Source organism: Rhodococcus sp. NPDC056506, from assembly GCF_042794945.1.
In the GTDB taxonomy this organism is placed as follows: domain Bacteria; phylum Actinomycetota; class Actinomycetes; order Mycobacteriales; family Mycobacteriaceae; genus Rhodococcus_F.
In genome coordinates this window covers 1-56,894 of sequence record NZ_JBHTSW010000017.1, presented here as the reverse complement: position 1 = coordinate 56,894, position 56,894 = coordinate 1, and the positions used below count along the sequence as shown (strand labels likewise).

At 63.0% G+C, this 56,894-nt stretch carries 53 protein-coding genes (1 of these 53 running past the window's edge); 32 read left to right on the top strand and 21 right to left on the bottom strand.

Going from position 1 to position 56,894, the window contains the following annotated elements; translation table 11 throughout:
* The 3 genes in view from ftsW to murC are tightly spaced (each overlapping or abutting the next) and all read left to right on the top strand, a layout consistent with a single transcriptional unit that may run on beyond the window.
* On the top strand, positions 1-608 hold the final stretch of the coding sequence (gene ftsW, locus ACFQ6H_RS15880; RefSeq protein ID WP_378647145.1) for a putative lipid II flippase FtsW. It extends 871 nt beyond the left edge of the window; only the last 608 of its 1,479 coding nucleotides appear in the window; its start codon lies off the left edge, out of view; it ends in the stop codon at positions 606-608.
* The gene (murG, locus tag ACFQ6H_RS15875; protein ID WP_378448028.1) at positions 605-1,774 is read left to right on the top strand and encodes an undecaprenyldiphospho-muramoylpentapeptide beta-N-acetylglucosaminyltransferase; all 1,170 of its coding nucleotides are present in this window, start codon (positions 605-607) and stop codon (positions 1,772-1,774) included. Before ftsW ends, murG begins: the two co-directional genes overlap by 4 nt.
* Positions 1,771-3,279, top strand: coding sequence for a UDP-N-acetylmuramate--L-alanine ligase (gene murC, locus ACFQ6H_RS15870; protein WP_378448029.1), 1,509 nt, complete (start codon positions 1,771-1,773; stop codon positions 3,277-3,279). Before murG ends, murC begins: the two co-directional genes overlap by 4 nt.
* 37 nt (positions 3,280-3,316) lie before the next feature.
* On the opposite strand, the gene ACFQ6H_RS15865 is transcribed toward murC, so the two are convergent.
* The gene (locus ACFQ6H_RS15865; protein ID WP_378647143.1) at positions 3,317-3,445 is read right to left on the bottom strand and encodes a hypothetical protein; all 129 of its coding nucleotides are present in this window, start codon (positions 3,443-3,445) and stop codon (positions 3,317-3,319) included.
* On the opposite strand from ACFQ6H_RS15865, the gene ACFQ6H_RS15860 reads away from it, so the two are divergent.
* From ACFQ6H_RS15860 to ACFQ6H_RS15805, 12 genes are all read left to right on the top strand, one after another.
* Positions 3,444-4,082, top strand: a complete 639-nt coding sequence (locus ACFQ6H_RS15860) for a cell division protein FtsQ/DivIB (RefSeq protein WP_378538904.1) — start codon at positions 3,444-3,446, stop codon at positions 4,080-4,082. The genes ACFQ6H_RS15865 and ACFQ6H_RS15860 overlap by 2 nt on opposite strands.
* Positions 4,083-4,322: 240 nt before the next feature.
* A complete protein-coding gene (gene ftsZ / locus ACFQ6H_RS15855) occupies positions 4,323-5,510 on the top strand; it encodes a cell division protein FtsZ (RefSeq protein ID WP_230813510.1) in 1,188 nt (395 codons plus the stop codon).
* A 108-nt stretch (positions 5,511-5,618) separates the two neighbouring features.
* On the top strand, positions 5,619-6,386 hold the full coding sequence (pgeF, locus tag ACFQ6H_RS15850) for a peptidoglycan editing factor PgeF (RefSeq protein WP_378647141.1): 768 nt from the start codon (positions 5,619-5,621) through the stop codon (positions 6,384-6,386).
* A gap of 7 nt (positions 6,387-6,393) precedes the next feature.
* Positions 6,394-7,143: a YggS family pyridoxal phosphate-dependent enzyme gene (locus tag ACFQ6H_RS15845; protein ID WP_378647139.1), complete on the top strand. Its 750-nt coding sequence runs from the start codon at positions 6,394-6,396 to the stop codon at positions 7,141-7,143.
* Between the two features lie 85 nt (positions 7,144-7,228).
* The gene (locus ACFQ6H_RS15840; RefSeq protein WP_003941752.1) at positions 7,229-7,879 is read left to right on the top strand and encodes a cell division protein SepF; all 651 of its coding nucleotides are present in this window, start codon (positions 7,229-7,231) and stop codon (positions 7,877-7,879) included.
* A gap of 189 nt (positions 7,880-8,068) precedes the next feature.
* Positions 8,069-8,347, top strand: coding sequence for a YggT family protein (locus tag ACFQ6H_RS15835; protein WP_003941780.1), 279 nt, complete (start codon positions 8,069-8,071; stop codon positions 8,345-8,347).
* 126 nt (positions 8,348-8,473) lie between these two features.
* Entirely contained in the window at positions 8,474-9,301 is an 828-nt protein-coding gene (locus tag ACFQ6H_RS15830; protein WP_003941722.1) for a DivIVA domain-containing protein, read from the top strand.
* Between the two features lie 49 nt (positions 9,302-9,350).
* Positions 9,351-9,659 carry a hypothetical protein gene (locus ACFQ6H_RS15825; RefSeq protein WP_378647137.1) on the top strand — a complete coding sequence of 103 codons (309 nt, stop codon included), beginning with the start codon at positions 9,351-9,353 and terminating at the stop codon, positions 9,657-9,659.
* 301 nt (positions 9,660-9,960) lie between these two features.
* The gene (gene ileS / locus ACFQ6H_RS15820) at positions 9,961-13,074 is read left to right on the top strand and encodes an isoleucine--tRNA ligase (RefSeq protein WP_378647135.1); all 3,114 of its coding nucleotides are present in this window, start codon (positions 9,961-9,963) and stop codon (positions 13,072-13,074) included.
* 68 nt (positions 13,075-13,142) lie between these two features.
* A complete protein-coding gene (locus ACFQ6H_RS15815; RefSeq protein WP_378647133.1) occupies positions 13,143-13,481 on the top strand; it encodes a TfoX/Sxy family protein in 339 nt (112 codons plus the stop codon).
* 36 nt (positions 13,482-13,517) lie between these two features.
* The gene (locus ACFQ6H_RS15810; protein WP_378538808.1) at positions 13,518-14,882 is read left to right on the top strand and encodes a DNA polymerase IV; all 1,365 of its coding nucleotides are present in this window, start codon (positions 13,518-13,520) and stop codon (positions 14,880-14,882) included.
* 131 nt (positions 14,883-15,013) lie between these two features.
* Positions 15,014-15,502, top strand: a complete 489-nt coding sequence (locus tag ACFQ6H_RS15805) for a hypothetical protein (protein WP_007733181.1) — start codon at positions 15,014-15,016, stop codon at positions 15,500-15,502.
* 84 nt (positions 15,503-15,586) lie between these two features.
* Here the strand turns inward: ACFQ6H_RS15805 and ACFQ6H_RS15800 are convergent, their stop codons facing one another.
* From ACFQ6H_RS15800 to ACFQ6H_RS15790, 3 genes are all read right to left on the bottom strand, one after another.
* Positions 15,587-16,978: a glutamate decarboxylase gene (locus tag ACFQ6H_RS15800; RefSeq protein ID WP_378547163.1), complete on the bottom strand. Its 1,392-nt coding sequence runs from the start codon at positions 16,976-16,978 to the stop codon at positions 15,587-15,589.
* Positions 16,979-17,121: 143 nt separating this feature from the next.
* Complete coding sequence (locus ACFQ6H_RS15795; protein ID WP_378647131.1) at positions 17,122-17,889, bottom strand: sensor domain-containing protein; 768 nt, start codon at positions 17,887-17,889, stop codon at positions 17,122-17,124.
* Positions 17,886-18,812 carry a hypothetical protein gene (locus ACFQ6H_RS15790; protein ID WP_378647129.1) on the bottom strand — a complete coding sequence of 309 codons (927 nt, stop codon included), beginning with the start codon at positions 18,810-18,812 and terminating at the stop codon, positions 17,886-17,888. Before ACFQ6H_RS15790 ends, ACFQ6H_RS15795 begins: the two co-directional genes overlap by 4 nt.
* 152 nt (positions 18,813-18,964) lie before the next feature.
* On the opposite strand from ACFQ6H_RS15790, the gene lspA reads away from it, so the two are divergent.
* The 5 genes from lspA (at position 18,965) to dnaE (ending at position 25,729) form a co-directional block, all read left to right on the top strand.
* Complete coding sequence (lspA, locus tag ACFQ6H_RS15785) at positions 18,965-19,567, top strand: signal peptidase II (protein ID WP_378647185.1); 603 nt, start codon at positions 18,965-18,967, stop codon at positions 19,565-19,567.
* The gene (locus ACFQ6H_RS15780; protein WP_007733161.1) at positions 19,564-20,490 is read left to right on the top strand and encodes an RluA family pseudouridine synthase; all 927 of its coding nucleotides are present in this window, start codon (positions 19,564-19,566) and stop codon (positions 20,488-20,490) included. Before lspA ends, ACFQ6H_RS15780 begins: the two co-directional genes overlap by 4 nt.
* Positions 20,487-21,158, top strand: a complete 672-nt coding sequence (locus ACFQ6H_RS15775) for a hypothetical protein (RefSeq protein ID WP_378647127.1) — start codon at positions 20,487-20,489, stop codon at positions 21,156-21,158. Before ACFQ6H_RS15780 ends, ACFQ6H_RS15775 begins: the two co-directional genes overlap by 4 nt.
* Positions 21,155-22,093 (top strand): EamA family transporter RarD, encoded by a 939-nt coding sequence (gene rarD, locus ACFQ6H_RS15770; RefSeq protein ID WP_378538802.1) that lies wholly within the window; start codon positions 21,155-21,157, stop codon positions 22,091-22,093. Before ACFQ6H_RS15775 ends, rarD begins: the two co-directional genes overlap by 4 nt.
* 99 nt (positions 22,094-22,192) lie before the next feature.
* Positions 22,193-25,729, top strand: coding sequence for a DNA polymerase III subunit alpha (gene dnaE, locus ACFQ6H_RS15765; RefSeq protein ID WP_378449653.1), 3,537 nt, complete (start codon positions 22,193-22,195; stop codon positions 25,727-25,729).
* A 95-nt stretch (positions 25,730-25,824) separates the two neighbouring features.
* Here the strand turns inward: dnaE and ACFQ6H_RS15760 are convergent, their stop codons facing one another.
* A complete protein-coding gene (locus tag ACFQ6H_RS15760; protein WP_378449652.1) occupies positions 25,825-26,058 on the bottom strand; it encodes a hypothetical protein in 234 nt (77 codons plus the stop codon).
* 222 nt (positions 26,059-26,280) lie between these two features.
* On the opposite strand from ACFQ6H_RS15760, the gene ACFQ6H_RS15755 reads away from it, so the two are divergent.
* The 3 genes from ACFQ6H_RS15755 (at position 26,281) to ilvA (ending at position 30,036) form a co-directional block, all read left to right on the top strand.
* Positions 26,281-26,715 carry a nitroreductase family deazaflavin-dependent oxidoreductase gene (locus ACFQ6H_RS15755; protein WP_378636908.1) on the top strand — a complete coding sequence of 145 codons (435 nt, stop codon included), beginning with the start codon at positions 26,281-26,283 and terminating at the stop codon, positions 26,713-26,715.
* 111 nt (positions 26,716-26,826) lie between these two features.
* Complete coding sequence (locus ACFQ6H_RS15750; RefSeq protein ID WP_378647125.1) at positions 26,827-28,602, top strand: pyruvate dehydrogenase; 1,776 nt, start codon at positions 26,827-26,829, stop codon at positions 28,600-28,602.
* Positions 28,603-28,680: 78 nt separating this feature from the next.
* Positions 28,681-30,036, top strand: coding sequence for a threonine ammonia-lyase IlvA (gene ilvA / locus ACFQ6H_RS15745; protein ID WP_378647124.1), 1,356 nt, complete (start codon positions 28,681-28,683; stop codon positions 30,034-30,036).
* Between the two features lie 13 nt (positions 30,037-30,049).
* Here the strand turns inward: ilvA and ACFQ6H_RS15740 are convergent, their stop codons facing one another.
* Positions 30,050-30,571, bottom strand: a complete 522-nt coding sequence (locus tag ACFQ6H_RS15740) for a TetR/AcrR family transcriptional regulator (protein ID WP_003941685.1) — start codon at positions 30,569-30,571, stop codon at positions 30,050-30,052.
* Between the two features lie 129 nt (positions 30,572-30,700).
* Here ACFQ6H_RS15740 and ACFQ6H_RS15735 point away from each other — a divergent pair, with 129 nt between their 5' ends.
* Complete coding sequence (locus tag ACFQ6H_RS15735) at positions 30,701-32,245, top strand: MFS transporter (RefSeq protein ID WP_378636905.1); 1,545 nt, start codon at positions 30,701-30,703, stop codon at positions 32,243-32,245.
* A 21-nt stretch (positions 32,246-32,266) separates the two neighbouring features.
* On the opposite strand, the gene treZ is transcribed toward ACFQ6H_RS15735, so the two are convergent.
* From treZ to ACFQ6H_RS15715, 4 genes are all read right to left on the bottom strand, one after another.
* Entirely contained in the window at positions 32,267-33,988 is a 1,722-nt protein-coding gene (treZ, locus tag ACFQ6H_RS15730; protein ID WP_378647122.1) for a malto-oligosyltrehalose trehalohydrolase, read from the bottom strand.
* A 171-nt stretch (positions 33,989-34,159) separates the two neighbouring features.
* Positions 34,160-34,291, bottom strand: a complete 132-nt coding sequence (locus ACFQ6H_RS15725; RefSeq protein WP_378538795.1) for a hypothetical protein — start codon at positions 34,289-34,291, stop codon at positions 34,160-34,162.
* On the bottom strand, positions 34,288-34,878 hold the full coding sequence (locus ACFQ6H_RS15720) for a TetR family transcriptional regulator (RefSeq protein WP_378538794.1): 591 nt from the start codon (positions 34,876-34,878) through the stop codon (positions 34,288-34,290). Before ACFQ6H_RS15720 ends, ACFQ6H_RS15725 begins: the two co-directional genes overlap by 4 nt.
* A gap of 59 nt (positions 34,879-34,937) precedes the next feature.
* Positions 34,938-36,929 (bottom strand): MFS transporter, encoded by a 1,992-nt coding sequence (locus tag ACFQ6H_RS15715; RefSeq protein ID WP_378647120.1) that lies wholly within the window; start codon positions 36,927-36,929, stop codon positions 34,938-34,940.
* A gap of 202 nt (positions 36,930-37,131) precedes the next feature.
* Here ACFQ6H_RS15715 and ACFQ6H_RS15710 point away from each other — a divergent pair, with 202 nt between their 5' ends.
* From ACFQ6H_RS15710 to ACFQ6H_RS15700, 3 genes are read left to right on the top strand one after another with little or no spacing between them, the layout of a single operon-like run.
* Positions 37,132-37,326, top strand: a complete 195-nt coding sequence (locus ACFQ6H_RS15710; RefSeq protein WP_230813481.1) for a DUF1918 domain-containing protein — start codon at positions 37,132-37,134, stop codon at positions 37,324-37,326.
* A 57-nt stretch (positions 37,327-37,383) separates the two neighbouring features.
* Positions 37,384-38,007, top strand: coding sequence for a TetR/AcrR family transcriptional regulator (locus ACFQ6H_RS15705; RefSeq protein ID WP_378647118.1), 624 nt, complete (start codon positions 37,384-37,386; stop codon positions 38,005-38,007).
* A 57-nt stretch (positions 38,008-38,064) separates the two neighbouring features.
* Positions 38,065-38,421, top strand: a complete 357-nt coding sequence (locus ACFQ6H_RS15700; RefSeq protein WP_019748838.1) for a PLD nuclease N-terminal domain-containing protein — start codon at positions 38,065-38,067, stop codon at positions 38,419-38,421.
* 1 nt (position 38,422) lies between these two features.
* On the opposite strand, the gene ACFQ6H_RS15695 is transcribed toward ACFQ6H_RS15700, so the two are convergent.
* The gene (locus ACFQ6H_RS15695) at positions 38,423-39,313 is read right to left on the bottom strand and encodes a LysR family transcriptional regulator (RefSeq protein ID WP_378647116.1); all 891 of its coding nucleotides are present in this window, start codon (positions 39,311-39,313) and stop codon (positions 38,423-38,425) included.
* A gap of 83 nt (positions 39,314-39,396) precedes the next feature.
* Between ACFQ6H_RS15695 and ACFQ6H_RS15690 the strand changes: the two genes are divergently transcribed.
* On the top strand, positions 39,397-40,302 hold the full coding sequence (locus tag ACFQ6H_RS15690; RefSeq protein WP_378647114.1) for a DMT family transporter: 906 nt from the start codon (positions 39,397-39,399) through the stop codon (positions 40,300-40,302).
* 19 nt (positions 40,303-40,321) lie between these two features.
* On the opposite strand, the gene ACFQ6H_RS15685 is transcribed toward ACFQ6H_RS15690, so the two are convergent.
* On the bottom strand, positions 40,322-40,915 hold the full coding sequence (locus ACFQ6H_RS15685; protein ID WP_378547207.1) for a TetR/AcrR family transcriptional regulator: 594 nt from the start codon (positions 40,913-40,915) through the stop codon (positions 40,322-40,324).
* A 55-nt stretch (positions 40,916-40,970) separates the two neighbouring features.
* On the opposite strand from ACFQ6H_RS15685, the gene ACFQ6H_RS15680 reads away from it, so the two are divergent.
* Positions 40,971-41,390 (top strand): PaaI family thioesterase, encoded by a 420-nt coding sequence (locus ACFQ6H_RS15680; RefSeq protein WP_378647112.1) that lies wholly within the window; start codon positions 40,971-40,973, stop codon positions 41,388-41,390.
* A gap of 18 nt (positions 41,391-41,408) precedes the next feature.
* On the opposite strand, the gene ACFQ6H_RS15675 is transcribed toward ACFQ6H_RS15680, so the two are convergent.
* The 5 genes from ACFQ6H_RS15675 to ACFQ6H_RS15655 all read right to left on the bottom strand — a co-directional run bounded on the left by ACFQ6H_RS15675 (position 41,409) and on the right by ACFQ6H_RS15655 (position 49,438).
* A complete protein-coding gene (locus ACFQ6H_RS15675; protein ID WP_378647110.1) occupies positions 41,409-42,338 on the bottom strand; it encodes an NADP-dependent oxidoreductase in 930 nt (309 codons plus the stop codon).
* Positions 42,339-42,404: 66 nt separating this feature from the next.
* Entirely contained in the window at positions 42,405-43,217 is an 813-nt protein-coding gene (locus ACFQ6H_RS15670; protein ID WP_378647108.1) for a mycofactocin-coupled SDR family oxidoreductase, read from the bottom strand.
* Between the two features lie 94 nt (positions 43,218-43,311).
* Positions 43,312-45,678, bottom strand: coding sequence for a malto-oligosyltrehalose synthase (gene treY / locus ACFQ6H_RS15665; RefSeq protein ID WP_378647106.1), 2,367 nt, complete (start codon positions 45,676-45,678; stop codon positions 43,312-43,314).
* A gap of 13 nt (positions 45,679-45,691) precedes the next feature.
* Positions 45,692-48,088 (bottom strand): glycogen debranching protein GlgX, encoded by a 2,397-nt coding sequence (gene glgX, locus ACFQ6H_RS15660; RefSeq protein ID WP_378647104.1) that lies wholly within the window; start codon positions 48,086-48,088, stop codon positions 45,692-45,694.
* Positions 48,089-48,145: 57 nt separating this feature from the next.
* A complete protein-coding gene (locus ACFQ6H_RS15655; RefSeq protein ID WP_378449629.1) occupies positions 48,146-49,438 on the bottom strand; it encodes an adenosylmethionine--8-amino-7-oxononanoate transaminase in 1,293 nt (430 codons plus the stop codon).
* 38 nt (positions 49,439-49,476) lie between these two features.
* Between ACFQ6H_RS15655 and ACFQ6H_RS15650 the strand changes: the two genes are divergently transcribed.
* The 3 genes from ACFQ6H_RS15650 to ACFQ6H_RS15640 all read left to right on the top strand — a co-directional run bounded on the left by ACFQ6H_RS15650 (position 49,477) and on the right by ACFQ6H_RS15640 (position 52,902).
* Complete coding sequence (locus ACFQ6H_RS15650; RefSeq protein ID WP_378647102.1) at positions 49,477-50,622, top strand: 8-amino-7-oxononanoate synthase; 1,146 nt, start codon at positions 49,477-49,479, stop codon at positions 50,620-50,622.
* A complete protein-coding gene (gene bioD / locus ACFQ6H_RS15645; protein WP_378647100.1) occupies positions 50,619-51,302 on the top strand; it encodes a dethiobiotin synthase in 684 nt (227 codons plus the stop codon). The genes ACFQ6H_RS15650 and bioD overlap by 4 nt, the downstream gene beginning before the upstream one ends.
* 184 nt (positions 51,303-51,486) lie before the next feature.
* Positions 51,487-52,902 (top strand): diguanylate cyclase, encoded by a 1,416-nt coding sequence (locus ACFQ6H_RS15640; protein WP_378647098.1) that lies wholly within the window; start codon positions 51,487-51,489, stop codon positions 52,900-52,902.
* Positions 52,903-52,957: 55 nt separating this feature from the next.
* Here ACFQ6H_RS15640 and ACFQ6H_RS15635 read toward each other — a convergent pair whose 3' ends face one another.
* The 4 genes from ACFQ6H_RS15635 to ACFQ6H_RS15620 form a co-directional block, all read right to left on the bottom strand.
* Positions 52,958-54,340, bottom strand: a complete 1,383-nt coding sequence (locus ACFQ6H_RS15635; protein ID WP_317826397.1) for a tripartite tricarboxylate transporter permease — start codon at positions 54,338-54,340, stop codon at positions 52,958-52,960.
* A complete protein-coding gene (locus tag ACFQ6H_RS15630; protein WP_378547239.1) occupies positions 54,337-54,828 on the bottom strand; it encodes a hypothetical protein in 492 nt (163 codons plus the stop codon). Before ACFQ6H_RS15630 ends, ACFQ6H_RS15635 begins: the two co-directional genes overlap by 4 nt.
* 79 nt (positions 54,829-54,907) lie before the next feature.
* The gene (locus ACFQ6H_RS15625) at positions 54,908-55,876 is read right to left on the bottom strand and encodes a hydroxymethylglutaryl-CoA lyase (RefSeq protein WP_378647096.1); all 969 of its coding nucleotides are present in this window, start codon (positions 55,874-55,876) and stop codon (positions 54,908-54,910) included.
* A 5-nt stretch (positions 55,877-55,881) separates the two neighbouring features.
* Positions 55,882-56,894, bottom strand: a 1,013-nt coding sequence (locus ACFQ6H_RS15620; RefSeq protein WP_378647094.1) for a hydroxymethylglutaryl-CoA reductase, degradative, incomplete at its 5' end; no start/stop codon positions are given.

Sequence of the window (56,894 nt, the reverse complement as noted above, 5' to 3'; positions counted from 1 at the left end):
TCGTGATCGGGTTGTTCGCCGTATTCGTCTACACGGGATTGCGCATCGCAGCCCGCAGCATCGATCCGTTCTGGCGGCTCCTCTCGGCCACCGCAACTACCTGGATCGTCGGCCAGGCAATGATCAACATCGGCTACGTCATCGGACTGCTGCCGGTGACCGGACTCCAGTTGCCCTTGGTCTCCGCCGGTGGTTCGTCCTTGGCGATCACACTGTTCATGTTCGGTGTCATCGCCAATGCTGCTCGCCACGAGCCCGAAGCGGTTGCCGCTCTGAATTCCGGGCAGGACGGCAAGATCTCGAAGTTGCTCAGACTCCCCAAGCCGGTGCTGTACCACCCACCGTCAGGGGGTCGGCCGATCCGTCGACCGAAGCCCACGCGGCAGATCGAACCGGCTCGCGGACGCGACGGCCGGCGTGCGATCGAGACGGGTGATCGACGCAAGCGGGCAGATCAAGGCGCTCGTACTACCGCGGATTCCACCCGCGGTGCGGCCGCTGGGTCACGGAAGCGCACCGCGGGAGGGCAGAATGGTCAGCGTCGGCAGGCGCCGACACGTAGGGCACAAGATCCACGAGAAGTTCGAGAGCGAGGAATTCGTAGGTGAGCGGCAACAAATCGGCTCTGTCGGTAGTGGTGGCAGGGGGAGGCACGGCTGGTCACATCGAACCCGCTCTTGCGGTCGCGGACGCGGTCAAGGCCGCTGCGCCCGACACCAGGATCACGGCACTCGGAACTGCGCGTGGTCTCGAAACCACCTTGGTGCCTGCCCGCGGCTACACGCTCGAGCTCATTCCGCCGGTTCCGCTTCCTCGTAAGCCCACGATGGATCTCGTCAAACTGCCGACACGCATCCTCGCGTCGGTGCGCAAGACCCGCGAGGTACTCGATTCCGTCGACGCCGACGTGATCGTCGGCTTCGGTGGCTACGTCGCGCTTCCGGCGTACCTTGCCGCCCGTGGTGGTGTTCTTCGGCGCCGACGCAAGATTCCGATCGTCATCCACGAAGCGAACGCCAGTGCCGGAATCGCGAACAAGATCGGTGCTCGCCTGGCGACGCGCGTGCTTGCCGCCGTTCCGGGGTCGGGTGTGAAGAACCGGGGCGATCAGGACGCCGAGATCGTCGGCATTCCGGTCCGGGCGTCGATCGCCAATTTCGATCGAGCGGGACTTCGTTCGCAAGCGCGCGAGTACTTCGGACTGCCACAGGACGGTCCCGTTCTACTTGTCTTCGGCGGATCGCAGGGCGCGAAGTCGCTCAACGACGCGGTCTCCGGCGCTGCCCAGGAACTCGCGAAAGCGGGGATCTCGGTGTTGCACGCACACGGACCCAAGAACTCCCTCGAGGTCACGCAGTACTCGGAGACGGCACCGTACGTGGCTGTTCCTTATCTTTCGCGGATGGACCTCGCGTATGCGGCAGCCGACGCGACCATCTGTCGTTCTGGTGCGATGACGGTCGCCGAGGTCTCGGCGGTCGGGCTTCCGGCCGTTTACGTTCCGCTGCCGCACGGCAACGGTGAGCAGGAGCTCAACGCGAAACCCGTTGTCGCAGCAGGCGGCGCGATCATCGTCTCCGACAACGACCTCACGCCGACGTTTGTCGCCGGTACCGTCGTCCCGATGCTGAGTGACAGCGCGCGCCTCGACAAGATGAGCAGTGGCGCTGCCAACGTCGGACACCGTACGGCGGCAACCGAGATCGCACGGATCGTGCTCGACATCGCGGCAAAGGAAAACGCCGTCCAGGAAAACGCAAGGGGAAACCGATGACCGCGCTGCCCGCCCACCTCGAGCGAGTACACATGGTCGGAATCGGCGGTGCCGGCATGTCCGGCATCGCGCGAATTCTGCTTTCCCGCGGAGGCCTCGTCTCGGGTTCGGACGCGAAGGAGAGCCGCGGAGTCCTGGCGCTTCGTGCACGCGGGGCACAGGTCCGGATCGGTCATGACGCCGATGCTCTCGACTTGCTGCCAGGCGGGCCGACCGTCGTCGTCACGACCCACGCAGCCATCCCGAAGGACAACCCGGAACTCGTCGAGGCCGCTCGCCGCGGAATCCCGGTGATCCTTCGGCCGGCCGTTCTTGCATCACTGATGCAGGGCAATCGCACCTTCCTGGTTTCGGGTACACACGGCAAGACGTCGACGACTTCGATGCTCGTGGTCGCCCTGCAGCACTGTGGTTTCGACCCCTCGTTTGCCGTTGGTGGCGAACTCAACGAAGCGGGAACGAATGCCCATCACGGCAGCGGTGACGTCTTTGTCGCCGAGGCGGACGAAAGTGACGGGTCGCTCCTGCAGTACGACCCCAACGTCATCGTCGTGACCAACATCGAGGCCGATCACCTCGACTACTTCGGCAGCGTCGAAGCGTATGTGCAGGTGTTCGACGATTTTGTCGACAAGCTACGCCCGGGCGGACTCCTGATTGTCTGCCTCGACGATCCGGGATCGGCGGATCTCGCGAAGCGAATCGTGGCCTCGGGTCGTTCGGACATCCGGGTGCTCGGTTACGGGTCCGCGGATGCGCAGGAAGTGGAGGCGGGCACTGCCTTCGAGCCTGTCGACGGTGTCGAGGTCGGAGTCCGACTACTGGGCTTCCACGCCCACGACGTCGGGGGAGTCCTGCAATTCCACCTGGCGGGGGAGAGCGCTGCGCGAACCGTGCGGATGGCAGTGCCGGGTCGGCACATGGCGCTCAACGCGCTGGCCGCCCTGCTGGCCGCCCGTGACGCCGGCGCCGAGACGGAGGAAATCGTCGAAGGGCTCGCCGGATTCGGTGGCGTCCACCGCCGGTTCCAGTTCACCGGGCGCGAGCGTGGTGTTCGGGTGTTCGACGACTACGCCCACCATCCGACCGAAGTTCGCGCGGTCCTCGGCGCGGCCGCGGATCTGGTTCGACCGGAAGATGATTCGTCGTCGACCAATTCGGCAGCCGGACGCGTAATCGTGGTATTCCAACCTCACCTCTATTCGCGCACAGCCGCGTTTGCCGAGGAGTTCGCGCAGGCACTGGACTTGGCCGACGAGGTCGTCGTTCTCGACGTCTACGGCGCTCGCGAAGAGCCGATGCCGGGCGTCAGCGGTGCGCTGGTCGCTCAATCGGTCACCAAACCTGTTCACTATCAACCTGATCTGTCCCAGGCGCCGAAGCAGGTCGCGGCGTTGGCTCACCCGGGCGACATCGTCATCACGATGGGTGCCGGTGATGTGACCATGCTCGGCAAACAGATCCTCGATGCTTTGCGTTCGGCGCCGCATCCCGCGCCGCGATGACACCCGACGCACGAAGTCGGCGGGGGCGTCGAGATCCTCAAGCCAGACGAGCCACCAGCACGCGTCGGCGCAGCACTCGCACCGAATCGCGATACTCGACGCGGTCGACGGAGCCGGCTCCCGAACCCACACCGACTCGTAAGTGGTTCAAGCGACCGCTGATCATGGCACCGCTGGCAATCGTGCTGGTGGTGGGAATTGCGCTGACGGCCTGGTTGTCTCCGGTGCTCTCGGTCCGGGGCACCGAAGTTCTCGGTGCTACGACCGTCAGTGAGGAACAGATCCTTTCACTGCTGGCCGTACCGACCGGTCAGCCGTTGATGCGGGTCGATACCGGCGCAGCCGCCGCACGTGTCGCGACGATTCCGAAGGTGGCCTCGGCCCGGGTGCAGCGGATGTATCCGTCGACCATCCGCGTCACGGTCACCGAGCGGGTACCGGTTGTCTTCGTCGACTCACCCGAGGGCGCACACCTGCTGGACGAGAAGGGCGTCGACTTCGAGATGGGCGTCCCACCGCCTGGGGTTCCGCGTCTGGTGACACCGACACCCGGGTGGAACGACGAGCCCACGCTCGCAGCTCTCGAGGTGTTGTCGGTGTTGCCGCCGGATCTGAGGTTTCAGGTGGGAGAGGTTGCCGCTCGGTCGATTTCGAGTGTCTCGCTGACCCTGCTCGACGGTCGCGTCGTAAACTGGGGCGGTGTCGAGCACTCGGATCGTAAGGCTGCCGTGACGCTTCCGCTGTTGACCCAGCCGGGGCAGACGTACGACGTGTCCAGTCCCGATCTTCCGACGGTGCGATAGCGCGCGGTGCGCTCGTGCGTCAGTGCGTGGCAAATACTTCGGTGTGTCTCGGCGCGCCTAATGGCGGAACGCGACGACGGTGCATAGCGTTTCGTTTCAGATCGAATACTTGACATAACTCTAACCCTGTGGTTGAGGTTTAGAGTTTATCTCGAACAACAGCAGCAGCAAACACAGCAGCAGTAAAAAGACAGCAGCACTGACAAGCAGCGTGAAACACGACACGGAAGGCGAGAGCCGATGACGCCCCCGCACAACTACCTCGCCGTAATCAAGGTCGTCGGCATCGGCGGCGGCGGCGTGAACGCAGTCAACCGCATGATCGAACAAGGACTCAAGGGAGTCGAGTTCATCGCGGTCAACACGGACGCGCAAGCCCTTCTGATGAGTGACGCCGACGTCAAGCTCGACGTCGGTCGTGAATTGACCCGTGGCCTCGGCGCCGGTGCTGATCCTGAAGTGGGTCGCAAGGCAGCCGAAGATCACAAGGACGAGATCGAAGAGGTCATCAAGGGCGCCGACATGGTGTTCGTGACCGCAGGCGAGGGTGGTGGCACCGGAACCGGTGGTGCCCCTGTCGTGGCAAGCATCGCCCGGAAGCTGGGCGCACTCACCGTCGGTGTCGTGACACGACCGTTCTCCTTCGAGGGCAAGCGTCGTGGGGGACAGGCGGACACCGGAATTCAGGCGCTCCGCGAGTCCTGCGACACGCTGATCGTCATTCCCAACGATCGCCTGCTTCAGTTGGGTGATGCCGCAGTCAGCCTGATGGACGCGTTCCGCAGCGCCGACGAGGTACTCCTCAACGGCGTCCAGGGCATCACCGACCTCATCACCACCCCGGGTCTGATCAACGTCGACTTCGCGGACGTCAAGGGTGTCATGTCCGGCGCCGGCAGTGCGTTGATGGGCATCGGTTCCTCACGTGGTGAGGGGCGCGCGATCAAGGCGGCGGAATCCGCGATCAATTCGCCTCTCCTCGAAGCATCGATGGAAGGCGCCCGCGGCGTTCTGCTCTCGATCGCCGGTGGCAGCGATCTCGGCCTCTTCGAGATCAACGAGGCGGCGTCGCTGGTGCAGGAAGCTGCCCACATCGACGCCAACATCATCTTCGGAACGGTCATCGACGATTCGCTCGGTGACGAGGTTCGTGTGACGGTCATCGCTGCGGGATTCGACGGTGGAGCTCCGGCTCGTCGTCCCGTGGAGTCGACCGCGCAGGGACGTGGAGCGATCGGCGCCGGGCGTGCAGGTGAGGTCGGCCGGTCACCTGTTGCCGCCGAACCTGCTGGCGAGCAGCCGATTTCCGCAGCGCGCGAGACCATCGGTTCGGGCAGCTTGCCTCCGATCGGTGGCCCACGCCACGCACCGGTCCAGGAAGACGAGGGCGACGACGACGTCGATGTGCCCGTCTTCATGCGTCGCTGACGTAGGGCTACAAACAGTTTCGAGAACAGGGTGCCCGGAATTTCTGGGTACCCTGTTCTTGACTGGATGTCCGGTCACGTCTGAGCCGGACGACAACTTTCGACGTTTGTGAGCACACTTATCTTGAGTACCGAAAAGTCGACCACCCGCACCCGCATTCGCCGCGTCGTGACCAGCCGAGCCGGTGGTGTTTCCGCGTCGCCGTTCGAGTCGTTCAATCTCGGCGATCACGTCGGAGACGATCCGGCAGCCGTCGATGCGAATCGCCGTCGTCTGGCACGCGAAATAGGCGTCGAGCCTGACCATCTCGTGTGGATGGAACAAATCCATTCGCGCAACGTCACTGTCGTGACGGAACCGACCGACGAGGTCGTTCCGGTGACGGATGCTCTCGTCACCACCGTTCCCGGCCTGGCGCTCGCCACTCTCAGCGCAGACTGTGTTCCTGTACTTCTTTCCGACGAGGAGGCCGGTGTCATCGCGGCCGTTCATGCCGGACGGATCGGTGCCCGCATCGGTATCGTCCCGCGCGTCCTCGCGGAGATGGTGCGACAGGGCGCGGACGTCTCGCGTATCGGCGCCTTCCTCGGTCCGGCGGCGAGCGGACGCCAGTACGAGGTTCCCGCCGCGATGCGTGCCGACGTGGAAAAGCACTTGCCGGGCAGCGCAACTCGCACCGAGAAGGGCACCCCGGGACTCGATCTGCGTGCGGGATTGCGTAAGCAGTTGCTCGCCGCGGGTGTGTCCGGTGTCGCCGAGGACCCGCGATGCACGATCGAGGACCGCGCGCTGTTCAGTCATCGCCGAGAATCACTGACCGGACGTCAAGCTGCAGTGATCTGGATGGAAGCGCCCGCAGCGCAGGAAAACGTCTAGGCACAAAATGCGACAGACGGAAATGCGGCTGACAGAAATATCGACGGCACTCGACTCGGTGAGGGCGAGACTGGCCGCCGCGTGCCTTGCTGCCGGTCGCGAAGTTTCCGACGTCGCACTGCTGCCAGTTACCAAGTTCTTTCCGGCGTCCGACGCCCGAATCCTGTACGAACTTGGCTGCCGTGAATTCGGTGAGTCTCGTGAGCAGGAAGCAGTGGAGAAGGTCGCGGATTTCGACGGCGCTGCTCGCAGCGGTGCGATCGACGATCCGGTTCGCTGGCACATGATCGGGCAGTTGCAGCGCAACAAAGCTCGGTCGGTAGCGAAGTGGGCCTACGCAATTCACTCGGTTGACAGTGCGCGGTTGGCTGATGCACTCGATCGGGCGGCGCTCGGCGCTTTGTCCGACGGCGAGCGCAAGGCGCCGCTGCGGGTGCTCATCCAGGTAAGTCTCGACGGAGACCCTGCGCGTGGCGGAGTTCCGACGGGGGAGTTAACCCCTCTTGCCGAGCGGATCGAATCAGCCGAAGGTCTCGAATTCGCGGGACTGATGGCCGTCCCGCCACTTGGATCAAATCCGGACGAGCAGTTCGAAATCCTCCGCAGGGCACATCTTTTGATTCTCGAATCGCATCCACGGGCAACCGAACTCTCCGCCGGTATGACCGGCGATCTGGAGGCTGCAGTGCGCCACGGTTCCACGTGCGTGCGTGTCGGAACCGCACTGCTCGGCTCACGACCAGTAATCTCGAGGTGATCGCTCAGGTGATCGCCCAACCCGTCCACACCGCTGCGACCGGTCGCAGTCGGATTGATTCCGCCGCGCCAAGGAAGGTCGATCAATGAGCAACCTGCATAAGTTCAAGGCTTACTTCGGCATGGTTCCCCTCGATGACTACGAGGACGAATACGTGGAGGAGCCCGATCAGGCTCGCCGCGCACCCCGTCGTAGTCACGACGGCTATGCCGAGCGCGACGACCGCGAGTTCGTCGAACCTGCCTTCTCGAAGGCGAGCTACGCGCCCAGTCGTCGTGACGAAGAGGACGCGGAGTTCGATCGTTACGATTCCCGGCCCCGCGTCGACACCGTTCCCAGTCGCAGTAGCCGCCCGGCGATGGCGCCGCGTCCGGCCAGCCGCGGCAACCTTGCGGTCGACGCGCGCGCCGAGCGACCCGAAGCGCGACGTGCGCCGGTTGTCGACGACGGCGGCCCGCTCGCCAAGATCACGACACTGCGTCCGCAGAGCTACGCAGAGGCCCGCACCATCGGAGAGCGTTTCCGCGACGGCACGCCCGTCATCATGGATCTGGTCGACATGAGCAACGCCGACGCGAAGCGTCTGGTCGATTTCGCGGCCGGCCTGGCGTTCGCATTGCGTGGTTCTTTCGACAAGGTAGCCACCAAAGTGTTTCTTCTCTCACCGGCTGACATCGACGTTTCCGCTGAGGAACGTCGTCGGATCGCCGAGACGGGTTTCTACAGCCAGAAATGATGGTCTCGACCGCAGTCCGGCCCCTGAGCAGGGGTGACGTGAGCACATTCGAACGGCGGCCCGTCTCGGCGGGCGCCGCATTCGGACCCATCGCCGGCCGTTACAAGACGGACTCGATGCGGACCGGTTCCGGAATTGCTGCGGTGTGTCTGTTTTGGACACAACGCAGAAGTCAGGCAGAGTGAGGGTGTGGACGCGCTTCTCTCTGTGATCTATCTGGTGCTGGTTGTCTTCTGGCTGTTGCTGATCGGCAGAGTGATCGTCGAGTTCGTTCGTTCGTTTGCCAGAGATTGGCGACCGACCGGATTGGTCGCAGTCATTCTCGAAACCATTTTTACGATCACCGATCCTCCGGTGAAACTGCTCCGCAGGTTGATCCCCCCGATCAACCTCGGTGGAGTTCGCTTGGATCTATCCATCATGGTCTTGCTTTTCATCGTCATCATCCTGATGTCGGTTGTTCGCTGAGCGCAGTCCGAGTGTGTGGTGTGCCAGAATGGAACCCATAACTCATATGGTGGTTCGCCACTACGTAGACTGTGTTGCAACTGAATGCTTGCTAGACCGCCAAATGACGCGTGAAGGGATCCTTCCATGCCGCAACTGACTCCAGCTGACGTGCACAACGTTGCGTTCAGCAAGCCGCCTATCGGCAAGCGTGGCTACAACGAGGACGAGGTCGACGCATTCCTCGACCTCGTCGAACAGGCGCTGTCGCAGCTCATCGAAGAGAATGCGGACCTGCGCCAGCGCGTAGGTGAGCTGGATCAGGAGCTCGCGGCTGCCAAGAAGTCGCCGGCACCTGCTCAGCAGGCAGCACCCGTCGCAGCGCAGCCCAAGCCAGAGCCCGCTCGGGTCGTCGAACCGCCCAAGCCTGCACCCGTTGCAGCTCCGGTTCCCGCCGCCGCTGCCGTCGCAGCGCCGCAGAGTGGCGACACCCACATGCAGGCCGCAAAGGTCCTCGGACTGGCTCAGGAGATGGCGGATCGCCTCACCAACGATGCCAAGACCGAGTCCGAGCAGCTGCTCGGCAGTGCTCGCACCAACTCCGAGCAGCTCATGAGCGAAGCTCGCAGCAAGGCCGACGGCATGATCGCGGATGCGCGCAACAAGTCGGAGGCAATGCTCACCGACGCTCAGACTCGCTCCGAGACCCAGCTTCGCCAGGCTCAGGAGAAGGCAGACGCTCTCAAGGCGGACGCCGAGAAGAAGCACACCGAAATCATGGCGACCATCAACCAGCAGCGTTCGGTCCTCGAGGGCCGTATCGAGCAGCTCAAGACGTTCGAACGTGAGTACCGGGTGCGCCTGAAGTCCTACCTGGAATCGCAGCTCGAAGAGCTCGAACAGCGTGGCTCGGCCGTTCCGGTCGACGGTGGACAGGATTCCTACAGTCCGTCTTTCGCCAAGGGAAACAGCTGACCGAGAGCGCCCCGTCGGCTCAGCTATCGGACCGGACAAAGGTTGATACGTGCTGGTCGTGACGTTGGTTCTCGCGGGAGTTGGCTTCGCGCTTCTGATCGTTGCCCTGACCACAGGGTCGCTGATCTGGGCGTGGGCATGTATCGCGATTTGTGTAGCAGGTGCCGTCCTCCTGCTGGTCAGTGCGCTGACCAGCAGGAAGGCGGTTCCTTCGTTGGATGACCCGGTATCGGGTAGCGGGATGTCGTCGCCTTACGGCCGAGCCGAGAGTTCCTCGGATTCCTCTACCGGTGATGCAGCCACTGCCAACGATGACAATCCGGGCAATCATGGCGAATCGTCGGGCGGCAAGTCCTAGGCCCTACGGCAAGTTCTAGGCAGTACCGACACGTCCCAGGGCAAGTATTAGACTGTCGATCACGAATACCTGGCTTTGATCCGGCAATCACCGGGGAGCTTTCGGAAGAACGGTTCTCTACGCTTTCACGCGTGCCGAGAACCCAGTAGAACCGAACGGGTGAGCCCGTCACAGCTCGATCGAGTGGCACCTCGAGATCCAAGCGCGGATCTGCGGGGTGCAAACGGGGTGGTACCGCGGTGTCGGCGCACAAGCGCCACGTCGTCCCCGTGCCGAGTCCGACTGGCACGAGGAGATCGCCATGGCGAGTAACGGGTATCCCAAAGTCGACTACGGTGTCCCCGCCGACACCGGAGTCAAGTTCCCCGATCTGGAACAGAAGGTCCTGAAACAGTGGGACGACGACGACACCTTCCGGGCATCGGTCTCCAATCGGGATGGTAGCGAAGAGTTCGTTTTCTACGACGGACCGCCATTCGCCAACGGTTTGCCGCATTACGGCCACCTGCTGACGGGGTACGTCAAGGATCTGGTGCCGCGCTTCCAGACCATGCGTGGACGCAAGGTCGAACGACGCTTCGGCTGGGATTGCCACGGCCTTCCCGCAGAACTCGAAGCGGAGAAGCAGCTCGGAATCAAGGACAAAGCCGAGATCGAAGTCATGGGTCTGGCCAAGTTCAACGAGTACTGCAAGGCCTCGGTGCTCAAGTACACCGACGAGTGGCGCGACTACGTCACCCGCCAGGCACGTTGGGTCGACTTCGACAACGACTACAAGACCCTCGACGTCGACTTCATGGAGTCCGTCATGTGGGCCTTCAAGGAGCTGCACGACAAGGGCCTGATCTATCAGGGCTTCCGCGTGCTGCCCTACAGCTGGTATGAGCAGACTCCGCTGTCCAACCAGGAGACTCGCCTCGACGACGCGTACAAGATGCGTCAGGATCCCGCCGTCACGGTCGACATGCCGCTGGTCGCTCCGGGTTCACCACTCGACGGCGCAAACGCGATCATCTGGACCACGACCCCGTGGACGCTGCCGTCCAACTTGGCCACTGCGGTGCACCCCGAGGTCGACTACGTCCAGGTGCTCGGCGAGGACGGAAAGCGGTACGTACTCGCAGAAGCGCGGTTGGGTCATTACGCACGCGAGCTGGGGGAGGACCCCGAGGTCGTTTCCCGCCACAAGGGCGCCGAGCTGGTCGGCCTGTCCTACACGCCGCCGTTCGACTTCTTCCTCGGACACCCGAACGCGCACGTCGTGCTCTCGGCCGACTACGTGACAACCGACTCCGGAACCGGAATCGTCCACCTCGCACCGGCTTTCGGTGAAGAGGATATGGACGTGGCCACAGCCAACGGTATCGAGGTCGTGCAGCCACTCGATCCGGGTGGAAAGTTCACCTCGATGGTTCCGCCGTACGAGGGCCTGATGGTGTTCGACGCCAACCCGGTCATCATCAAGGATCTCAAGGCTGCCGGAAAGCTGCTGCGACACGAGACGATCGAGCACTCCTACCCGCACAGTTGGCGCAGTGGGCAGCCGCTCATCTACATGGCGGTTCCTTCGTGGTTCGTCGCGGTCACCAAGTTCCGCGATCGCATGGTCGAGCTGAACAAGGACATCACGTGGGTGCCCGAGCACATCCGTGACGGCCAGTTCGGCAAGTGGCTCGAAGGTGCACGCGACTGGAACATCAGCCGAAACCGATACTGGGGCAGCCCGATCCCGGTGTGGGTGTCGGACGATCCGCAGTACCCGCGCACGGACGTGTACGGCTCGCTCGACCAGTTGGAGGCAGACTTCGGTGTGCGTCCGACCGATCTGCATCGCCCGATGATCGACGATCTGGTCCGCCCGAACCCGGACGACCCGACCGGGAAGTCGATGATGCGCCGCGTTCCCGAGGTGCTCGACTGCTGGTTCGAATCCGGTTCGATGCCGTATGCGCAGGTGCACTACCCATTCGAGAACCGTGAATGGTTCGAGGGTCATTTCCCGGGCGATTTCATCGTCGAGTACAACGGGCAGACTCGCGGCTGGTTCTACACGCTGCACGTACTGGCCACCGCACTCTTCGATCGTCCGGCGTTCAAAACCGTTGCCGCACACGGAATCGTGCTCGGTGACGACGGACTGAAGATGAGCAAGTCCAAGGGCAACTACCCGGACGTGAAGGAGGTGTTCAACCGCGACGGCAGCGATGCGATGCGATGGTTCCTGATGTCCTCGCCGATCCTGCGCGGTGGAAACCTCATCGTGACCGAGCAGGGCATCCGTGAAGGCGTACGTCAGGCTTTGCTCCCGCTGTGGAACGCCTGGAGCTTCCTGCAGCTGTACGCGCCGGAATCCGGTGTGTGGCGTACCGATTCGGAGAACATCCTCGATCAGTACATCCTCGCGAAGCTCGCCACCACCCGCGACGTGATCACCGAGGCACTCGAGGTCAACGACATCGCCGGCGCGTGCGACGAGCTTCGGTTGTTCTGTGACGCGCTCACCAACTGGTATGTGCGACGGTCTCGTTCGCGGTTCTGGGACGAGGATCGCGACGCGATCGACACCCTGCACACCGTGCTCGAAGTCGTGACGCGACTCGCTGCGCCGCTGTTGCCGCTGGTGTCCGAGGTGATCTGGCGCGGACTGACCGGGGAACGCTCGGTTCACCTGGCTGATTGGCCGGAGGAGTCGGAGCTACCCGCGAACCCCGAGTTGGTAGCGGCGATGGACGACGTACGGACCGTGTGCTCGACGGTGCTGAGCCTGCGCAAGGCGCAGAATCTGCGTGTTCGTCTTCCGTTGCCCGAGGTCACGGTTGCGGCGCCCGACGCCGAGCGTCTGCGTCCGTTCCTCGGACTGATCGCCGACGAGGTCAACGTCAAGAAGGTCGATCTGACCGATGACGTCGACGTGCACGGGCGCTTCGAAATCGCGGTGAATGCGCGTGCTGCCGGCCCGCGTCTGGGCAAGTCCGTTCAGACCGTCATCAAGGCGGTCAAGGCGGGCGACTGGACCGAGAACGCGGACGGCGTCGTGGTTGCGGCCGGCATCGAACTGCTGCCAGAGGAGTACACGCAGAAACTGGTTGCGGCCGAGCCGGATTCGACAGCTGCACTGCCGGACGGTGCGGGACTCGTCGTACTCGATTCCGTCGTGACGGAGGAACTCGAAGCCGAGGGTTGGGCGAAGGACCGTATCCGTCAACTGCAGGACGCACGCCGCGCCGCCGGTTTGGATGTCTCGGACCGGATCAGCGTGGTGCTCGAGGTTCCGCAGGACTGCAAGGAGTGGGCCGAGCGTCATCGGGAATTGATCGCCGGTGAGGTTCTGGCCACCTCGTTCTCGGTGGGCGAAGCGGGAGATGACGCCGTCGATCTCGGCGACGGTATCCGCGCTGCGATCACGAAGGTCTAGTACCGACGCAACTACTCCGGCTCCCCGATGAATATCTACATGTCGGGGTGCCGGAGTAGTTTGCTCTCATGGGTACGAGCAAGGAAACCGTGGCGCGCATTCTCGAGCAGTTGGAACCGCTCGACGTGCGGGCAAGGGCGATGTTCGGCGAGTACGGATTGTATTGCGACGACAAGATCGTGGGCTTGATCTGCGCAGACGTACTGTTCGTCAAACCCACCGAGGTCAGCGCTGAGTTCGGATCAGAGAGCGATCTGGCTCCGCCGTATCCGGGGGCGAAGGATTACTACCGGGTCCCGGAGGAAAAGCTGCAGGACATCGATCATCTGCACGCCTTCATCCAACGGACAGCCGACGTATTACCCCTGCCGAAGAAGAAGACGCCCAAGAAAAAGGCACGGACTTAAATTCGGCGCCCACTTCTGAGAGAACCGTAACTCCCGATGAATCAAGATGACCCCACACGAAGTCGCAGGTGGGTGCTGCATCTCGACATGGACGCGTTTTTCGCCTCCGCCGAGCAGTTGACCCGTCCCACGCTGCGAGGTCGCCCGGTGCTGGTCGGCGGCTTGGGCGGGCGCGGGGTGGTGGCTGGGGCAAGTTACGAAGCGAGAGTTTTCGGTGCGCGATCGGCAATGCCGATGCACCAAGCGCGCCGCATGGTCGGCGGCGGAGCGGTGGTATTGCCGCCACGGATGTCCCTGTATTCGGTTCTGAGCAAACGCACGTTCGACGCGTTGCGCCTTCGAATGCCGATCCTCGAGCAGTTGTCGGTGGACGAGGCTTTCGGGGAACCGGTGGAGTTGGCCGGTGTCGGAGCTGACGAGGTCCGCGCGTTTTGCGAGGATTTGCGGGAGTTGATCAAAGCCGAGACCGGGTTGGTCGCCTCGATCGGCGCCGGCGCAGGCAAGCAGGTGGCCAAGATTGCGTCGGGACTGGCAAAACCCGACGGCGTCGCAGTGATTCCTCCCGGGATGCAGCACGAGTTGCTCGATCCGCTTCCGGTGCGAAAGCTGTGGGGGATCGGTCCCGTCGCCGAGGAAAAACTCAAGCGTCTCGGCATCGAAACCATCGGTGGGTTTGCCCGCACACCCATAGCGGAGGTGGCGTCGATACTCGGAACCACTGTCGGTCCGGGGTTGCATCGGCTTGCGCAGGGGATCGACGACCGGCCGGTCGCCGAGCGTGCCGAATCCAAGCAGATCAGCGCGGAATCCACGTTCGCCGCCGACATCGTCACGATGGCGCAACTGCGCGCGGCCGTCGAAAGTAGTGGTCGTGCAGCATTTTCCAGGTTGGAGAAGGACGGAAGAGCCGCCCGTACCGTCGTACTGAAGCTCAAGAAGTCCGACATGAGCATCCTGACTCGATCCGTGACGTTGCCGTTTGCCACCATCGATCGCCAAATCCTTGTCGCCACCGCGCAGAAACAGGTCATCGACCCGCAGGAGTTGGGGCCGATTCGCTTGGTCGGTGTGGGATTCGCCGGTTTGTCCACGGTTCGCCAAGGATCACTTTTTCCCGAGTTGGATCAGGACGTTCCCGGCTATCCGGTCGAGACTCTCACCGGCGCTCTCGATGAGGCCGAACTCGACGCTCCGGTGGCCGCACGTGTCCCTCAGCGCTACTGGCACCCCGGTTTGGACGTCAAGCATCCAGAATACGGACACGGTTGGGTGCAAGGCGCGGGGCACGGTGTGGTGACGGTTCGCTTCGAAACCCGTTCCAGCGGAACGGGAATCGCCAAGACCTTCGCCGAATCCGATGAGGTGCTCGAGGTGGCAGATGCGGTCGACAGCCTTCTCTGAGGATGTCCTTAGACTTTTTCCGCTTACCGTTGGGTAATGTTGTCGACGATCCTCGAGCAAGCACGTTGTTCGACTGACGCTCGAATGTGAACACCCGAATGGATAGGACTGAGAAGTTGAAGCTTCAGAAGATGACCGTTGCAGCCGTGGCGATCGCAGCAGCCCTGACGATGACCGCTTGTGGCTCGGACGGAGGAGATTCCGACAAGACCACTTCGGCGAAGCCCACGACCACCACCTCTGCGGCAGCTCCGTCTGAAGTTGTCCTTCCGACATCTGCTGAGCTCAACGGCAAGGTCGCTCAGGCACTCGACGAGAGCGTTCCGGCCGCAGACAAGGTCAACCTCGTCCAGGGCGCCGAGCAGGATCCCGAGCTGATCAACCAGGTCGCCGCTGCCGCCAAGGCTGCCGGCGCACAGGTCGAGATCCTCGACCCGGTCACCGACACAGGCAGCGAGACGGCAGCCGCTTCGCTGAACATCGTTGTCAACGGCCAGCCGCTGCAGCAGGGCCTGCAGGCCTCGTTCGTCTACGAGGACGGCGTCTGGAAGCTCTCGAAGACCACCGCTTGCCAGATCGTCGGCGTTGCAGGTCTGACCTCGCCGGCTTGCGCTGCTTGATCTCTCGGTAGCACCTGAAACACCAGAGCGGCCGTCGACTTCCGAAAGGGAGTCGACGGCCGCTCGTTTGTGCGATGAGCGACGTCAGTGATGGAATCCCTCGGTGACGCGCGGCCGCGGCATCGGGCTGTCCAACTCGTCGAGGAACGCGGTTTCCTCCTCGATGATGCGCAGCAGATTGGCCGCCAGGTCCATGCTCAGCCCGTTACGAACCACGATGCGCTGCACTGTCAGATCCGCGAGATCATCGGGCATGGGATAGGCCGGCACCAACCAGCCCTTGCCGCGGAGTCGGTCCGACAGGTCGTACAGCGTCCAGTTGGACGTGTGCCCCTCGGCGAGGCGCCACGCGAAGACCGGGATGTCGGACCCGTCGTTCCACAGCTCGAAGGCGTCGAGTTTCCCGATCCCTTCGGCGAGGAACTTCGCCACGTCTTGCGAGGACTGCTGGATCGCGCGATAGCCGTCGTGACCGAGACGCAGGAACAAGTAGAACTGCAGGATCACCTGAGCGCCGGGGCGCGAGAAGTTCAGTGCGAAGGTCGGCATGCTGCCGCCGAGGTAGCTCACTTTGAAGACGAGGTCGTCGGGAAGTAGATCCTGTGATCGCCAGACCACCCATCCGAGGCCTGGGTAGACGAGTCCGTACTTGTGCGCCGAGGTGTTGATGGAATGCACGCGCGGTAGTCGGAAATCCCATTCGAGTTCGGGCTGCAGGAACGGTGCGATCATCGCACCGGAAGCGCCGTCGACGTGGATGGGGACGTCGAGGCCGGTTTTCTCCTGGATGGCGTCGAGCGCCTTCGAGATTTCCAGGACAGGCTCGTACATACCGGTGTAGGTGACACCCATGATCGCGACGACACCGATGGTGTTCTCGTCGACGTACTTGTCCAGATCATGACCGTCGAGGGTCCGATGTTCTTCGCTGATGGGTACGTAGCGCGCTTCGACGTCCCAGTAGTTGCAGAACTTCTCCCAACACACCTGTACGGCGGAACTCATGATCAGATTGGGTTTCTCCGTGGACTTACCCGCGGCCTTTCGCGCGTGCTGCCAGCGTCGTTTCATCGCGAGGCCACCCAGCATGCAGGCTTCGGACGAACCGATCGTCGAAGTGCCGATTGCGTCCTTGGGAGAGGGTGAGTGCCAGAGATCGGCAAGGATGCGCCAGCAATAGGTTTCGATCGCGGCGGTTTGCGGATACTCGTCCTTGTCGATCATGTTCTTGTCGAACGACTCGGTATACAGCTTGGTTGCGTGGTCGTCCATCCACGTGCTGACAAACGTCGCGAGATTGAGTCGCGCGTTGCCGTCGAGCATCGTTTCGTCGTGGACGATCTGATAGGCGGTCTCGGGAAGCATGCCGTCGGGTTCGAGTGTGTATTTCGACGCAACCGAATCCTCGCCTGGCCTCGAGAAGATCGGATTGACGGCTACGTAATCGGTGTGATCTGACCTTCTGGGTTCCGGCATGAACTCTGGCTCCTCACATCAGTGTGTCGCGTTGGTCTGTTTCGTACCTACTCTCACCGTTCAGTGTGGACGGGCAGTTGTCAAAGGGTCTGTGGTCCCGAATCATTCGCGAGTCGCCCGGACCGGGCAGGGGCCGCTCGCTGCTACGGCGTTTGCGCGCGCAGTCGATCCACAGCAGCCGAGGCCATCGACTGCAGAACGTCGGGTGGGATCGGACTCGGCGCCGTCGCGGACACCTGTGTCAACGTCGTCCCCACGGCTGCGACTATCGCATCGGCCACCAAGGTGAATCCGCCACTCTCCGTGATGATTCGGTAGGCGAAAGATGCGTCACCGACATTCGGCGCCGACGATCCACCGGCGCGATAGGTGATTTTCGTTCCGTCGGCATCTGTTCCTGAATACTCTGTGCACCCGGCCAGAGTCGTCTGCAATTTCTCGAAAGCTGCTGCTGCCGCAGTGCCGTCGGCGTACGAGGCCGAGTCCTGATCGATGCTCGTGAAATCGGGGCCGGTGAACATGTCGGAGAGGTCGGCGACGGATCCGGTGGCCTGGGTGGCTATCGGCGCCAGAACCTGAGCGCACACCGCCGGATCGGTGCTCGACTTGTCCGCCTCCGAACTCTCCGACGCCGGTGCGAGGCCGAGGTCGTCGACCGGATCGGGAACTATGTCGAAGTCCGCGGGTAGTTCGGAGAGGGTGAGCGCTGCGCGTTGCAGGCCGTCACGGTCGAGGGGTGCCCCGCTCACTGGTGCGGCCGGAGCAACCGTGAACGGCGCCAAGCCGACCTGGGGTGCGGAAACCTGCGTAGTCGTATCGCTGCTCGGGGATTCGTCCGAGCTGCAGCCGGTCACGACGAACAGTGCCGCCGTCGCCGTCAGGCCCAGTGAGAGAAGCGATCGACTGTTCACGATTCCCACCGAATGCTGTTCGAGATGGTCTGCCGGATCACCGAGGAACTGTCCGGATCGCCGTATGCCTGGTCTCCGCCGACGGTCATCTGTCCGTCGATCGGCAAGGGGAGTGAGAGGTCGACGGTGAGGTTTCCGGCGCCGGCCATGACGTACTGATCGATGTTCAGCGTTCCGGCGTCACCGGCCAGGTTCCAGACCGGGCTCTGCGGGGTCTGCGATACGTCCACGGCGAGCGAGAGCCGATTGCCCTCGCGTGCGGTGAGCGTGACGGTGGTTGTCTGGTCGAGCAGGATTTCGCTGCTGACTTGCTGGCGAACCACCCAACGCGCGCCGACACCGACGGGAGCGTCGGGAAGTGCAACGGTCCGGTACACCGCTTGGCCGAGCGCCTGCTCGATCGCGGCGCGGGCGGCATTGGCCGAGTTTGCGGACGGCTTCAGCCGTAGGGCGGTGATGGCGCCCGAATCCGTGACGGACAACCCGGCCGCAGATCCGTCCGCTCCGCTCAGTGCTGCCTGCAATGTTGCATCCGGCGAGGTCATCGACGACAGCGTCAGGTCTACGACCGCCGTGGGATCGTCGGCTGTCACGTTTGCCGAGAGCGGAATCGTGATCTCCGGCGAAGAGAAATCCTGCGCCGGCTGTTGATCGATCTGTTGACTCACGACGGCCTGGGTGACGAGCGTCGCCGTCTGCGTGGTGCCGACAGGCAAGTTCGTACGCAATACCTCGCGCGGCTCGCTTCCCGCATCGAGTACTTCGACCGTCGCGGCGGTCACCGGAACAGTGACTTCACTCGGCGAGGAGGTCGGAGTGTTCGGGGGTTGATCCGAGTCGCCGCAAGCGGTGAGAACGGTGGTGAGAGCGAGGGCAGCGAGGGCGAACGGAACGCGTCGGCCGGTCGTGGACAGCAGTGGCACGCGCTCCAGGCTAGCCGCAGTTGCAGAGTGCGTGACCCGGTGCGGTGAACATGAGGGATGATGGTTGCGTGAGTACAGACCACCCAGACCGAGATGTCAACGCGGAGGATCAGCCGATTACCGAAATCTCGAAGGCCGACGAGCCCGAAACCGTGAAACCGGAAGCCGCGAAATCGGAAGACGGTGACCTGGCGGTTGCGCCGGTCGCAAAGCCCCGCCGGCTGACTACGCTCATTGCCATCGCCGCTGTCATTCTGCTCTCGGACATTCTCACGAAGGTGTGGGCTGTCGCCGCGGTCAAGCCGGGGCAGCCGATCGAAATCATCGGTGACGTGGTCACATTCACGATGGTGCGCAATCCGGGGGCAGCGTTCTCGATGGCGACGTCGATGACGTGGATCCTCACCCTCGTCGCAATCGGTGTGGTCATCGGTGTGATCAAGATCGGTCGCACGCTCCGGTCACCGTGGTGGGCGCTCGGTCTCGGGCTGGTTCTCGGCGGCGCGCTGGGTAACCTCGTCGACCGATTCTTCCGCTCTCCCGGAATCATGCGCGGACATGTGGTGGACTTCGTCTCCGTCGGCTGGTGGCCGGTGTTCAACATCGCGGATTCCGCGATCGTCTGTGGCGCGATCCTGCTCGTCGTCCTGACACTGTTCGGCTTCGAACCCAACGGTGAACGTCTGCGTGATCACAAGACGGACGACAAGAAGCTCACCGATTCGAAGGCAGCAGCCGAGGGAGAAACCAAGTGAGGGAATCCCGTTCGATGCCAGTGCCCGACGGCCTCGACGCCATGCGCGTCGACGCGGGCTTGGCGCGCCTCCTCGGACTCTCGCGCACCGTGGTCGCGACACTCGCGGAGGAAGGCTCGGTACTCGTCGACGGTGTGGCTGTCGGCAAGTCCGATCGTCTGACCGCTGGGTCATGGCTCGAGGTCGTCTTGCCCGAACCACCGCGGCCGTTGACCATCGAGGCGACGCCGGTCGAGGGGATGGAGATCCTCTATGCCGACGACGACGTCGTGGCAGTCGACAAGCCTGTCGGAGTTGCTGCGCACGCCAGCGTCGGTTGGACAGGACCGACCGTCATCGGTGGACTTGCCGCGGCCGGTTTCCGCATCTCGACGTCCGGTGCCCACGAGCGCCAGGGAATCGTCCACCGTCTGGACGTCGGTACGTCGGGCGTCATGGTGGTTGCCACGTCCGAGCGCGCGTACACGCTGCTCAAGCGGGCATTCAAGCAGCGGACAATCGACAAGCGCTACCACGCTCTCGTGCAGGGACACCCCGACCCGAGCAGCGGAACCATCGACGCCCCGATCGGACGCCACCACGGTAACGACTGGCGGTTCACGGTCACGGCCGACGGCAAGCCCAGCGTCACGCACTACGACACCATCGAGGCGTTCCAGGCCGCGAGTCTGCTGGACGTGCACCTCGAGACCGGTCGTACACACCAGATTCGCGTGCACTTCTCGGCATTGCGCCATCCGTGCTGCGGCGACCTGACGTACGGCGCGGACCCTCGACTTGCCGAAAGGCTCGGCCTCGAGCGCCAGTGGCTGCACGCCGTGTCTCTAGGGTTCGCACATCCGGCGGACGGTCGCTGGGTCGAGATCAAGAGCAAGTACCCGAAGGATCTCGAACACGCACTCGAAGTTCTCCGGTCCTCATGACACCGCGCGGGCTTGTTCCCGCGTTGGCCGTCGTCGCAGTGGCGGCGGTGGTCGGTGTGGGGTTTGCGAATCCCGTGCCGGCCCCGCCGATCAGGACGGACACTCTTGGTCCGGACAGTGGGGAAGCTGTGCCGGACTACCTCGATCGAGCGCGAGATTCTGTTGCGTCGGTCGACGGGCCGGTGTGGGCCTTGGTCTCGTTCACGAAGGCACTCACCGTCGACGAGGTCATCACGACGACCAGCAGCTCTCAGGTTTCGAGTGTTCGCGTGTCCGATGTTCGGGTGGCGAGGGTCATGTTTCGAGTACCGATCGAGCGCGTCCAGACGCCGCTCATGTCCGTACCCGTTCCCGACAACGACGAGGCAGTACGCAGATCGCCCGGTGTTGCAGCTACGCGGTTGGTCGCGCTCGGCGGCGACACCGATCGACAGCAACAGGTGGCGCTCGCGTCGGCGAAACAATTGTCCGCCGGATGCGCGTGCGCGGTGGGTGTGCTGGTGCGAGCTACTCCCGAAGGACTCGAAGCGATCGGACGTGAGTCGAATGTCCGTGCAGTGGAGGCGTTGCCGTCCGACGCCTCGCCGTGGTTCGCGGCTGTTCGCCCCTTGCTGCCGGAGTACGTGGACGTCGTTGCTCCCGGCCCCGACGACGGCCCGGTCCCGTGAGCGAGGACAAACGCGGTAGATCCGGTTCGTCCTCGGGGATCTTCTACGGAGTAGCGGCTTTCCTGTTGTGGGGAACGTTCCCGGCTTTCTTCGGGCTTCTCGACTTCGCAGATCCGGTCGAGATCCTGGCGCACCGGGTGGTGTGGACCCTTCTGCTGATGCTGATCGTGTTGGCCTGCGCCGGCCGCCTCGGATCACTTCGCGGAATCAGCGCACGCACCTGGCTCCTGGTGACTGCGGCCTCAGCGGCAATCGCGGTGAATTGGGGAACGTACATCTATGCCGTGGTGTCCGGCCGCGTCGTGGAGGCGGCCCTCGGGTACTTCATCAACCCGCTGGTCACCGTTCTGCTCGGCGTCGTGATCTTCCGCGAAAGATTGCGCCGCGCTCAGATTGCCGCGCTCGTCCTCGCCGCCACGGCAGTAGTCGTGATCACGGTCGACTTCGGCAAACCACCGATCGTCGCATTGGTGCTCGCCGGTTCGTTTGCCACCTACGGGTTGGTCAAGAAGGTCGTTCCGCTCGATCCTCGAACCAGTTTGACCGCCGAGGGAGTTGTAGCCGCACCCTTCGCGGTCGGGTACCTCGTGTTTCTCGGCCTGACCGGGGCCGGCGCCTTCATCAGCAGCGGCGCCGGACACAGCCTGTTGCTGCTCGCGGCCGGCCCGGTCACCGCGCTGCCACTGCTCCTTTTCGGCGTCGCCGCTCAGCGAGTTCCGTTGGCGACGATGGGCATGCTGCAGTACCTCACCCCGGCGCTGCAGATGGCGTGGGGCGTGGCCGTCATGCACGAGGACATGCCGGCGTCACGGTGGATCGGATTCGTTCTGATCTGGGCCGCGCTGGTGATCTTCACGACAGACACCTTCGTCGCAAGTCGGCGTTCTCGGCGTTCGATGAGGTCGAGCGTCGAACCTGAGGTTCCGGTCACGTGATCCGAGGCGGCACGCTGCGACTCCACGATGGCGGTCGCCGAACGTGTCGGCAGCGCGGCATACACTCGATCTCGCTCCCAGACCTTCAGAGAGGCGCACGTGGCTGACTCGTTCGTACATCTTCACAATCACACCGAGTACTCGATGCTCGACGGTGCGGCCAAGGTCGGCGCCATGTTCGAGGAGGCCGCTCGTCTCGAAATGACCGCTGTCGGCATGACCGACCACGGAAACATGTACGGCGCCAGCCAGTTCTACAACGAAGCCAAGAGCGCCGGCATCAAGCCGATCATCGGCATCGAGGCCTACATCGCGCCGGAATCCCGCTTCAACACCAAGCGAGTTCTGTGGGGAGACCGCAGCCAGAAGTCCGACGACGTCTCCGGTAGCGGCGCGTACACCCACATGACGATGGTGGCCGAGAACGCGACCGGGCTCCGGAACCTCTTCAAGCTGTCCTCGCTCGCGTCCATCGAAGGCCAGCTCGGCAAGTGGCCCCGCATGGACGAGGAGCTCATCGCATCGCACGCCGAGGGCATCATCGCCACCACCGGTTGCCCGTCGGGTGAGATCCAGACGCGTCTTCGTCTCGGTCACGATCGCGAAGCTCTCGAAGCTGCCGCGAAGTGGCAGGAGATCTGGGGACCGGACAACTTCTTCCTCGAACTGATGGACCACGGTCTCTCGATCGAGCGCCGTGTGCGCGAGGGCCTGCTCGACATCGGCAAGCAACTCGGTATCCCGCCGCTTGCCACCAACGACTGCCACTACGTCACCAAGGACGCCGCCGAGAACCACGAGGCGCTGCTCTGCATCCAGACCGGCAAGACGCTCTCGGATCCGACGCGCTTCAAGTTCGACGGCGACGGCTACTACCTCAAGTCCGCTGCCGAGATGCGCGCCATCTGGGACAACGAAGTACCAGGGGCATGCGACAACACCGTTGCCATCGGCGAGCGCGTGCAGTCGTACGAGGACGTCTGGGCGTTCCACGACCGCATGCCGATCTTCCCGGTCCCGGAGGGCCACACGCAGCAGACCTTCCTGCGCGCCGAGGTGATGCGCGGGCTGGACCGCCGCTTCCCGAGCGGACCTCCGCAGGAGTACCTCGCCCGCGCCGACTACGAGATCGGCGTCATCAATGAAATGGGCTTCCCGGCCTACTTCCTCGTGGTCGGCGACCTGATCAACCACGCCAAGGACGTCGGGATCCGCGTCGGACCCGGTCGTGGATCGGCTGCCGGTTCGTTGGTGGCCTACGCGATGGGTATCACCAACATCGACCCCATCCCGTACGGGTTGCTGTTCGAGCGATTCCTCAATCCCGAGCGCGTGTCCATGCCCGATATCGATATCGACTTCGATGATCGCCGTCGCGGCGAGATGGTTCGCTACGCGACGGACAAGTGGGGCAACGACAAGGTCGCCCAGGTCATCACCTTCGGCACCATCAAGACCAAGGCAGCCATCAAGGACTCGGCTCGCGTCCAGTTCGGCAAGCCGGGCTTTGCCATCGCCGATCAGATCACCAAGGCACTGCCGCCGCCCATCATGGCCAAGGACATCTCGGTTTCCGGTATCACCGATCCGAAGCACGAGCGGTACAAGGAGGCCGTCGAGGTTCGGGCGCTCATCGACTCCAGCCCGGACGTCGCGAAGATCTACAAGACAGCGGTGGGTCTGGAAGGGCTGATCCGTAACGCCGGTGTGCACGCCTGCGCGGTCATCATGTCGTCCGAACCGCTCACCGACGCTATCCCGGTGTGGAAGCGCGCCCAGGACGGCGCCATCATCACCGGTTGGGACTACCCCTCGTGTGAAGCCATCGGTCTGCTCAAGATGGACTTCCTCGGCCTGCGAAACCTCACGGTCATCGGTGACACCCTCGAGAACATCAAAGCCAACCGCGGCATCGACCTCGACCTCGACACGTTGCCGATGGACGATGCGGCAACCTACGAACTGCTCGCCCGCGGTGACACTCTCGGTGTGTTCCAGCTCGACGGCGGCGGTATGCGCGAGTTGCTGAAACTGATGCAGCCCACCGGATTCGGCGACATCGTGGCCGCATTGGCGCTGTATCGACCGGGACCGATGGGTGTGGACGCCCACATCTCGTACGCCAAGCGCAAGAACGCCCTGGAAGACGTCAAGCCGATTCACCCCGAGTTGGAGGAGCCGCTCGCGGAGATTCTCTCGGAGACGTACGGCCTGATCATCTACCAGGAGCAGATCATGCAACTGGCGCAGAAGGTGGCCGGGTACACCCTGGGTCAGGCCGACTTGCTGCGTCGCGCCATGGGTAAGAAGAAGCTGTCCGAACTGGAAAAGGCCTACGCCGGATTCCGTCAGGGAATGTTGGACAACAACTTCAGCGAAGCCGCCATCAAGGCGCTGTGGGACACCGTCCTTCCCTTCGCCGGCTACGCGTTCAACAAGTCGCACTCCGCCGGATACGGTCTCGTGTCGTACTGGACTGCGTACCTCAAGGCGAACTACCCGGCCGAGTACATGGCCGGTCTGCTCACCTCTGTCGGCGACGACAAGGACAAGTCCGCGATCTACCTCGCCGACTGCCGCAAGTTGGGCATCACCGTGCTTCCGCCGGACGTCAACGAATCGCGAGTCGACTTCGCGACCGTCGGCGACGACATTCGTTTCGGTATGGGGTCGGTGCGCAACGTCGGCGCCAACGTCGTGGCCTCGATTATCAAGGCGCGTACCGAGAAGTCGAAGTTCACCGATTTCTCCGACTACCTCGGCAAGATCGACGCGATGGCCTGTAACAAGAAGGTCACCGAATCTCTCATCAAGGCCGGTGCTTTCGACTCGTTGGGTCATCCGCGCAAGGGTCTGATGTTGGTTCATGCCGACGCCATCGATTCCGTGATGAGCACCAAGAAGGCGGAGGCGATCGGCCAGTTCGACCTCTTCGGCGGGGCTGAGGCCGACGAGTCGATCACGTCGGTGTTCGACGTCAAGATTCCCGAGGAAGAGTGGGACTCCAAGCATCGCCTGGCACTCGAACGAGAGATGTTGGGGCTGTACGTCTCCGGCCATCCGCTCAACGGCGTCGAGCACATTCTTCGGCAGCAGTCCGACACGTCCATCGCCGCGATACTCGAAGGCGGCGTTCAGGACGGCGCCCAGGTCACTCTCGGCGGCATCATCGCCTCGGTGGATCGCCGGGTCAACAAGAACGGTCTGACCTGGTGCATCGTGCAACTCGAAGATCTCGTGGGTGGGATCGAGGTGCTGTTCTTCCCACAGGCGTACGCCGTGTACGGAATGGACATCGCCGAGGATGCCATCGTGTTGGTCAAGGCGCGCGTCTCGATCCGTGACGATCGGATGTCGTTGATCGGCAACGATCTTGCGGTGCCTGATATTTCGGCGATCGGGGTCGCGCGTCCGCTGTCGGTCTCGTTGCCGCTACGACAATGCACCAAGGACAAGCTCAGTGCTCTCAAGCAGGTGCTGACCAGGCATCCGGGAACGTCCGACGTCCATGTCCGGCTGATCGGAGGCACCGAAATCAGCTTGTGGAAGGTCGACGACGTCCTTCGGGTCGAACCGTCCTCGGCGCTGATGGGTGACCTGAAGGCATTGCTCGGACCGAGCTGTCTGACGGTCTGACCGCCGACCGAGCGGACCTGAATCGAACGAAGGGGCCTTGCTGCTGATGCAGCAAGGCCCCTTCGTGGTCCGCCAGAGATCGGGGAGTGCGGTGATCAGGTGGTGCGTGAGTAGTGAACACGTCGCGTCCACCAGGTGATCACCGTTGCTGTTGCGGCAGTCAGTACGGCCACCTGCATCGACTGCGTGACGGCACCTGCGACGACGAACAGCACGAAACCGACTACGAGAGCTTCGATCTTGTACAGCGGCCACCGAGTACCGGCCAGATCGACGCAATGGTCGGGTGAGGGGCGTGATTCGCGAGTGGAGATATCTGCGGTGGTCATCTCGTCCCTTTCCCGGTGCAGTCTTTTTCACGAAGTGGCGCGGCTAGCTGATACGGCTGTTCGAAGCTGTGGTTTCAGAGTAGCCAGAGATGAGAGTTCGGGCAAGCGAACTTTATTGATCGGCAGCTCACTTAATCGATCAACCAGGGGAGTGCGCCGACGACGGACCTGGTCGGCGTGGTTCGGTGGCCAAGGCAGTCGAGTGGGTGTTCACTGGTACACATGCCAATCACAGGTGAGTACGAACCCAGTCCAGCGTCGTGGGCCGCCGATCAGGTCGCACGCATCGAGAACTCCGGCGGCACCGAGGGAAACGACATGAACGGCATGCCCGTCGTCGTTCTCACGACCATCGGGGCAAAGTCCGGCAAGGTCAGGAAGACGCCGCTGATGCGCGTCGAGCACGACGGTTCATATGCCGTAGTGGCTTCGCTTGGTGGCGCCCCGAAGAATCCGGTCTGGTACTACAACGTCATAGCGAATCCGCACGTCACGCTGCGTGACGCGACGCAGGTCTTCGACCTCGTAGCTCGTGAAGTCACCGGGGACGAGAAGGCGGTCTGGTGGGAGCGCGCTGTCGCTGCGTACCCCGACTATGCCGATTATCAGACGAAGACCGATCGTGAGATCCCGGTGTTCGTGCTCGAACCCAAGTAACGCAGTCCTCACGAAACGGCAGTCCACAAGAAGCACTGCATAAACCACAAGTAAATCGTCACTCGCGGGGGTCGGCGATCCCGACGCCCGTGAGTGTGTCATGGAGGTCTGATGAGTCCGAAAACCGTTGCAGATCAATTGGTTCAGCAGCTCGTTGACGCGGGTGTCAGTCGGATCTACGGAATTGTCGGAGACAGTCTCAATCCCATCGTCGATGCGGTTCGTCGCACCGGTGGTTCCGAAAAGGGCGGAATCGACTGGATACACGTCCGTCATGAGGAAGCAGCCGCATTTGCCGCCGCAGCAGATGCCCAGATCACCGGAAAGCTCGCGGTGTGTGCAGGATCCTGCGGTCCCGGAAACCTTCACCTGATCAACGGCCTGTACGACGCTCATCGCTCGGGCGCCCCGGTCCTCGCGATCGCCTCACACATCCCCAGTGCGCAGATCGGTATGGGCTACTTCCAGGAGACGCATCCCGAGCGGATCTTCATCGAATGTTCGAGTTACACCGAACTCGTCAGTACGCCAGTGCAATCACCCCGCGTGGTGCAGTCCGCCATTCAGCATTCGGTCGCTCGAAACGGCGTCTCGGTGATCGTGCTTCCCGGCGACATTGCCGACTGCCCAGCCGAAGGCGCCCCGCCGACACTCGTCGAAACGCGAAGGCCGACAGTCGTTCCGGATGCCGGTGATGTGGAGGCGTTGGCAGATGTGATCAACGGCTCGCGCAAAGTCGCGATCTTCGCCGGCGCCGGTGTTCGAGACGCACGCGCGGAAGTATTGGCGCTGGCCGAAACCGTCGGCGCTCCCATCGGGCATTCACTGCGTGGCAAGGAATGGATCCAGTACGACAACCCGTACGACGTCGGGATGACCGGATTACTGGGTTACGGTGCGGCGCACGACGGTATCCACGGCGCCGATCTCCTGCTCCTGATCGGTACGGACTTTCCCTACGATCAGTTCTTGCCCGACGACGTTCGCACTGCTCAGATCGACATCGCGGCGGAGCGGTTGGGGCGTCGAACCAGCCTGGACCTGGCCGTACACGGTGACGTCGCGAGTACTTTGAGTGCACTCATTCCGCAGCTCGATCGAAAGGCCGACCGCGGATTCCTCGAGGACACGCTCGCCAAGCACAACACTTTGATGACCAAAGTGGTTGGTGCATACACGGATCCGGTCAAGCAGCGTACGCCGATTCACCCCGAGTATGCGGCCTCGATCCTCGACGATCTGGCTGCGGACGACGCAATCTTCACTGCCGACACCGGCATGTGCAATGTGTGGACGGCGCGCTACCTCAATCCGAACGGATCGAGACGTTTCATCTCGTCGGCACTGCACGGATCCATGTCCAATGCACTCCCGCATGCGATGGGTGCGGCATGGTCCAGCCCGGGGCGACAGGTCATCTCGGTGTCGGGCGACGGTGGATTGTCGATGCTGCTCGGTGAGTTGGTCACCGTCGCCATGTACAAGTTGCCGGTCAAGATCGTGGTGTTCAACAACTCGACGCTCGGAATGGTCAAGCTCGAGATGCTGGTCGACGGCCTTCCGGATTTCGGGGTCGACGTGCCCGCGGTCGACTACGCGGCGGTCGCCGCTGCGCTCGGAATCTTCTCGCGGCGCATCGAGAATCCTGCCGACATCGAATCCGGTCTGCGCGCGGCGCTCGATCACGACGGACCGGCCCTCGTGGATCTGGTGACCGATCCGCTGGCATTGTCGTTGCCGCCCACCATCACCGGCGGTCAGATGAAGGGCTTCGCCTTGGCGATGTCGAAGATGGTGATGAACGGCGGCGTCGGCGAGGCAGTACAGATGGCCAAGTCGAATCTGCGGAACGTGCCACGTCCCTCGCAGTTGGATCCGCGCGGCTGACCTACCCCCGCCCTGCCTCGCAGACCATGCGGGGCGGGGTGGTGGGAAGGTTGATCCCCGACGTGCGAAAATGGCGGAGTGTCTAACTCGCCCGATGTCGTAGTAACGAAGTCCACCGTCCCCGCGCTCGACGCGCTGGAGATCGACGCGGCCATCGAGCGAATTCAGCACGTCATTGCGGCGACACCCTTGCAGTACAGCGACCGTCTGTCGGCGCTGACCGGCGCACACGTGTACCTCAAGCGTGAGGACCTCCAAGGCGTTCGTTCGTACAAGATTCGCGGCGCGTACAACCTGATCGCGCAGCTCAACGAGGCCGAGCGCGCGGCAGGCGTCGTGACCGCCAGTGCCGGTAACCATGCTCAGGGCGTTGCCTTCGCGTGCCGAACCATGCAGATCAAGGGTCGGATCTATGTGCCGGCCAACACGCCCAAGCAGAAGCGTGATCGCATCCGCGCTCACGGCGGAGCGTTTGTCGAACTGTTCATGATCGGTGAGACCTATGACGCCGCCGCCGCTGCGGCCGCAGAGGACGTAGCCGAAACCGGTGCAACCATGGTTCCTCCGTTCGACGACGTACGCACCGCTGCGGGGCAAGGAACCATCGCAGCCGAGATCCTCACGCAACTCGACGCACCTCTCGATACGATTGTCGTGCCGGTCGGTGGGGGCGGTTGCATCGCGGGCATAGCCACCTACCTGCATGAGCGGTCGCCGAAGACGTCGATCGTCGGGATCGAGCCGTCCGGGGCCGCGTCCATGACGGCCGCGCTTGTTGCCGGCGGCCCGGTGACCCTTCCCGACGTCGATCCGTTCGTCGATGGTGCCGCCGTCAAGCGCATCGGTGACGTTCCCTACGAGGTCGTCTCACGTCTGGGTGCTGCCGTCGTGTCACACGCGTCGTTGCCGCTGGTCGCTCGTCAACTTCAGACGCGGTCCGGTTCGGGATCGTTTGTCGTCAATCAGATCGACGAAGGCGCTATCTGCACGGCGATGCTCGAGCTGTACCAGAGCGAGGGCATCATTGCCGAACCTGCGGGCGCGCTTTCCGTTGCGGCACTGCAGAATCTGACGTTCGAGCCGGGCTCGACCGTCGTGTGCCTGATCTCCGGTGGCAACAACGACGTCTCCCGTTACGGCGAAATCCTCGAGCGTTCGCTCGTCCACCTCGGGCTCAAGCACTACTTCCTGGTCGACTTTCCGCAGGAACCGGGAGCGTTGCGCCGGTTTCTCTCGGACGTGCTGGGGCCGGACGACGACATCGCGCTCTTCGAGTACGTCAAGCGAAACAATCGCGAAACGGGTGCCGCGTTGGTGGGTATCGAACTCGGTTCCGCCGACGGTTTGGCGTCGTTGCTCGAGCGGATGGAGCACGCGCCGATGCAGTCCGAGAGGCTCGAACCGGGAAGCCCGGCGTACCGCTATCTGACGTAAGGACCGCCCTCGGTCAGGGCCGCAGTCGCTCGACCACCTGTCGATGCAGTTCGGGATCCGGCTGGGGGAGTCCGAGCATGGCTGCCAGATACAGGCCGTCACCGACGAGTCGGATGATCTCGGCCTGCACCGGGTCGGCGATCTCGGTCTGAAGGCCCTTGTCCCAGCTTCGCATCACATGGGTGACGGCCTTCTGGATTTCGTCGTGTTGTCCGTCGACTGTTCGGAGCGCGGCAATGATCGAGCGAAAGAGCGAGAGTTCTTCGCTTTCGTTCGCATCGGGGATCTGCAGGTAGAACTCGGTGACCGTGGTACCGCCGGCTACGGCGTCGTCGAGTTGCTGATCCGAGCGTTCCCCGAGTCTGCGGACCATCGCCGCGAGGAGGGCTTCCTTGCTGGGGAAGTGATAGAGAAGGCCGCCCTTGGAAACCCCGGCTTCGGCGGCAACGCCTTCGAGCGTGACTTGGGCGACGCCGCTGACCAGCAGCAGCTTCTCCAGTGCGTCGAGAATTCGATCGCGAGTGTCGGCAGCCATGTGATGTGACCCTACCCGGAAATAACTTTACCGCTCGGACGGTTCACTGTTACCGTAGACCTACTGTACCGGCTGGACGGTGCAGTGAATTTTTTTCGGAGAGAACTCAGAGAAAGTCGCAGGGGAGCAATGTCAGTGTCGGCAGATCACACGTCTGCAATCAATCCCGACGAGGTTCGGGCGACAAAGCGTGACTGGGCGGGCTTGATAGTCCTTGCCTTTGCTGTGTTGCTCATCGCAGTCGACGGCACGGTGCTCGATCTTGCGCTTCCGTTCATCAGCGCCGACCTCGAACCGAGCAGCACGCAGTTGCTGTGGATCATCGACGTCTATTCGTTCGTGCTCGCCGGTCTGCTCATCACCATGGGTACGCTCGGCGACCGGATCGGTAGGCGGAAACTGCTCTTGATCGGCGCAGTCGGCTTCGGTCTCGCCTCGATCATCGCCGCTCTCGCTGTCAGTCCCGAGATGCTCATTGCCGCCCGCGTGCTGCAGGGTATTTCCGGTGCAACGCTGATGCCTGCCACCCTCGGTCTGATCCGCACGATCTTCGTCAACCCGCGTCAGCGCACCGAGGCGATCGGTGTCTGGGGCGCGATGGCAGGTGGTGGCACCGCGGCAGGCCCGTTGGTCGGTGGTTGGTTGCTCGAGCACTTCTGGTGGGGTTCGGTCTTCTTGATCAACATTCCGGTCATGATCGCGCTGGTTGTACTCGGCCCGATCCTGATCCCGGAGTCGAAGGACCCCAACCCGGGTCGATTCGACCTCGTCAGCGCTGGTCTGTCGATGGCGACCATGTTGCCGCTGGTGTACGCGGTCAAGGAATCCGTGGTGCACGGCGTCAGCATCACGTTGCTGGTGATCGGTCTTGTCGGTCTCGCGGCCGGCTACGTGTTCGTGCGTCGTCAGCGGATGCTGAAGGATCCGATGTTGGATCTGAAACTGTTTGCCAACGCGTCGTTCTCCACCGCCGTCATCACCAACCTGCTCTCGATCTTCGCGCTGGCAGGTGTCCTGTTCTTCGGCTCGCAGTACCTGCAGTTGGTGCTCGGTAACTCGGCGCTCGACGCCGGCCTGCTGATGCTCCCGGGTATGTTGCTCAGCGCCTTCACCGCGGTTGCGGCGGCCTGGTTGATTCGCCGGTGGTCGGTGTCTCACGTGCTCAGCGCAGGCCTTGCGGTTGCCGGTATCGGCGCTGCGATGCTGCTCGCCCTCGGGGTGGACAGCGGGCCGTTGATGTTCGTGATCGGCTTCGGTCTGGCCGGTGCTGGTGTCGGTGTTGCGTTGACGTTGACCTCGGATCTTGTGGTCAGTTCGGTGGAACCCGAGCGTGCCGGCGCTGCGTCCGCGGTGTCGGAGACTGCGTACGAACTCGGCATCGCGCTCGGTGTGGCAATCCTGGGCAGTGTGGTGATGGCGATCTTCCGTAAGGGAATCGACACGTCCATGCTCGAAGCAGATCAGGCGCACGCTGCGCAGGGCACCCTCGGCGGTGCGCTGCAGGAAGCAACGTACCTACCGGGTGAACTCGGTTCGGTACTTGCCGATTCCGCGAAGTCGGCGTTCGTCGACGGTATGCACGTTGCTGCCGGTGCGACTGCTCTGGTTCTGTTCGTCAGTGCCGCATTGGTTTTGCGGATGCTGCGGAGTACACCAGAGAACGCGAAGCGTTAGTACCAGAATCTCGAGGGTTAGTCAGCTTTCGAGTACGACGAACGAGTGCCCAGGCACGACGGTTGCGGACGCGGTCTCGTCCTGTGTCGGCGGATCCCACCAGAGGATGGGGGTTCCGCCGGCCGGGACCGAGGCCGCGTCCGTTCCCAGATTGCACACGATCTGTAAAGCGCCGCGGCGTAGGGTGATCCACTGTTTGTCCTCGTCGTAGTCGACGTGCAGGTGCCCAAGCCAAGGGTCGGTGATCTCGATTCGCTTCTTACGCAGAGCCAGTAGATCGCGATAGCACGCCAGGACGCGCGCCTGCATCTCGTCGGTTCGCTCGCTCCAGTCCAGCTTCGACCGCAGAAATGTCTGGGGGTCTTGTGGATCCGGAATGTCGTCGCTGTTCCAACCGTGGGCTGCGAACTCCGCCTTGCGGCCTTTGGCGGTGGCCTCCCCGAGTTCCGGTTCCGGATGCGAGGTGAAGAACTGGAATGGGGTAGTGGCGCCCCATTCTTCGCCCATGAACAGCATCGGCGTGTACGGCGAGAGCAGGACCAGCGCCGCCTTGATCGCCAACTGTCCTGGCGTCAGATAGGCGCTGGGGCGGTCACCGATCGCGCGGTTGCCGATCTGATCGTGGGTGCACGTGTATGCGAGCAGGGCGCTGGCCGGCTGATGCGTGATGTCGATCGGACGTCCGTGGACCCGCCCTCGAAATGACGAGTACGTTCCGGCGTGGAAGAATCCGCGCCGCAATGTATTTGCCAGGGATTCCAAGGATCCGAAGTCGGCGTAGTAACCCTGGCGTTCGCCCGACACGGCCGTGTGAATGGTGTGGTGGATGTCGTCGTCCCACTGCGCGTCCAAGCCGAACCCGCCCGCCGCGCGCGGCGTGACGAGAGTGGCGTCGTTGAGGTCGCTTTCGGCAATCAACGTGAGCGGTCGACCCAGATGGGCCGACAGTGTTTCCGTTCGGACCGCTAGTTCCTCGAGGATGTGCGTTCCGGTGTGGTCGACCAATGCATGGACGGCATCGAGACGTAGGCCGTCGATGTGGAAGTCGCGCATCCATCGCAAGGCATTGCCGATGATGTACTCGCGAACCTCGCCCGACGCAGGACCACCGATGTTGATCGTTCGGCCCCACGTGTTCGCGCCGTCGGCGATGTAGGGACCGAACCGTTTGAGATAGTTGCCCGACGGGCCCAGATGGTTGTAGACCACGTCCAAGATCACGCCGAGCCCGCGTTCGTGGGCCGCATTCACCAAGCGTTGTAATCCGTCCGGACCACCGTAGGTCTCGTGGACCGTGTACCAGAGCACACCGTCGTAGCCCCAGTTGTGAGTTCCGTTGAAGCCGTTGACCGGCATGATCTCCACGAACCCGACGCCGAGGTCAACCAGGTGATCGAGACGTTCGATCGCGGCGTCGAAAGTTCCTTCGGTGGTGAACGTTCCGATGTGCAGTTCGTAGACGGACGATCCTGGGAGTTGCCGTCCGGTCCACTGAGAGTCGGTCCAGGACGCCTCGTCAAGTTGGTGCAGTTGGGAGCGAAGGTGCACGCCTTCGGGCTGGCGTGGTGACCGCGGATCCGGAAGGATGTCGCCGTCGACGACAAATCCGTAGCGAGCCTGGTTGTCGCAGTCGACCTCGGCTCGCCACCATCCGTCGTCCGTGCTGTCCATGTCGTGAGTGATGCCGTTGACTTCGACCCGGACCGATTCCGGCGTGGGCGCCCAGACCTCGAAAGTATGCACACGATCAGCATGCCTTGTTCGGTCTGATGTGGCAGCTTGGCAGAGTCGAATCCGTCCTGCTCGTAGCCCGTCGTCGCGAAGAAGGTGGGTGCGCGGCCCTAACTTTTCGTACCTGACGAGTACTCGCCCGTCTCCGGATGACGAGAGGCAGCGCCGTATTTCCGAGCCGGATCATTCGTCGGCGGGCTCGATGTGTTCGGCACCGATGACCGAAAGTCGGTATTCCTGTGCATCCTGCTCGGTTTCGAAATCCTTCTCTTCGAGAAGATTTCGATCAGCGTCGAGGTATCGGTAGGTCGTCATCCCTCCACCGTGCCACTGTTGTCCGATTCGTGCTCGGATACCGGGTAACTTTCGTCGACGACCGTTTGAATGAGTCTCCCGTAGTGCCGGACCAGATCTTTCGACGACAACGAGTCCTCTCCGAGGAGGTCGAGAGTCCGCATACCGGTGGCCAGCCCGAGCATCAGTGAAGCAACCAGTTGGCTGCGCACCAGATCGGGCGATGTGTCACCGATGTGTCGTGCAATCCCGTGTACGTAGCGTTCCTTGATCTCGGCCCGGGCGGCGTCCGGGTCCGGGGCTTCGTGCACGAGTATGGCGAGCATCGCCCATGGATCAGTTTCGTCGGCTTCCCTGCGGCCGACGAGCTTCTCGACCAATCGGTAGCCGACGTCAGCGGAGGAATCGGCGTTCGGGGCCTCGTCCATCGGAGGTGTGGATGGAATTGCTGCCGAATACAACCGAGCTTTGCTGCCGTATATCTTCATGACCAAGGCAGGGGAGTAGCCGGCCGCGGCTGCGACGTCCTTGATCTTCGTCGATGAGTATCCGCGTTCTGCGAACAGTGCTTTCGCTGCTGTGAGGATGGTGTCTTCGGCGGTACTCATGTCGGGATCTTCTCATGGCTGGATGTTCGTACGGTCGGATGTTCGTGCGGTCGGTTTCCTCATGCGGTCGTCAGTGGCTCCGCGTCGACGGGAACGTCGAAGTCGATGACGGTGGACTGTGCGATAACGGCGATCTGACGTGCCAGTGTGCCGTGTCCGCTCTCGGTCAAGGCGGTCAGGATGTATCGACCGGAAGTGGGGAGCGCGATTTCGTAGTGTCCAGTTCCGTCGGTGACTGTGGAAGCGACGAACTCGCCAGTGGGTTTCGTCAGGGTGACGACGGTTCCCGAAGTCGTTCGGCCACCAACGCTTACGCTGCCGGCGATTGTGAGCCTCTCGCCGAGCTCTACGGTGTGCGTCGATTGCGAGTTGTCGAAGCAGATCACCTGTGACCTCGGGGACCAGCCGTCAGCGCTCGTCACCACCAGGTACCGGCCGGGCTGAGGTAGCGCGAGGGAGAAGCTGCCCTCGTTGTCGGCACGACTCCAATCGATCGGTCGCCCTTCCAAGTCCATCACGGTGACAACTGCCTGCCGGATCGGTCGGCTGTCCGCTCGAACGACGCGACCGGCGACCACGATTTCGGTATCGCTCGCCGCAGCGTCCGGAAGTTCGAAACCTTCGGGGGTTACCGGGCGAAGTGCCGTTTCGGGTTTTGCACCGCGACGCGGAATGAATGCGGCCGCAGCGGTCGCCGCCACTGCTGCGAGGGCGGCGAACCAGAATATGTTCTTGAAGGCGTCGATCGACGGAAGTCCTTCACCAGGTCCGGACGAGATGACCATCGAGGTGAGCATGGCGGCCACCACGGCGCTCGAGACCGAGGTGCCGACCGAGCGAAGGAGTGAGTTGAGGCCGTTTGCCGACGCGGTTTCGGTGATCGGGACCGAGCGCATGATCAACATCGGCATCGCGGAGTAGGCGATCGCAGTTCCGATACTGACCACCGCCGCGCTGATCACGATCAATGCGATCGACCCGGTCAGGAACACTCGCGCGATGTACGCGAGCGCGAGCACCGTGCCGCCGACGATCAGAGTGATCTTGGCGCCGAATCGTTTGGTGACGTTCGCGGACACCGGAGCGAAGAAGACCATAGCGAGGCCTGCCGGAATCATGCACAGCCCAGCTGCCATCACTCCCAGCTCGAAGCCGTACCCGGAGATTTTCGGCATCTGCAGCTGTTGAGTGGTCGAGAGGTTGTTCGCGTACATCGAGAAGCCCACGAGAATAGAGGCGACGTTGGTCAGTAGAACCGGCCGCTTGGCCGACGTCCGCAAGTCGACCATCGGTTGGGTAACCCGGAGCTCGTAAGGGAACCACAGCGCGAGCGTCACGATCCCGATGACGAACATCAGCAACGTCGGTTCACTGGTCCATCCCCAGCGGGCGCCCTTGGAAATGGCCAGAAGAAGTGCGGCAAGTGAAACCGAGAGCATGACCGCGCCGACGAAGTCGAACTTGCCACGGGTACGAACACTTGATTCCGGGACTACGACCGCTACGGCGATAGTGAGGACGATGCCCACGATTGCCGAGAGCCAGAAGATGGCCGGCCAGCCGAGATGGTCGTAGATCAACCCGGCGAGCGGGAGTCCGAATGCCGCGCCGACCCCGAGAGTGGCACTCATCAACGCCGTCGCCGACGCCACTTTCTCCTTGGGGAGTTCGTCGCGCATGATGCTGATCCCGACCGGAATCATCGAAATTGCAAAACCTTGAAGCCCGCGCCCGATGAGCAACGCAACGAAGTTGCCGCCGATCGCTGCGACTAGTGATCCGATCACAATTGTCGTCATCGAGACCAACATCATGCGTCGTTTGCCGAACATGTCTGCCAACCGGGTCACGATCGGGGTGGCCACAGCACTGGTCAGCAGGGTGACGGTGACAAGCCACGAAGCGTCGTCGGTGCTGACGCCGAAAATCTTCGGAAATTCAGGCAACAGTGGAATGAACATCGTTTGTTGCAGTGCGACCACGGTGCCGGACAGACAGAGGATTGCGGTGATGAGCCGACTCGAACGGCGAGGGGTTGGAGACGAGTGCAATGCCAACAGTCTTGTCCTTCGCGAGGAGTGGGGTGAACCAGAATTCACCCCAGAGTGAACCACTGTTCACCCTAAAATGTCACGTCGGCAGATTGTGTCATCGGTCACGGCGATGGCGTCGCAGGTGGTTTCCTTACCGGTTTCGCGGGAACAACGGAAGTGGTGTTCTGTGCCTGCGCTGGGCGGGCGGCAAGGAGGAGTGATGCGTGCCGAAGTTGGTGACCGCCTTCATGTTCAAGGGCGAGTTGTCGGTCAGTCCGAGGTGACCGCCGAGGTCCTCGAAGTTCACGGCGATGACGGGGGTCCGCCGTATCTGGTGAGATACGACAACGGGCACGAGGCGCTCGTGTTTCCCGGTAGTGACGGTTGGATCGACCACCCCGGAAAAGGCTCCTGATCTGCGTAGTTCTTTCCATGCATGGCTGTTGCATCGAATGCGGCTAGAGTGTGCGCAATGGAGGGCAAACGCCAATATCACTCCCGTGTGCGCGAGGCCTCGGCGCAGCGAACCCGAGAACTCATTCGTGATGCGGCACAGGCTCTGTTCGTGCGAGACGGGTACGTCAGCGCCACTGTCAAACAGATTGCCGACGCCGCCGGCGTGGCCAATCGGACCGTGTTCACAGCGTTCCCCGGTGGAAAGCTCGAGATCTTCGAAGCGGCGCTAGCCGAGGCTCTCGACGCCGATCCGGTTCCTCTCGGCGCGCCGAGTTCGGCCTCGGACCCTGACGACGTTCGGCGGATCGTCTCCCAGATCGTGGCGCAGGGCATCGGGCTGCTCGAACGCGCCGGTGCGCTCATGATGGTCACAGTGGAATCCTCCGGTGCCGATTCCGATATGCGTCGTCTGTCCGAGGAATCAGCCGAGCAATCGGCAGTCAACGCGATGTCGATAGCGGAGGGCCTGTCGGAGCACGGTTTGCTGAGGCCGGAGATTTCGCTCGACAAGGCTGCCGGAATCCTTGCCGCCTTCGTCTCGCCTCAGCTTCACCAGCAATTGCGTCGTGTCAGCAGTTGGGACGTAGACGCGTATCGAACGTGGCTCGAGTTCAACATTCGTCAGAATCTAATGTACTAATTGGTCTGTTTTAGTTAGCATGGCGAGGGTTTTTTATACTCGGGAGGAATCGCCAGCGTGCCCTATGCCTTGTTCGGCCTCATTACGATGCTGCTCTGGATCTTTTGCATCGTCGACGCCATCACGAGAGACGACGCCTACATCCAGTACCTACCCAAGGTCGTCTGGATTCTGATCATCATCTTCCTTCCCACGCTGGGATCGGTGCTGTGGCTGGTGGTCGGTCGCGGGCAGAACGCACCGCGTGGGTACGTCGGCCCAACCGGTTACGGCGAATACGAGCGTCCGGGACGCGCGGTGGCCCAAGATCCCGCGGCGGATGAAGCCTTCCTGCGTCAGTGCCGCGAGCGGGCGGAGGAGCAGCGGCGAATCGCCAAGCAGCAGCGCCGCGACGGCGACGCCGATCGGATTTGAGTTACCGGTACGTCATGAGCTGGTCCAGTACGAGACGAAGTGGCGGCCATGATGTTCGGCCACGACGGGTCACCGCATAGGCAGTGAGGATGACAGGCGGATCGATGAGTGGTTCGACGCGCACGCCTTTGCGAGTCTTGCGTTCGAGAGGCATCAGTCCGACGCCGTAACCGCTGAGGATCAAGAGTTCGACCAAGTCGAGACTGTCGATCTGGTGAGTGATCCGAGGGGTGAATCCCGCAAGCGATGCGAGAGTTCGGACGGCTCGCTCGTCTGCAGTGTTTCGTGAGTTCACTATCCACGGCGTGTCTGCGAAGGCGCGGAGATCGATCCCGGATCCCCCGGACTCGTCGGGAGTGTTCGCGTTGTCGGGAACGCACAGTCCCCACGGCGTAGACCAGATCGGAATTGCTTCGAGTAGAGGGCTAGGCGACGCGGGGGCGAGGTTGTAGTCGTAGGTCAGTGCGAGGTCGAGGTCGTCGCGTTCGAGGAGTGCAAAGGCCTCAACTGGTTCGTATTCGGAGATCCTCACGTCCACCTGCGGATGGCTGTGTTTCAGGCTTAGCGCGACCGGGAGCATCGCCGTTCGGATGGCAGTCGCGAACCCGCCGACTCGCAAAGTTCCCACCGGTTCGGCGTCAGGATCGAGGTCCAGTCGAGCCGCGTCGAGAGCCGCCAGGATAGTGACGGCATGATCGGCAAGTCGTTGCCCGGCAGGTGTGAGGCGAACGCGTCGGCCTTCCGGCTCGATCAACGCGGTGCCGGTTTCCGCAGTCAGGGCCGCGAGCTGTTGGGACACCGTCGACGTCGTGAGGTTGTGAGCTTCGGCGACGGCGCGCATCGAACCAAGACGCGAGAGTTCGAGGAGGAGATGGAGTCGACGGGTTTCCATCCTTCGATCATTCACTAATCGTGAACATTATGTGGGTCAAAATCGCGTGGACGCGAACGGTCGCTGTCCCGTTCAATTCAGCTATGGAAACGAGAGCGCGAGCCGGCGTCGGCCTGGCTGTTCTGGCGATGTTGTGCGTGCAGCTCGGCCTCGCTGTGTCGGTGGGTCTGATCGATCAGCTCGGCGCGGATGGGGCGGCGTGGGTGCGCCTTGCCTGGGCGGGCATCATTCTTCTGATCATCGTCAGGCCCCGGCCGTCCGCGTTCACCCGCAAGGCGTTTCTGGCCTGCGTGGTCCTCGGTGTGGTCACCGCGGGGATGACGCTCCTGTTCATGGCGGCCGTGGAGCGCCTTCCGCTGGGAACGGCAAGCGCGTTGGAGTTCTTGGGTCCGCTGACAGTTGCATTGCTGCGGGGGCGTGGCCGCGTTCTGTGGCCGGTTCTGGCCGGCGCCGGAGTAGTGCTTCTGACCGAGCCGTGGGCGGGAACGGTCGACCTGGTCGGCGTGGCTTGTGCACTCGGCGCCGCACTCTGCTGGGCGATGTACATTCTGCTCACCCAGCGTGTCGGCGACGAGGTTGCCGGTATCAACGGGCTGGCGGTGTCGATGGCGGTTGCCGGACTGGCAGCGACAATTGCCGTGGGGCACTCGGCTATTGGGCGACTGACCCCGCACCTGATTCTCGTGGGACTCGGGCTCGCGATTTTGCTGCCCGTCGTCCCCTTCGTCTTGGAGATGGTCTCGTTGCGCCGGCTCTCCACGGCGGCGTTCGGCACGCTGATGAGTCTCGAGCCTGCGTTTGCTCAGCTCATCGGTTTGGTTGTGCTGCACCAGGTCCCCAGCATTCTGGCGGTGGCCGGTATCGCTTGCGTCGTCGTCGCCGGTGTCGGCGCGGCCCGAGGTGGCGGTCGAGGTGGTCCTCGGGGTGTCCAGAAGCCGGCTGACCCACCCTCCGATTCCGAGCGAACGTACCTTTCGGCGCCTTCATGAGACCGAGAGTGCCGTTCGCTCAGCGGGAGTTCGCCGTCGCGATCGCGCCATCGAACAGGTCGGCGACTTCGCCGAGGGAATCGAGAATCGGCTGACCTGATTGTTCGACGCGAGCCCGAACCAGCGAACCCTCGAGCGCCGACACCGCCAGGACGGCAAGGCGCTCCGCCCGGGTGCGCGTGACACCGGACCCGAGCAGCGAGTCGCTGAGTAGCGATGACCACTGTCGGTAGACCGCCTGCCCGGCGGTGGTGACGCTCTCCGAATCGGGGGCGAGTTCCAGCAGCACCGTCGTGATCGGTGAGCCTTCGTGGAATTCGGATTCGCTCACCCATCCGACCAGCAACCGCGCGTACTCGCGTAGAAGCGATCCGGCGTCCGGTTGGCTCTCGGCGAGTTCTGTCAGAGTATCGGTTACCAACTTCCCGCCGACACGAACGACCTCCGCGCCGATCTGCTCTTTGCCACCGGGAAAGTAGTGGTAGAGCGAACCTTTCGGGGCCCCACTCGACTTGAGGATCTCGTTGAGTCCCGTTGCCGCATACCCCTGCCGGCGAAAAAGATCGGCCGCTGCTCGGACCAGCGCTTCGCGGTGTTTCGGGGGAGTCGCCACGGGTTGGAGCTTAAACACCCCGGGGATCCACCACAATCTATGTAGACTGGTCTACATGGCAAATTCTGAAATGCTCGAACAGTTACGCGCGGTCAACGCCTCGGCGGCCTTCAACCGGTGGGCCGGATTCGAAGTCACGGAGGCCGAACCGGGTCGCGTCTGTCTGCGTCTCGAATGGCGTGAGGATCTGGGCCAGTACTCGGGACACCTGCACGCTGCGCTCGTGGCGGGACTCGTCGACACCGCGTGCGGATTTGCTGCTTTCACCCAGGTAGGTGTCGTGGCGGCGTCGAACTGCGCGGTCAATTTCGTGAGTCCGGGCGTCGGAACCGCATTTGTCGCTACGGCGCGCTCGGTCAAGGCCGGACGAAAGCAGGTGTTCGTCACTGCCGAGGTACATGCCGAACGCGAAGGCGAATCGGTGCTTGTCGCGTTCGGCACCACCCTGTTGGTTCCACTCGCCCTTAAGGCCTAGGCAAGACAGAGCTGAAGGTCACGGAACGAGGATGAACTTGCCGGCGGGGTGCGAACTCTGCAACTCGGTGTGAGCGAGTGCCACGTCCGCGAGCGGGAAGGTCTTGGCGATCTTCACGATGAGGTGTCCGGAACCGGCTTGTTCGACCAGTTCGGATCGTGCCTTCAACCGGGCTTCGGCGCTCGCCGGATTACCGCCGCCGACGGAAGCGAAGCCGTCGGTCTGAGCTCGCCCGAACGCGACGATGGTGACGATGCGACTCCTGTCGGTGACCAAAGCCAGAGATGCATCGACGGCTTCGTCCGTTCCGGCGGTGTCGAACGCCGCATCGACGCCCTTCGGTGCGAGTTCACGAACACGCGCTTCGAGTCCCTCGCCGTAGAGCACCGGCGTCGCGCCGAGTGAACGCACGTAATCCTGATTGGAGGCTCCCGCGGTGCCGATCACGGTGGCTCCACGAGCCACTGCAAGCTGGACGGCAATCGCGCCCACACCGCCGGACGCGCCGTGGATGAGGACAGTGTCCCCGGAGCCGACTCGAATGGTGTCGAGGGCGTCGACTGCAGTTCCGCCGACAAGAAGGAGGCCGGCCGCCTGTTCCCAGCTGATGCCGGCGGGCTTCGCGGTGACCGAGGAGGCCGGCACGACTACCTGTTCGGAGTAAAGACCGTTGCCAGGGCTGACGATCACCTCGTCGCCTACGGCTACGTCGGTGACGCCGTCACCGACGGCCGAGACGACACCCGCAGCCTCGCCGCCGAGGCGGATCGGAAGTTTCTCGGGGTCGGTGCCGAAAGCGCCGCTGTAGAGCTTGAAGTCGAAGGGGTTCACGCCGATCGCTTTGACATCGACCAGGACTTCTCCTGATCCAGGCGACGGTAGATCCACGTCAACGAGCTTCAGGACCTCGGGCGTTCCGTATGTCTGCGCTACAACAGTTTTGGTCATGTGTCGCGCAACCGTCCTCGGGGAAGCGATATTCCCCGAGGACGGGAAAAACTCGAGAAGATTCGATCAGCGGATCAGCGTTCCCAGATCCAGTGGCATCGCGATCCCTGTGATGTGGTGGGCTTCGTCGGAACCGAGGAACGCAACGGCGGCTGCAATGTCCTCGGGCTGGCTGACGGGATCGGGCAAGGTTTGCATGAAGATCGGGCCGAGCGTGTGAGCGTGTGCGTCGATGAGTGGCCTCATGTCGGTCATCTGCATGCCGGTTTCCACGCCGTGCGGGTGAATGGTGTTGACCCGAATGTTGTACTGCCCCAATTCCGAGGCCATCGTCTTCGCCAGGCCGGTGATGCCGTGTTTGCTCGCGACGTAGTGGCCGAGGAAGGGGAGCCCGCGCAGGCCTGCCACGGAACTGGTGAAGATGATCGAGCCGCCGGTTCCCTGTTCGATCAGGTGCGGGATTGCTGCCTTTGCGGTGTGGAAGACGCCGGTCAGGTTGACGTCGAGCGTTTCGTGCCACTGCTCGGGCGTGATTTCCCACGACATGTTGGCAGAGCAGATTCCGGCGTTCGCGACGACGACGTCGAGTCGCCCCAATTCGTTGATGCCGGCTTCGAGCGCCGCCGACAGCGCAGCGAAGTCGCGGACGTCTGTTTTGGTGGCGACAATTCGACGGTCCAGTGCCTTGACCAGTTCGACCGTTTCGGCAAGGTCGTCTTCGGTGGCGCCGGCATACGAGGTGGATTCGAACTGAACACACGCATCGACGGCGATTATGTCTGCGCCCTCTTCTGCCAGGCGGACCGCTTCAGCGCGCCCCTGACCGCGGGCTGCCCCGGTGATGAAGGCGACTTTCCCGGTGAATCGACTGGCAGTCATGCTCAAACCTCCGAATAGTGGTGACAATCTGCTCTTCGGAAGTTAGCGCGACGAAGTTCTTTTCGGGCGGAAATGTCCAGTCAGCGGAAATCGCTCAGCGCGCTCTTGTCAACAGCGCACAGGGCCCGGCGGCGAAAATATCTCGCGCATCCGCGGACGTGACGGGCCGTCCGCTCAAAGCATCGACCCAGACGCCGTCGGGCAGGTCGACTCGCGTATCTCGCCAACCATGCGCCGAGAGTCCGAGTGAATGCCGCGTCGCCAGAGCAACAATTCTGGCTGATTCGCCGACGGAGCCGCGCGAGAAGCCGACCAGATGACCGGACGCGGAACCTGAAGCGAAGATCGGCCGGTAGTCAGCGCGGTCGAACCACGAGGGATTCTCGCGCCGCAGAGTCAGCGCCGTGCGAACGAGGTGCAACTTTGCGGCTCCCGTCGCGTCGATCGTCGCGGCCTCGGCTTCGAGCAGTGATCGCCTCGCTCCGTAGTCGACAAGGCGCCGGTTGTCCGGATCGACCAACGAGTCCTCCCACAGCTCAGTGCCCTGATAGACGTCGGGAACGCCCGGCCCGAGGAGTTGAAGCAGCTTTTGGCCCAAAGAGTCCGACCAGCCGTGACGAGCGATCCGGCCGACGAACTCGCTGACCGAATCGCCGACCGGACCGTCGATCACCTCGTCGATCCACCGGTGCACGTCCGATTCGAAGTCGACGTCCGGATCGTTCCAGGAAGTCTTCGCGCCGGATTCGCGGACAGCCTTCTCCGCATAGGCGTGTATGCGCTCGCGCAGCTCGGGAACCGAGGCCGCGGAACGACCGTCGGCCGGCCACACACCGATGATGTTCTGCCACAAAAACAATCCGGTCAGTGGATCAGGGCTGGGGCAGACGTCTTCCCAGTCGCGAATCAGCCGGGACCACAGGGTCGGCACCTGAGACAGAACACCGATTCGCGCCCGGACGTCCTCGCCGCGTTTGGTGTCGTGAGTGGACAGACTCGTCATCGCACGCGGCCACTGCTTCGCTCGGTCTGCGTTGTGGAGATGGAATTCGGCGACGGAGACGGCAAGCGATGCCGGGTTGCCGCCGACTTCCTGACGCGAGACCAGGCGCGCCGTTCGATAGAAGAGTCGATCTTCGACGGACTTGGCCATGACGGCGCCACACACCTGCTGGAAGCGAACCGCTGCTTCACCGCCGTTGACCAGCGCTTGCGCCAACACGTTGAATGCTGCTTCATGCCCAGGGGCCAACTCGTGCATGTCTCCGACGATGCGTGCGGCCAAACCGGCAAGGGGGCTGTAGTCGGATCGATATACCGGCATCCGGGCGATCGCAACGACAACTGCGTCGTTCAGTTCGGCCTCACTGCAACGACTTCCGGTTTCGCGCTGGATGGCGCGCACGAGCCTGCGAACCTCGGGTGCCAGGTCACCGCGCCCGGTGTCGCGTTTGAACTGACGTTCGGTGTGATGCAACCATGCGCCGTCCCCGTCGTCGCCGGTCAAATCTGCAGAGAGTTCGGTCAACTCGAGTTCGGCGGCGGGATCGACGAAGATGCCGCCCAGTTGATTGAGTGCGTCGTATCCGGTGGTGCCGTCGATCGGGAGCAGTGGATCGAGTGGTTCGGTGTGGCCGAGGATCTTCTCGATCACAAGCCACTGCTCTGGTCCGAGCAGTGCCCGCAGACGCCCCAGATACTCTGCCGGATCGGCGAGTCCGTCCGGGTGATCGATGCGAACTCCGTCGATCAGTCCTTCGTCGACCCACGACTTCAGTTCCCGATGGCAGAGTTCGAAGACTCGGGGATCCTCCTGGCGCAGGGCAGCGAGTTCGTTGACGGCAAAGAACCGTCGGTAGTTGATGATTCCGGCGTTCCACGGGACGAGTCGGTACGACTGCCTGGCGTGGACCTCCTGTGGGGATCCGAATTCGGTCCCGGCCGCGACAGGGAAGCGGTGGTCGTAGAACGCGAGAAGTGTTTCCTCGCCATCTTTTTCGACAGTCAGGGCTTCGAGATCGTCCTGGCTGCCCAGTACCGGGAGCGAGAGTTTGCCGTTGGCTCCGTTGGCTCTGTTGTCCTCGGCCCAGTCGATGTCGAAGAAATCCGCGTACTCCGACCCCCGTCCATGCGTGAGAACGTCCCACCACCAGGCATTTTCGCGTGGTTTGGCAACTCCGACATGGTTGGGGACAAGATCGACGATCAGGCCCATTCCGTGTGCCCGGGCCGCATGCGAGAGCTCCACCAGGGCCTCGCGGCCGCCGAGTCCTTCGGACACGGTTGTCGGATCGGTGACGTCGTAGCCGTGCGTCGACCCGGACGTTGCCGTGAGGATGGGGGAGAGATAGAGATGCGAGGCCCCCAACGTCTCGAAATAGTCCACCAGTGCGGCCGCATCACGAAGGGTGAACGCGTCCGGGCGTAACTGCAGTCGGTAGGTGCTGGTTATCGGGGCCATGTGCACGTCTCCCTCAGGCGGTTCTGCGAAGTACCGTCAATGCTCGCGCTTTTACATCCAGTGTTGTGCCGGCTTTGATCACGGTGTCGCTCTCACCGGTCGGGACCGACGTGTCGAGCACGACGGTCCACTCCGACGCGTAGTCCGCGTTGGGGGTGGAGAATTCGAGATCCTCGTAGTGGGCGTTGAAACAGAGGAGGAACGAATCGCCGGTGACGCGCTCGCCGCGGTAGTTCGGTTCCGGGATCGCGTCGCCGTTGAGAAAGACAGCCAGCGACTTACCGAAACCGCTGTCCCAGTCGGCCGGAGTCATTTCCTCGCCCGACGGCGTAAGCCAGGCGATGTCGCGACTCTGATCGCCACTTCGAATGGGTCGGCCCTCGAAGAATCGACGACGCCGGAATACCGGGTTCTTGGCGCGCAAGGCAATTGCGCGCTTGGTGAACTCGACGAGGTCCGCGTTGGTTTCCGCGAGAGTCCAATCCATCCAGGACAGTTCCGAATCCTGGCAGTAGACGTTGTTGTTGCCCTGCTGAGTTCGACCCATCTCGTCGCCGTGAGCCAGCATCGGGGTGCCTTGACTGAGCATCAGCGTTGCGAGAATGTTCCGGCTCTGGCGTCCACGCAGTTCGAGAATCGCCGGGTCGTCCGTGGGGCCTTCGACGCCGCAGTTCCAGGATCGGTTGTGTGACTCGCCGTCGTTGTTGTTCTCGCCGTTGGCTTCGTTGTGCTTCTCGTTGTACGAGACGAGATCGTGCAGGGTAAAACCGTCGTGGGCGATGACAAAATTGATGCTCGCGCCGGGGCGTCGTCCGGTTGCCTCGTAGAGATCAGAGGAACCGGTGAGGCGGGAAGCGAACTCTCCCAGAGTTGCCGGCTCACCGCGCCAGTAGTCGCGGACGGTATCGCGGTACTTGCCGTTCCACTCGGTCCACAGGCCGGGGAAGTTGCCGACCTGGTAACCGCCTTCGCCGACGTCCCACGGTTCGGCGATCAGCTTCACCTGACTGACGATCGGATCCTGTTGCACCAGATCGAAGAAGGCGGAGAGTCGGTCCACGTCATGCAGTTCACGGGCGAGTGTCGAGGCGAGGTCGAAGCGGAAACCGTCGACATGCATTTCCGTGACCCAATACCGCAGCGAGTCCATGATCAGCTGCAGAGTGTGCGGATGACGGGCGTTGAGGCTGTTGCCCGTTCCGGTGTAATCCATGTAGTGCGCTTCGTCGCCGTCGACCAGGCGGTAGTAGGCGGCATTGTCGATTCCGCGGAAGCTGATGGTCGGCCCCATGTGGTTGCCCTCGGCGGTGTGGTTGTAGACCACGTCGAGGATCACTTCGATACCCGCCTGGTGGAAGCTACGCACCATGGCCTTGAATTCCGCTACTGCTGCATCGGGTTTTGCTGCCGAGGAGTAGTCGGTGTGCGGAGCGAGGAAGCCGAAGGTGTTGTAACCCCAGTAGTTTCGCAGCCCCTGGTCGAGCAGCACCTGGTCGTGCATGAACTGGTGGACCGGCATCAGTTCGATCGCCGTGACACCCAGATTGGTGAGGTGCTCGATGATCACCGGATGCGCGAGTCCGGCGTAGGTGCCGCGCAACTCCTCCGGAACTCCGGGGTGCGTGGCGGTCATGCCCTTGACGTGCGCTTCGTAGATGACCGTCTCGTGGTACGGACGCTTCGGTGAGCGGTCGGATGCCCAGTCGAAGAACGGATTGATGACGACGGTCGACATCGTGTGACCGAGCGAATCATGTTGGGGGAAAGGGATGGTGGCGGGTTCGTCGACCAGCGGTTCCGGGTCGAAGGGTTCGGGGTCGGAGCCCAGGGCCTCGTCCGACTCTTGATCGCCGGTGGAGCCCTCGTCTTCGTCCTCGAGGTCCACCTCGGTCGATGTAGCTTCAGTCGACACGCCTTCAGTCGGTTCAGCTTCGGCCGATTCGGCTTCCGAACTCGTCTCGTCGGTAGCTTCTTCCGACTCCACCGCAGGAGTGTCGTCGTCCGCCGAAGGTTCGGGATCACCCGCCGACTCCACGTCGTAGGAGAACAGCGAACGGTCTCCGTCGAAGTCTCCGTCGAACGCTTTTCCGTACGGGTCCAGCAGGAGCTTGCTCGGATCGCATCGCAGCCCTGCCGCCGGATCGTACGGCCCGTGCACGCGGTAGCCGTATCGCTGACCGGGGGATACCGACGGAAGGTACGCATGCCAGACGTAACCGTCGACCTCGTCCATCCTGATGCGGGTTTCGGTTCCGTCCTTGGCAATCAGGCACAGTTCGACAGCTTCGGCGACCTCGGAGAAGAGCGAGAAATTGGTTCCCGCGCCGTCGTAGGTTGCACCGAGTGGGTACGCACTGCCAGGCCATACCGGGATGGGAGTGGCTGAGGGCGCGCTCGGCGGTTGATCCATGAATCAGACCCTATCGGGTGCAGCCGATCGAATCTCGTCGACTGTCTACGCCGCTGATCACCGTTTTGCCTGGCTGCGGGCGGTTGCAAGCATTCCGGCTGTGATCTGTTCCACCTCTGCCTCCGAACAGAGGTAGGGAGGCATCGCGTAGACGAGGTTTCGGAACGGTCGTAGCCAGACGCCGGCGTCGACGGCTGCATCGGTCGCGCTCTGCATGTCGACCGGCTGCTCGAGTTCGATCACTCCGATTCCGCCTTTGACGCGGACGTCGACGACCCCGGCAATGGTGACCGCTTCGGCGAGGCCGCGAGCGAGACCATGTTCGAGGGCAGCGACATCGCGCCGCCAGTCCATCGCGAGCAGGAGTTCGGTCGACGCGACCGCGACGGCGCACGCAAGTGGATTGCCCATGAAGGTGGGGCCGTGCATCAGCCCGCCGCCCTCACCGGCGGTGATGGTCTCCGCTATCTCCGTGGTGCACAGCGTTGCCGCCAGACTCATGTATCCGCCGGTCAGTGCCTTGCCGACGCACATGACGTCGGGACTGACGCCGGCGTGATCGGCGGCGAACAGCTCTCCGGTGCGTCCGAATCCGGTGGCGATCTCGTCGAAGACCAAGAGGACTTGGTACTTGTCACAAAGGTTACGTAGGTCGATCAGGTACGCGGGGTCGTGGAAGCGCATTCCGCCGGCGCCTTGGACTACCGGTTCGACGATCACCGCGGCCAGCTCGTCGTGATGCTCGGCCAGTAGCGCTTCCAACTCCTGCACGTACTCGGGGAGATAGTCCGCCGGGGGTGTCTGGGCGAAGACCTGAGGGCGAAGGACGTCGGTCCAGAGAGAGTGCATGCCGCCGTCGGGATCGCAGACGCTCATGGGGGTGAAGGTGTCACCGTGGTATCCGCCGCGCCAGGTCATCAAACGATTTTTCGACGGCTTTCCGAGGCTCCGCCAGTACTGCAGGCACATCTTGACTGCGACTTCGACGGCCACCGAACCGGAATCGGAGAGGAACACCTTGTCGAGGTGAGGTGGTGTGATGTCGACGAGCATTCGCCCGAGGCGAGCGGCGGGTTCGTGCGTCAGTCCGCCGAACATGACATGGCTCATCTTGCCCAGCTGCCGCGCGGCGGCGGCGTCGAGCACGGGATTGCGGTAGCCGTGAATGGCGGCCCACCACGAGCTCATTCCGTCGACGAGTCGCCGGCCGTCGGAGAGCGTGAGGGTGGCCCCCTGGGCAGAGTCGACGATTAGCGGACGAGTCGACGCGGGAAACGATCCGTACGGATGCCAGAGCACATCGGCATCGATGGCGGAGACGTCATGAGGATCAAGTCCGGTTGTGAGCACGGATGCACCCTAACCATTGAGTTGAACGGTGTTCAAGTATGGTCGGAAAAGTGAACACCTCGCTGAATTGGCTCACTGCCGTCGAAGCGGACCGTAGGGCCGCTGGACTGCGCCGCGAACTCCGTCCGCGCACGGTCGACTCCCCGCTGATCGACCTGGCGTCGAACGACTACCTCGGACTCGTGCGGCACCCCGACGTGATCGAGGGTGCTACGGCGGCGCTGCGCCGCTGGGGCGCAGGCGCCACGGGTTCGCGTCTGGTCACCGGCACCACCACCGAACACGAACTGCTCGAAGTCGAACTGGCCGAGTTCGTCGCGGCGGACTCCGGTCTCGTGTTCTCCTCTGGATACGCCGCCAATCTCGGCGCGGTGACGGCCCTCTCGGGGCCCGGGTCGTTGATCGTCTCCGACGCGGGATCGCATGCCTCGCTCGTGGATGCCTGCCGACTGTCACGCGCTCGGGTAGCCGTTGCCCCACATTCGGACGTGAACTTTCTCGCCGACACGCTGCGCGCCAGATCCGAAGAGCGAGCGCTGGTCGTCACCGATTCGGTCTTCAGTGCCGACGGAGATCTCGCTCCGCTGCGGGAGATGCATCAGGTGTGCCGCGAACACGGCGCGATTCTGCTGGTCGACGAGGCGCACGGCATCGGTGTGCGCGGTGCCGGTGGACGCGGACTCGTTCACGAGTCGGGCCTGGCCGGTGAACCCGACATCGTCGTGACGGCGACGTTGTCGAAGTCGCTCGCCAGCCAGGGCGGAGTTGTACTCGGCGACAACAAGATCCGCGCGCATCTCATCGACGCGGCAAGAACGTTCATCTTCGACACCGGTCTCGCCCCGGCTGCCGTCGGCGCGGCCAGGGCTGCACTCGCCGTCCTCCAGCGCGAGCCGACGCGAGCGCTCGACGTCCTTGCCCGGGCGACCGAACTCGCCGACGTCACTGGGGCCCCATCGCCTGAATCTGCCGTCGTCTCGGTCGTTCTCGGTGATCCGCAACGGGCGTTCGATGCCGCGTCGGCGTGCCGGGACCAGGGGCTGCATGTCGGATGCTTCCGGCCACCGTCGGTTCCGGAAGGAACGTCGCGCTTGCGCCTGACTGCACGAGCAACGCTGTCCGCTGCCGAAATGGAGCAGATCTCACTCGTACTGCGCGAGGTATTGGCAGGTGCCCGCGCATGAGCATTCTCGTAGTGACCGGAACGTCGACCGACGTGGGGAAAACAGTGGTGACGGCAGCACTGGCCTCGGTGGCCCTGCAGTCGGGTAAGTCGGTCGCTGTGCTCAAACCGGCGCAGACCGGCGTCGACGTCGACGGTGCGGGTGATCTGGCCGAGGTCGACCGTCTGACCGGTGGCGGTGTGACACTGGTCGAGTTGGCGCGGTATCCCGAACCTTTGGCGCCGGATACTGCTGCGCGCAGAAGTGGTCTCCCGTTGTTGGCGATCGACGACGTGATCCGGGTCGCTTCCGACCTGGACGCCACTCACGACCTGACTCTGATTGAAGGCGCCGGCGGCTTGCTGGTCCGGTTGGGGACGGACGGATTCACCGCGCGTGATCTTGCCGCGGCTTTGTCAGCGCCGGTCTTGCTGGTGGTTGCCTCCGGCCTGGGCACGCTTAATCACACTGCTCTGACAGTGGAAGCGCTCGGGGCATCCGGCGTTGACTGCGCCGGGTTGTTGATCGGTTCGTGGCCGCAGGAACCGGACCTGGCCGAGAGGTGTAATCGCGAGGATCTGGTCTCGGTCAGCGGCGTCCCCCTTGTCGGAGCAATGCCGGCCGGTAGCGGCAGCGTGAGTGCCCGAGAGTTTGCTCAGACAGCTTGGGCCGCGCTCGGCAAGTCTCATTTGGCCAACTAGAGCCGTAACGTCCGATTTGTCTGCATCGATAGCCAAGGCACAGCGGGGCGCCTTGAATTCGGCGTCCCTCGCGTACGATTCCGGTCGGTATATTTCGGCCGGCGTCTTGGGCGACCCAGAGTCCTGGGCCCGAGTCACCCGATCGTGGTTGTCGAATTGTGAGTTGGTCAGTCGAATGTAGGTGGTGAGTACGGTCGGAAGATTGTCGTCATCGGCCGTACGCCGCGCAGTGCTCATCGGTGTTGTCGTCTTCGTCTCGTGCCTGGTCGGAATTCTGAGCCGCCAACCCGGCACGCTTGCTGTCTTCTGGCCGGCCAACGCGCTGCTGCTCGGGATTCTCTTTCGGTCACCGCGTTCCGCGACACCGCTCACCTGGATCTGCGCAGTGGCAGGTTATGTCGGAGCCGACCTGATCACCGGCGGGGCGTGGGAGTCCACGGTGTGGCTCAACGCGGCCAACATCGTCGGGGTCGCGAGCGCCTTCTACGCCTTTCGCTGGGTTGACGGTGAGGATCGTCGTCTGACCAGTATTCAGTCTGTCGGATATCTCGTGTCGATGACGGTCGTCGGCGCGTCGATGGCAGCGCTCGTCGGCGGAATCGCAAACCGCGTGCTGTTCGGCGGACAGTGGTGGGACGGCTGGTTGCTCTGGTTCTCGAGTGAGTTCGTCAACTACATGACCATCGTCCCACTGGTGCTGACGTTCCCCTCGCTTCGGCGAGTTGATCGAGACCCGAAAGCCGTTGCTGCACTTGTGCGTCGATCGCTCGTTCCGACAGCGCTCCTGGCGGTCTGCATCATTTTGGAGTGGGTGATCGGCGGCGCCGGAGCGATCGCGTTCGCCATGCCCGCGCTCGTGACTGCAGCCTTGCTCACCAATGTTTTTGTCACGTCGATGCTCACAGCCGTATCAACTGCCTGGACGTTGGTGCTGACGGCCGACGGTCATCTCGGATTGTCCAGCGAAGGCCTCTCGCCCGTCAGCGCGTCGGTCCAGATCGGATTGTCGCTGCTGGCGGTGGCGCCGATCGCGGTGGCATGTGTGATCCTCGAGCGCCGCCGCGCGCTCGAAGCGCTGACACAAGCCGTGACCCACGACGATCTCACCGGTGCGTTGCGTCGGGACGAGTTCTTCCGGCGAGGCGGCGGCGTGACGGGTGCGACCGATCCGCGTCGACGCTCCGGACGTCCGGTCAGCGTCCTGATGATGGATCTGGATCACTTCAAGCTGGTGAACGACAACCTCGGTCACCGCGCCGGCGACACCGCGTTGGTGAGTTTTGCCGACCAGGTCCGGCGGAACCTCGACGACAAGCATCTGTTCGCCCGCTTGGGCGGCGAGGAGTTCGTCGTTTTGATGACAGGTGTCGATCTGGAAGGTGCAACCGCAACGGCCGAGATGATTCGACGCGCGCAGGCGGAGAATTCGTCAGCAGTGTTGGGCGACCTCGGGCCGACCGTCAGCATCGGTGTCGCGTGTTCACCCCACGGCGACGCGGATCTGACGCAACTGGTCGACGGCGCCGACGAAGCCTTGTACGAAGCGAAGAAACTCGACCGGAATCGAACGGTCTCGCTGACGCTCGGAGAAGTCACGTAACCCGTGCGGACCCGCAGTGTTTGCAGGTCCGCACGGGCCGGTGGTGTCGAGCGATTCAGAAGAGGTTGATCAGTGCCGGAACGCTGAACAGGGCGACGTAGTAACCCATGAACAGGACACCGCCGTGAATCTTGAACAGACGCCCGAGAAGGCCACCGACCAAGCCGACGGTCACGGTGATCAGGAGGCCCAGGATGCCGCCCTCCCAGATGCTGATGACGACGACGAGTCCCGTGAACACCGCGATCACAGCTTCGTGACTGATGTGCTTGACCACCGCTGACGCTGCGCGGTACGCGTAGTTCATGGCGAACGGATATGCGATGACCGTTGCCGTGACCACTGCCAGCAGGCCGTAGAGCAGGAACTCCCACTGCGTCAGGTACGTGGAGAGATTGTTGATCACTCCGGTTTCCTGATTGGTCTCGAAGACCGGCGGAGCGTTGAAGAGAGGTGCCGCGGGACCTGCCGCGAGCGGGCTGAGCGGAAGGCCGAACGCGACGAGCGGGATGAGGGTTTCTGCGATGTAGGTGGATTCCGTCGTACCGTTTTTCGCCGAGACCATCGTGGTCAGACGATGATAGCCGTTCTTGATTCGCGCACCTACCAGCTCACCCATCAGAACGGTCATGGCGACGGGGCTGAAGACGAACGTTGCGCTCGATACCGTGGAAGCGGCTGCGGTGTAACCGATCTGCTTGCGATCGAGGACCTTCAGGGGATTGGGGAAGTATCCCTTCCATCCCTTGATGTCCGGGGCCAGTGCAACAGTTTTGGGTTCACTGCGCTCCATGTCCTTACGGGTCGACGGACCCAAGGTCAGTGCGAGGTCCGCGATCAGCGGCCCGACTGCGATGGCAAGGAAGTAGCTGATGTTGAGCGACACATCGTAATTCGACGTCAACGCGCGGGCGCCGAGGATCAAGATCACGAAGGGAACGAGAGCGACGACCCCGGCCCAGCGGCCCGGCGAGGCGTAGGCGATACCGATGGCGGCGACCAGGAACAGCCAGGGTGCTATCGATTGAACGGTATCGGCGAACGGCGCGAGGATGGTCGCGAACAGCACGGCAACCGGCACAGCGACGAACGCCGAGATCACCGCTCCCGAGATCGCCTTGCGGAGTGCGATGTGCGGGATGCCGAGTGAGCGCATCATCTGCGCCTCCGGCAAAAGCGGAATCGCCATCGTGTCACCGGGAATGCCCAGCAGCATCGTCGGCACCGCGTGCGTCATGTGTTTGGCGATCGCGCCGGAGAGGAAGAACGTGAACACCGCGGCCGGGGGAGCGCCGAGCAGGATCACGAGCAGCGTCAGTGGCGCGATGGTGGCGGTCTCGTCCGTGCCGGAAATCAATCCGATGAACGTGAATGCGACCGCGCCGATGATGCCGAAGAGAACGGCAATCAGAATTTCGTTGGTCAGGACCGAACTCATGCGCGCCCACCGTCCTTCGGTGCGTTCGAGGCCGGTGCGTGCTCGGCCTCGGCGGCGGCGAAATGGTCGTACAGACCGAGTTCGCGAAGTTCCTGTTGGCTCTGTTCCGGAATGTCGGCGAGAGTGCCCAGACCCTGGCGTTGTTCACTCATCATCGTGATGACGCCGTCGATCGACTCCGCGTCGGCGGCTGCCAACGCGACTATCCTCTTCGGCTTGATGAAGATTCCGCAGACGACGCCGGCGAGCAGGCAGGCCGCGATGCCGACCAGCAGGCTGTACGCCTGGGCCAACGACGGTTCACTGACGACCCGTTCGAACAGTGCCTGGGCCGCGAGAAGGGCCGAAGCGCCGACGACACTGCCGACCAGGACGGAGATCGCGAGGTGTCGACCGTTGACGGTGTCGCCCCAGACTTCGAGGTACGTCTGCTGCTCGGTCGGTTCGGTGGTGGTGGTCGGCGTCGTTGCCGACTGCGGTGGTGACATCAGTTTTCTCCAGTGTCATGCATGGCGAGAGGCTTGCGAGGTGGGGGACTTGCGAGATGAGGGGCTTGCGCGACGAGTGTCAGGTGCGTGCTGCGCGGAGGGCGCTGACAACTCGGGACGGACTCGGGTGTCCGATCTGTTCGGCCATCCAACTGCTTGTGTCGGTAAGGGAATCCAGGTCGATGCCGGTGTCGATCCCGAGGCCGTGGAGCATCCACACCAAGTCCTCGGTGGCGAGATTTCCGGTCGCGCCCTTGGCGTACGGGCACCGTCCGAGACCGCCTGCGGAACTGTCGAATTCGGAGACACCCGCAGTCAGCGACGCGTAGACGTTCGACAGTGCCTGGCCGTAGGTATCGTGAAAGTGCATCGCGATCTGCGAAGTGGGGATGCCACGTTCGCGGATCGCACCGAGTAAGGCGAGCACATGGCCAGGCGTGCCGACGCCGATGGTGTCGCCGAGAGAGAGCGAGAGGGCACCGCAGTCGATCAAGGCTTTCGCGATGTCGGCGACACGCTCGACGGGCACTGCGCCTTCCCAGGGGTCGCCGAAGCACATCGAGATGTACCCGCGGACGGGAAGTCCCAGGGCTCGCGCGGCGGCAGTGACCTCGGCGGCCGCGGCGATTGCGCCGTCCACCGTAGAGTTGAGGTTGCGTCTCGCGAATTCTTCTGTGGCGCTGACGAATACGGAAACTTCGCTCGCCCCTGCGGCAACGGCCCGCTCGAGACCTTTGCGGTTCGGGACAAGGACGACCGTGCGTACCGAGTCCGGTAGGTGCAGCCGACCCATCAATTCTTCCGCGTCGGCAAGTTGCGGGATCCATCGAGGCGAGACGAAGCTCGTCAATTCGACGGTGCGGGAACCGGCCGCGACCAGACGTTCGATGAACTGGGCCTTCGTCTCGGTCGGGATCACTGCCGTTTCGGCTTGAAGTCCGTCGCGTGGTCCGACTTCGTAGACCCGGACCGCGGTCGGTAGACCCGTCGCCGACACTCGATGAGGCGCCGGCTTCCACACTGGTGATCCTGCAACTGTTTCGGTCATCGTGGTCAGTTTCCGCCGCGGATCTCGGCGAGAACCTTCTCGGCATGCTCGACGCGAATGCTCTTGTCCGCGATCAGGCGTGCAACCACGGCGTCGATCTCGCTCTTCTGGGCTCCGGCGGTGGCAGCGATGTTGCGGGCGTGTAGTCCCATGTGCCCGCGCTGGACACCCTCACTGGCGAGAACGCGGACAGCGGCAAGGTTCTGCGCGAGGCCAACTGCCAGAATGATGCCGGCGAGTTCTTCGGCGCTCTCGACGCCGAGCATCTTGATTGCGGCCTGCGCTACCGGGTGCACCTTGGTGGCGCCGCCGACGAGGCCGACCGGCATGGGTAGCTCGAGGGTGCCGACGATGTTGCCGTCGGCATTCTTCTCGAAATGCGAGAGTGAGGAGTAGATTCCGTCGGCGTTGACTGCATGGGAATGGCACCCGGCTTCGACTGCGCGCGTGTCGTTTCCGGTCGCCAACACCACGGCGCTGATGCCGTTCATGATGCCCTTGTTGTGTGTCGCGGCGCGGTAGGGATCCAGCTCTGCCAAGCGTGCGGCATGGATCAGGTTGTCCACTACCTCTGCACCGCCGATCAATTCGGCGTCGAACACGGCACGAACGCGCGTCAGCCGCAGATCTGCCTTGTTGGTGAGAATGCGAAGAACGACGTGCCCGCCGCCGATCTCGGCTACTCGATCCGCGATTGCCTCTGCCATCGTGTTGACTGCGTTGGCGCCCATCGCATCTCGTACGTCGACGTGAAGGTGGAGGACGACGTAGGCGGCCTTGTCGGAGGATACGATGCGAACCGAAATGTCCTTCACGCCACCGCCGACGCTGACCAGCTTCGGGTCCTGCTCGTTGGCGAGTGCAATGATTTCTTCCCGTGCCTCGAGGAGTCGGATGCGGGCAGCTGCCGGATCCACGACGTCGACGAGTTGAATCTGGGCTTGCATGATCGGCTGGGTGCTCGAGACGTGAAAGCCCCCGAGTCCGCGTGCGATGCGAGCAGCGTTACTCGCAGCGG

Excerpts from the sequence above, each read along its gene's own strand:
- murC (WP_378448029.1), top strand. The coding sequence starts at position 1,771 with ATGACCGCGCTGCCCGCCCACCTCGAGCGAGTACACATGGTCGGAATC.
- ACFQ6H_RS15860 (WP_378538904.1), top strand. The coding sequence starts at position 3,444 with ATGGCACCGCTGGCAATCGTGCTGGTGGTGGGAATTGCGCTGACGGCC.
- ACFQ6H_RS15865 (WP_378647143.1), bottom strand. The coding sequence starts at position 3,445 with ATGATCAGCGGTCGCTTGAACCACTTACGAGTCGGTGTGGGTTCGGGA.
- ftsZ (WP_230813510.1), top strand. The coding sequence starts at position 4,323 with ATGACGCCCCCGCACAACTACCTCGCCGTAATCAAGGTCGTCGGCATC.
- ACFQ6H_RS15845 (WP_378647139.1), top strand. The coding sequence starts at position 6,394 with ATGCGACAGACGGAAATGCGGCTGACAGAAATATCGACGGCACTCGAC.
- ACFQ6H_RS15840 (WP_003941752.1), top strand. The coding sequence starts at position 7,229 with ATGAGCAACCTGCATAAGTTCAAGGCTTACTTCGGCATGGTTCCCCTC.
- ACFQ6H_RS15830 (WP_003941722.1), top strand. The coding sequence starts at position 8,474 with ATGCCGCAACTGACTCCAGCTGACGTGCACAACGTTGCGTTCAGCAAG.
- ileS (WP_378647135.1), top strand. The coding sequence starts at position 9,961 with ATGGCGAGTAACGGGTATCCCAAAGTCGACTACGGTGTCCCCGCCGAC.
- ACFQ6H_RS15815 (WP_378647133.1), top strand. The coding sequence starts at position 13,143 with ATGGGTACGAGCAAGGAAACCGTGGCGCGCATTCTCGAGCAGTTGGAA.
- ACFQ6H_RS15810 (WP_378538808.1), top strand. The coding sequence starts at position 13,518 with ATGAATCAAGATGACCCCACACGAAGTCGCAGGTGGGTGCTGCATCTC.
- ACFQ6H_RS15805 (WP_007733181.1), top strand. The coding sequence starts at position 15,014 with ATGACCGTTGCAGCCGTGGCGATCGCAGCAGCCCTGACGATGACCGCT.
- ACFQ6H_RS15800 (WP_378547163.1), bottom strand. The coding sequence starts at position 16,978 with ATGCCGGAACCCAGAAGGTCAGATCACACCGATTACGTAGCCGTCAAT.
- ACFQ6H_RS15775 (WP_378647127.1), top strand. The coding sequence starts at position 20,487 with ATGACACCGCGCGGGCTTGTTCCCGCGTTGGCCGTCGTCGCAGTGGCG.
- ACFQ6H_RS15760 (WP_378449652.1), bottom strand. The coding sequence starts at position 26,058 with ATGACCACCGCAGATATCTCCACTCGCGAATCACGCCCCTCACCCGAC.
- ACFQ6H_RS15755 (WP_378636908.1), top strand. The coding sequence starts at position 26,281 with ATGCCAATCACAGGTGAGTACGAACCCAGTCCAGCGTCGTGGGCCGCC.
- ACFQ6H_RS15750 (WP_378647125.1), top strand. The coding sequence starts at position 26,827 with ATGAGTCCGAAAACCGTTGCAGATCAATTGGTTCAGCAGCTCGTTGAC.
- ACFQ6H_RS15740 (WP_003941685.1), bottom strand. The coding sequence starts at position 30,571 with ATGGCTGCCGACACTCGCGATCGAATTCTCGACGCACTGGAGAAGCTG.
- ACFQ6H_RS15735 (WP_378636905.1), top strand. The coding sequence starts at position 30,701 with ATGTCAGTGTCGGCAGATCACACGTCTGCAATCAATCCCGACGAGGTT.
- ACFQ6H_RS15725 (WP_378538795.1), bottom strand. The coding sequence starts at position 34,291 with ATGACGACCTACCGATACCTCGACGCTGATCGAAATCTTCTCGAAGAG.
- ACFQ6H_RS15720 (WP_378538794.1), bottom strand. The coding sequence starts at position 34,878 with ATGAGTACCGCCGAAGACACCATCCTCACAGCAGCGAAAGCACTGTTC.
- ACFQ6H_RS15710 (WP_230813481.1), top strand. The coding sequence starts at position 37,132 with ATGCGTGCCGAAGTTGGTGACCGCCTTCATGTTCAAGGGCGAGTTGTC.
- ACFQ6H_RS15705 (WP_378647118.1), top strand. The coding sequence starts at position 37,384 with ATGGAGGGCAAACGCCAATATCACTCCCGTGTGCGCGAGGCCTCGGCG.
- ACFQ6H_RS15695 (WP_378647116.1), bottom strand. The coding sequence starts at position 39,313 with ATGGAAACCCGTCGACTCCATCTCCTCCTCGAACTCTCGCGTCTTGGT.
- ACFQ6H_RS15690 (WP_378647114.1), top strand. The coding sequence starts at position 39,397 with ATGGAAACGAGAGCGCGAGCCGGCGTCGGCCTGGCTGTTCTGGCGATG.
- ACFQ6H_RS15680 (WP_378647112.1), top strand. The coding sequence starts at position 40,971 with ATGGCAAATTCTGAAATGCTCGAACAGTTACGCGCGGTCAACGCCTCG.
- ACFQ6H_RS15675 (WP_378647110.1), bottom strand. The coding sequence starts at position 42,338 with ATGACCAAAACTGTTGTAGCGCAGACATACGGAACGCCCGAGGTCCTG.
- ACFQ6H_RS15670 (WP_378647108.1), bottom strand. The coding sequence starts at position 43,217 with ATGACTGCCAGTCGATTCACCGGGAAAGTCGCCTTCATCACCGGGGCA.
- treY (WP_378647106.1), bottom strand. The coding sequence starts at position 45,678 with ATGGCCCCGATAACCAGCACCTACCGACTGCAGTTACGCCCGGACGCG.
- glgX (WP_378647104.1), bottom strand. The coding sequence starts at position 48,088 with ATGGATCAACCGCCGAGCGCGCCCTCAGCCACTCCCATCCCGGTATGG.
- ACFQ6H_RS15650 (WP_378647102.1), top strand. The coding sequence starts at position 49,477 with ATGGTCGGAAAAGTGAACACCTCGCTGAATTGGCTCACTGCCGTCGAA.
- bioD (WP_378647100.1), top strand. The coding sequence starts at position 50,619 with ATGAGCATTCTCGTAGTGACCGGAACGTCGACCGACGTGGGGAAAACA.
- ACFQ6H_RS15635 (WP_317826397.1), bottom strand. The coding sequence starts at position 54,340 with ATGAGTTCGGTCCTGACCAACGAAATTCTGATTGCCGTTCTCTTCGGC.
- ACFQ6H_RS15630 (WP_378547239.1), bottom strand. The coding sequence starts at position 54,828 with ATGTCACCACCGCAGTCGGCAACGACGCCGACCACCACCACCGAACCG.
- ACFQ6H_RS15625 (WP_378647096.1), bottom strand. The coding sequence starts at position 55,876 with ATGACCGAAACAGTTGCAGGATCACCAGTGTGGAAGCCGGCGCCTCAT.